The sequence below is a fragment of the uncultured Winogradskyella sp. genome (genome assembly GCF_937958655.1).
Taxonomy (GTDB): domain Bacteria; phylum Bacteroidota; class Bacteroidia; order Flavobacteriales; family Flavobacteriaceae; genus Winogradskyella.
Window position 1 is genome coordinate 1 of sequence record NZ_CALGNH010000018.1, and the last position, 57671, is coordinate 57671.

Annotated in this window: 63 protein-coding genes, 1 tRNA gene, 1 other RNA gene and 2 pseudogenes (1 of these 67 running past the window's edge); 24 read left to right on the plus strand and 43 right to left on the minus strand. The window is 34.0% G+C overall.

Features of this window, described 5'->3' with window-relative positions:
• A partial coding sequence (locus tag Q0800_RS03705) for an ATP-dependent DNA helicase RecQ (protein ID WP_299127746.1) occupies window positions 1-1346 on the minus strand: 1346 nt, incomplete at its 3' end.
• On the minus strand, window positions 1346-1888 hold the full coding sequence (locus tag Q0800_RS03710; protein WP_299127747.1) for an ATP-binding protein: 543 nt from the start codon (window positions 1886-1888) through the stop codon (window positions 1346-1348). The genes Q0800_RS03705 and Q0800_RS03710, both read right to left, overlap by 1 nt.
• Before the next feature lie 89 nt (window positions 1889-1977).
• Here Q0800_RS03710 and Q0800_RS03715 point away from each other — a divergent pair, with 89 nt between their 5' ends.
• The 3 genes from Q0800_RS03715 to murA all read left to right on the plus strand — a co-directional run bounded on the left by Q0800_RS03715 (window position 1978) and on the right by murA (window position 4319).
• Window positions 1978-2271, plus strand: a complete 294-nt coding sequence (locus tag Q0800_RS03715; RefSeq protein WP_299127749.1) for a DUF493 family protein — start codon at window positions 1978-1980, stop codon at window positions 2269-2271.
• 90 nt (window positions 2272-2361) lie between these two features.
• Window positions 2362-3006 carry a DUF4290 domain-containing protein gene (locus Q0800_RS03720; protein ID WP_299127750.1) on the plus strand — a complete coding sequence of 215 codons (645 nt, stop codon included), beginning with the start codon at window positions 2362-2364 and terminating at the stop codon, window positions 3004-3006.
• 5 nt (window positions 3007-3011) lie between these two features.
• Window positions 3012-4319: a UDP-N-acetylglucosamine 1-carboxyvinyltransferase gene (gene murA / locus Q0800_RS03725; protein ID WP_299127752.1), complete on the plus strand. Its 1308-nt coding sequence runs from the start codon at window positions 3012-3014 to the stop codon at window positions 4317-4319.
• Between the two features lie 140 nt (window positions 4320-4459).
• Here murA and Q0800_RS03730 read toward each other — a convergent pair whose 3' ends face one another.
• The 23 genes and pseudogenes from Q0800_RS03730 to Q0800_RS03835 all read right to left on the minus strand — a co-directional run bounded on the left by Q0800_RS03730 (window position 4460) and on the right by Q0800_RS03835 (window position 21539).
• A complete protein-coding gene (locus Q0800_RS03730; RefSeq protein ID WP_299127753.1) occupies window positions 4460-5764 on the minus strand; it encodes a deoxyribodipyrimidine photo-lyase in 1305 nt (434 codons plus the stop codon).
• A gap of 143 nt (window positions 5765-5907) precedes the next feature.
• Complete coding sequence (locus Q0800_RS03735; RefSeq protein WP_299127755.1) at window positions 5908-6369, minus strand: SRPBCC family protein; 462 nt, start codon at window positions 6367-6369, stop codon at window positions 5908-5910.
• 32 nt (window positions 6370-6401) lie between these two features.
• Window positions 6402-6866, minus strand: coding sequence for a TspO/MBR family protein (locus tag Q0800_RS03740; RefSeq protein ID WP_299127757.1), 465 nt, complete (start codon window positions 6864-6866; stop codon window positions 6402-6404).
• Between the two features lie 4 nt (window positions 6867-6870).
• On the minus strand, window positions 6871-7038 hold the full coding sequence (locus Q0800_RS03745) for a Lacal_2735 family protein (protein ID WP_299127759.1): 168 nt from the start codon (window positions 7036-7038) through the stop codon (window positions 6871-6873).
• A 2-nt stretch (window positions 7039-7040) separates the two neighbouring features.
• Complete coding sequence (locus Q0800_RS03750) at window positions 7041-7583, minus strand: glutathione peroxidase (RefSeq protein WP_299127761.1); 543 nt, start codon at window positions 7581-7583, stop codon at window positions 7041-7043.
• A gap of 153 nt (window positions 7584-7736) precedes the next feature.
• A complete protein-coding gene (locus tag Q0800_RS03755) occupies window positions 7737-8423 on the minus strand; it encodes an SDR family oxidoreductase (RefSeq protein WP_299127764.1) in 687 nt (228 codons plus the stop codon).
• A 3-nt stretch (window positions 8424-8426) separates the two neighbouring features.
• Entirely contained in the window at window positions 8427-8654 is a 228-nt protein-coding gene (locus Q0800_RS03760; RefSeq protein WP_299127766.1) for a hypothetical protein, read from the minus strand.
• Between the two features lie 3 nt (window positions 8655-8657).
• Window positions 8658-9344 carry a GTP cyclohydrolase I FolE gene (folE, locus tag Q0800_RS03765; protein ID WP_299127769.1) on the minus strand — a complete coding sequence of 229 codons (687 nt, stop codon included), beginning with the start codon at window positions 9342-9344 and terminating at the stop codon, window positions 8658-8660.
• Window positions 9345-9400: 56 nt separating this feature from the next.
• On the minus strand, window positions 9401-9673 hold the full coding sequence (locus Q0800_RS03770; RefSeq protein ID WP_299127772.1) for a TIGR03643 family protein: 273 nt from the start codon (window positions 9671-9673) through the stop codon (window positions 9401-9403).
• On the minus strand, window positions 9670-10101 hold the full coding sequence (locus tag Q0800_RS03775) for a hypothetical protein (protein ID WP_299127774.1): 432 nt from the start codon (window positions 10099-10101) through the stop codon (window positions 9670-9672). The genes Q0800_RS03770 and Q0800_RS03775 overlap by 4 nt, the downstream gene beginning before the upstream one ends.
• Window positions 10102-10324: 223 nt before the next feature.
• Entirely contained in the window at window positions 10325-11815 is a 1491-nt protein-coding gene (locus Q0800_RS03780; protein ID WP_299127777.1) for an FAD-binding domain-containing protein, read from the minus strand.
• Entirely contained in the window at window positions 11812-13284 is a 1473-nt protein-coding gene (locus tag Q0800_RS03785; protein WP_299127780.1) for a cryptochrome/photolyase family protein, read from the minus strand. Before Q0800_RS03785 ends, Q0800_RS03780 begins: the two co-directional genes overlap by 4 nt.
• Before the next feature lie 113 nt (window positions 13285-13397).
• A complete protein-coding gene (locus Q0800_RS03790; RefSeq protein WP_299127782.1) occupies window positions 13398-14711 on the minus strand; it encodes a DASH family cryptochrome in 1314 nt (437 codons plus the stop codon).
• Window positions 14712-14744: 33 nt separating this feature from the next.
• Window positions 14745-14873, minus strand: a complete 129-nt coding sequence (locus Q0800_RS03795) for a DUF2256 domain-containing protein (protein WP_299127856.1) — start codon at window positions 14871-14873, stop codon at window positions 14745-14747.
• A gap of 125 nt (window positions 14874-14998) precedes the next feature.
• Window positions 14999-15517 carry a DUF2867 domain-containing protein gene (locus tag Q0800_RS14155; protein WP_366518829.1) on the minus strand — a complete coding sequence of 173 codons (519 nt, stop codon included), beginning with the start codon at window positions 15515-15517 and terminating at the stop codon, window positions 14999-15001.
• A 237-nt stretch (window positions 15518-15754) separates the two neighbouring features.
• Window positions 15755-16420: pseudogene (locus tag Q0800_RS14160) on the minus strand (NAD(P)H-binding protein); the annotation flags it as partial.
• A 90-nt stretch (window positions 16421-16510) separates the two neighbouring features.
• On the minus strand, window positions 16511-17143 hold the full coding sequence (locus tag Q0800_RS03805; RefSeq protein WP_299127784.1) for a flavin reductase: 633 nt from the start codon (window positions 17141-17143) through the stop codon (window positions 16511-16513).
• 1 nt (window position 17144) lies between these two features.
• Window positions 17145-18455 (minus strand): lipopolysaccharide core heptose(II) kinase RfaY, encoded by a 1311-nt coding sequence (locus Q0800_RS03810; protein ID WP_299127785.1) that lies wholly within the window; start codon window positions 18453-18455, stop codon window positions 17145-17147.
• Between the two features lie 21 nt (window positions 18456-18476).
• Complete coding sequence (locus Q0800_RS03815) at window positions 18477-19133, minus strand: TetR family transcriptional regulator C-terminal domain-containing protein (protein WP_299127786.1); 657 nt, start codon at window positions 19131-19133, stop codon at window positions 18477-18479.
• Window positions 19134-19222: 89 nt separating this feature from the next.
• Window positions 19223-19891, minus strand: coding sequence for an MIP family channel protein (locus tag Q0800_RS03820; RefSeq protein ID WP_299127788.1), 669 nt, complete (start codon window positions 19889-19891; stop codon window positions 19223-19225).
• Window positions 19892-20087: 196 nt separating this feature from the next.
• The gene (locus tag Q0800_RS03825) at window positions 20088-20702 is read right to left on the minus strand and encodes a protein-tyrosine-phosphatase (RefSeq protein ID WP_299127790.1); all 615 of its coding nucleotides are present in this window, start codon (window positions 20700-20702) and stop codon (window positions 20088-20090) included.
• 29 nt (window positions 20703-20731) lie between these two features.
• The gene (locus tag Q0800_RS03830) at window positions 20732-21202 is read right to left on the minus strand and encodes a DUF6428 family protein (RefSeq protein ID WP_299127792.1); all 471 of its coding nucleotides are present in this window, start codon (window positions 21200-21202) and stop codon (window positions 20732-20734) included.
• Window positions 21203-21212: 10 nt separating this feature from the next.
• The gene (locus Q0800_RS03835) at window positions 21213-21539 is read right to left on the minus strand and encodes a metalloregulator ArsR/SmtB family transcription factor (protein WP_299127793.1); all 327 of its coding nucleotides are present in this window, start codon (window positions 21537-21539) and stop codon (window positions 21213-21215) included.
• A gap of 151 nt (window positions 21540-21690) precedes the next feature.
• Here Q0800_RS03835 and Q0800_RS03840 point away from each other — a divergent pair, with 151 nt between their 5' ends.
• A complete protein-coding gene (locus Q0800_RS03840; protein WP_299127794.1) occupies window positions 21691-22539 on the plus strand; it encodes a DUF2911 domain-containing protein in 849 nt (282 codons plus the stop codon).
• A gap of 61 nt (window positions 22540-22600) precedes the next feature.
• Here the strand turns inward: Q0800_RS03840 and Q0800_RS03845 are convergent, their stop codons facing one another.
• The 10 genes from Q0800_RS03845 to Q0800_RS03890 form a co-directional block, all read right to left on the minus strand.
• Window positions 22601-23581: a Gfo/Idh/MocA family oxidoreductase gene (locus Q0800_RS03845; RefSeq protein WP_299127795.1), complete on the minus strand. Its 981-nt coding sequence runs from the start codon at window positions 23579-23581 to the stop codon at window positions 22601-22603.
• A complete protein-coding gene (locus Q0800_RS03850) occupies window positions 23574-25406 on the minus strand; it encodes a sodium:solute symporter (protein ID WP_299127797.1) in 1833 nt (610 codons plus the stop codon). The genes Q0800_RS03845 and Q0800_RS03850 overlap by 8 nt, the downstream gene beginning before the upstream one ends.
• A 240-nt stretch (window positions 25407-25646) precedes the next feature.
• Window positions 25647-28145 carry a PIG-L family deacetylase gene (locus Q0800_RS03855; protein ID WP_299127799.1) on the minus strand — a complete coding sequence of 833 codons (2499 nt, stop codon included), beginning with the start codon at window positions 28143-28145 and terminating at the stop codon, window positions 25647-25649.
• Between the two features lie 121 nt (window positions 28146-28266).
• Window positions 28267-29349: a magnesium/cobalt transporter CorA gene (corA, locus tag Q0800_RS03860; protein ID WP_299127801.1), complete on the minus strand. Its 1083-nt coding sequence runs from the start codon at window positions 29347-29349 to the stop codon at window positions 28267-28269.
• 2 nt (window positions 29350-29351) lie between these two features.
• On the minus strand, window positions 29352-29897 hold the full coding sequence (locus Q0800_RS03865; RefSeq protein ID WP_299127802.1) for a mechanosensitive ion channel domain-containing protein: 546 nt from the start codon (window positions 29895-29897) through the stop codon (window positions 29352-29354).
• A gap of 37 nt (window positions 29898-29934) precedes the next feature.
• Window positions 29935-30873 carry a septum formation inhibitor Maf gene (locus Q0800_RS03870; RefSeq protein WP_299127804.1) on the minus strand — a complete coding sequence of 313 codons (939 nt, stop codon included), beginning with the start codon at window positions 30871-30873 and terminating at the stop codon, window positions 29935-29937.
• 32 nt (window positions 30874-30905) lie between these two features.
• Window positions 30906-31496, minus strand: coding sequence for a Maf-like protein (locus Q0800_RS03875; protein ID WP_299127806.1), 591 nt, complete (start codon window positions 31494-31496; stop codon window positions 30906-30908).
• A gap of 1 nt (window position 31497) precedes the next feature.
• Window positions 31498-32424: a geranylgeranylglycerol-phosphate geranylgeranyltransferase gene (locus Q0800_RS03880; protein WP_299127808.1), complete on the minus strand. Its 927-nt coding sequence runs from the start codon at window positions 32422-32424 to the stop codon at window positions 31498-31500.
• A 70-nt stretch (window positions 32425-32494) separates the two neighbouring features.
• The gene (locus tag Q0800_RS03885; protein ID WP_299127810.1) at window positions 32495-33028 is read right to left on the minus strand and encodes an HAD family hydrolase; all 534 of its coding nucleotides are present in this window, start codon (window positions 33026-33028) and stop codon (window positions 32495-32497) included.
• Window positions 33028-33819, minus strand: coding sequence for a DUF2520 domain-containing protein (locus tag Q0800_RS03890; RefSeq protein ID WP_299127812.1), 792 nt, complete (start codon window positions 33817-33819; stop codon window positions 33028-33030). The genes Q0800_RS03885 and Q0800_RS03890 overlap by 1 nt, the downstream gene beginning before the upstream one ends.
• 45 nt (window positions 33820-33864) lie before the next feature.
• On the opposite strand from Q0800_RS03890, the gene Q0800_RS03895 reads away from it, so the two are divergent.
• The 8 genes and pseudogenes from Q0800_RS03895 to rocD all read left to right on the plus strand — a co-directional run.
• Window positions 33865-34251, plus strand: a complete 387-nt coding sequence (locus Q0800_RS03895; RefSeq protein WP_299127813.1) for a group III truncated hemoglobin — start codon at window positions 33865-33867, stop codon at window positions 34249-34251.
• Window positions 34252-34360: 109 nt separating this feature from the next.
• Window positions 34361-34810, plus strand: a complete 450-nt coding sequence (gene mscL / locus Q0800_RS03900; RefSeq protein ID WP_299127815.1) for a large conductance mechanosensitive channel protein MscL — start codon at window positions 34361-34363, stop codon at window positions 34808-34810.
• A 105-nt stretch (window positions 34811-34915) separates the two neighbouring features.
• Window positions 34916-38170: a cytochrome c biogenesis protein CcsA gene (gene ccsA, locus Q0800_RS03905; protein ID WP_299127817.1), complete on the plus strand. Its 3255-nt coding sequence runs from the start codon at window positions 34916-34918 to the stop codon at window positions 38168-38170.
• Between the two features lie 56 nt (window positions 38171-38226).
• Window positions 38227-38418 carry a hypothetical protein gene (locus Q0800_RS03910; protein WP_299127819.1) on the plus strand — a complete coding sequence of 64 codons (192 nt, stop codon included), beginning with the start codon at window positions 38227-38229 and terminating at the stop codon, window positions 38416-38418.
• A 200-nt stretch (window positions 38419-38618) separates the two neighbouring features.
• Complete coding sequence (locus tag Q0800_RS03915) at window positions 38619-39773, plus strand: aminotransferase class I/II-fold pyridoxal phosphate-dependent enzyme (RefSeq protein ID WP_299127820.1); 1155 nt, start codon at window positions 38619-38621, stop codon at window positions 39771-39773.
• Entirely contained in the window at window positions 39773-40495 is a 723-nt protein-coding gene (bshB1, locus tag Q0800_RS03920; RefSeq protein ID WP_299127821.1) for a bacillithiol biosynthesis deacetylase BshB1, read from the plus strand. Before Q0800_RS03915 ends, bshB1 begins: the two co-directional genes overlap by 1 nt.
• A gap of 61 nt (window positions 40496-40556) precedes the next feature.
• A tRNA-His gene (locus Q0800_RS03925) sits at window positions 40557-40632 on the plus strand.
• A gap of 209 nt (window positions 40633-40841) precedes the next feature.
• Window positions 40842-40994, plus strand: a pseudogene (gene rocD / locus Q0800_RS03930) (ornithine--oxo-acid transaminase); the annotation flags it as partial.
• Between the two features lie 60 nt (window positions 40995-41054).
• Here the strand turns inward: rocD and Q0800_RS03935 are convergent.
• Entirely contained in the window at window positions 41055-41417 is a 363-nt protein-coding gene (locus Q0800_RS03935; protein WP_299127822.1) for a CCC motif membrane protein, read from the minus strand.
• A gap of 16 nt (window positions 41418-41433) precedes the next feature.
• A complete protein-coding gene (locus Q0800_RS03940) occupies window positions 41434-41727 on the minus strand; it encodes a DUF2752 domain-containing protein (RefSeq protein WP_299127824.1) in 294 nt (97 codons plus the stop codon).
• Window positions 41728-41806: 79 nt separating this feature from the next.
• Between Q0800_RS03940 and Q0800_RS03945 the strand changes: the two genes are divergently transcribed.
• Both Q0800_RS03945 and Q0800_RS03950 read left to right on the plus strand, forming a co-directional pair.
• A complete protein-coding gene (locus Q0800_RS03945; protein WP_299127825.1) occupies window positions 41807-42025 on the plus strand; it encodes a hypothetical protein in 219 nt (72 codons plus the stop codon).
• Window positions 42015-42566 (plus strand): Smr/MutS family protein, encoded by a 552-nt coding sequence (locus tag Q0800_RS03950; RefSeq protein WP_299127827.1) that lies wholly within the window; start codon window positions 42015-42017, stop codon window positions 42564-42566. Before Q0800_RS03945 ends, Q0800_RS03950 begins: the two co-directional genes overlap by 11 nt.
• 12 nt (window positions 42567-42578) lie before the next feature.
• Here Q0800_RS03950 and Q0800_RS03955 read toward each other — a convergent pair whose 3' ends face one another.
• Window positions 42579-43577, minus strand: coding sequence for a hypothetical protein (locus Q0800_RS03955; protein WP_299127828.1), 999 nt, complete (start codon window positions 43575-43577; stop codon window positions 42579-42581).
• A gap of 35 nt (window positions 43578-43612) precedes the next feature.
• On the opposite strand from Q0800_RS03955, the gene Q0800_RS03960 reads away from it, so the two are divergent.
• On the plus strand, window positions 43613-44758 hold the full coding sequence (locus Q0800_RS03960; protein ID WP_299127829.1) for a cysteine desulfurase family protein: 1146 nt from the start codon (window positions 43613-43615) through the stop codon (window positions 44756-44758).
• On the opposite strand, the gene Q0800_RS03965 is transcribed toward Q0800_RS03960, so the two are convergent.
• Window positions 44748-46541, minus strand: a complete 1794-nt coding sequence (locus tag Q0800_RS03965; protein ID WP_299127830.1) for a T9SS type A sorting domain-containing protein — start codon at window positions 46539-46541, stop codon at window positions 44748-44750. The genes Q0800_RS03960 and Q0800_RS03965 overlap by 11 nt on opposite strands.
• Before the next feature lie 274 nt (window positions 46542-46815).
• Here Q0800_RS03965 and Q0800_RS03970 point away from each other — a divergent pair, with 274 nt between their 5' ends.
• Window positions 46816-47178, plus strand: coding sequence for a hypothetical protein (locus Q0800_RS03970; RefSeq protein ID WP_299127831.1), 363 nt, complete (start codon window positions 46816-46818; stop codon window positions 47176-47178).
• Between the two features lie 60 nt (window positions 47179-47238).
• A complete protein-coding gene (locus Q0800_RS03975; RefSeq protein WP_299127832.1) occupies window positions 47239-47361 on the plus strand; it encodes a hypothetical protein in 123 nt (40 codons plus the stop codon).
• A gap of 278 nt (window positions 47362-47639) precedes the next feature.
• Here Q0800_RS03975 and Q0800_RS03980 read toward each other — a convergent pair whose 3' ends face one another.
• Both Q0800_RS03980 and Q0800_RS03985 read right to left on the minus strand, forming a co-directional pair.
• Entirely contained in the window at window positions 47640-50105 is a 2466-nt protein-coding gene (locus Q0800_RS03980) for a carboxypeptidase-like regulatory domain-containing protein (RefSeq protein WP_299127833.1), read from the minus strand.
• Window positions 50106-50210: 105 nt separating this feature from the next.
• Complete coding sequence (locus tag Q0800_RS03985) at window positions 50211-51899, minus strand: M23 family metallopeptidase (RefSeq protein ID WP_299127834.1); 1689 nt, start codon at window positions 51897-51899, stop codon at window positions 50211-50213.
• A 178-nt stretch (window positions 51900-52077) separates the two neighbouring features.
• Between Q0800_RS03985 and Q0800_RS03990 the strand changes: the two genes are divergently transcribed.
• The 4 genes from Q0800_RS03990 to rny all read left to right on the plus strand — a co-directional run bounded on the left by Q0800_RS03990 (window position 52078) and on the right by rny (window position 54499).
• Window positions 52078-52368, plus strand: a complete 291-nt coding sequence (locus Q0800_RS03990) for a hypothetical protein (protein ID WP_299127835.1) — start codon at window positions 52078-52080, stop codon at window positions 52366-52368.
• 19 nt (window positions 52369-52387) lie between these two features.
• Window positions 52388-52675, plus strand: a complete 288-nt coding sequence (locus tag Q0800_RS03995) for a cell division protein ZapA (RefSeq protein WP_299127837.1) — start codon at window positions 52388-52390, stop codon at window positions 52673-52675.
• A gap of 59 nt (window positions 52676-52734) precedes the next feature.
• Window positions 52735-52864: non-coding RNA, 6S RNA (gene ssrS, locus Q0800_RS04000), on the plus strand.
• Between the two features lie 57 nt (window positions 52865-52921).
• Window positions 52922-54499, plus strand: coding sequence for a ribonuclease Y (gene rny / locus Q0800_RS04005; RefSeq protein ID WP_299127838.1), 1578 nt, complete (start codon window positions 52922-52924; stop codon window positions 54497-54499).
• Between the two features lie 60 nt (window positions 54500-54559).
• On the opposite strand, the gene xerA is transcribed toward rny, so the two are convergent.
• Window positions 54560-55468 carry a site-specific tyrosine recombinase/integron integrase gene (xerA, locus tag Q0800_RS04010; protein ID WP_299127839.1) on the minus strand — a complete coding sequence of 303 codons (909 nt, stop codon included), beginning with the start codon at window positions 55466-55468 and terminating at the stop codon, window positions 54560-54562.
• Window positions 55469-55538: 70 nt separating this feature from the next.
• Entirely contained in the window at window positions 55539-55910 is a 372-nt protein-coding gene (locus tag Q0800_RS04015; protein WP_299127841.1) for a TM2 domain-containing protein, read from the minus strand.
• 94 nt (window positions 55911-56004) lie between these two features.
• Between Q0800_RS04015 and Q0800_RS04020 the strand changes: the two genes are divergently transcribed.
• The 3 genes from Q0800_RS04020 to Q0800_RS04030 all read left to right on the plus strand — a co-directional run.
• Entirely contained in the window at window positions 56005-56898 is an 894-nt protein-coding gene (locus Q0800_RS04020) for a hypothetical protein (protein WP_299127842.1), read from the plus strand.
• A 159-nt stretch (window positions 56899-57057) separates the two neighbouring features.
• The gene (gene aroQ / locus Q0800_RS04025; protein WP_299127843.1) at window positions 57058-57477 is read left to right on the plus strand and encodes a type II 3-dehydroquinate dehydratase; all 420 of its coding nucleotides are present in this window, start codon (window positions 57058-57060) and stop codon (window positions 57475-57477) included.
• A 2-nt stretch (window positions 57478-57479) separates the two neighbouring features.
• Window positions 57480-57671, plus strand: partial view of an outer membrane beta-barrel protein gene (locus Q0800_RS04030; RefSeq protein WP_299127845.1) — the start only. The gene runs 279 nt beyond the window's last position; 192 of the gene's 471 nt are visible here — the first part of the coding sequence; its start codon is at window positions 57480-57482; its stop codon lies beyond the right edge, outside the window.

A 57671-nucleotide genomic window follows, 5' to 3' on the forward strand; every position in this document is an offset into this window, starting at 1 on the left:
CCACCATAAGTTCTAAGTAGTACTTTTACTAAGGTATTGAGCTTTAAATTGTTTTCTAAATAGCCAAATAAAACAGCATTAGAGGTTAAAAACTGAATCTTGGTTCTAAAATTAAACTGTTGTGTAAGCGAAATAATAGAATTTCTATCTAAAATAGTTAGTGCATTATAGGTAATACTTGGCTTTAATTTATAGGTATTACAAAATGTTTTAAAATCCAATTGATGCGTACTATCCTCACCTTCACCATAGGCGATTTGAAAATAATTACACAGCTTTACGTAAACTTTTTTCACATAATTTACCGATGCTAATGAGCTTAAAAATTGGTTGCGTAGATGATCTTCGTCAATATGCTGTTTTAAAATTATAGCATAGGCTAACTGTCCGTCTCGCCCAGCTCTACCAGCTTCTTGGTAGTAGCTTTCTAAACTTTCTGGTAAATTATAATGAATAACGGTTTTTACATTAGGTTTGTCAATTCCCATCCCAAAGGCTGTAGTAGCTACCATAATTTGCTTTTGTTCATGCAGCCATTGTTGTAAGCGCTTTTGCTTTTCTTTATTGGTAATACCACCATGGTAGTAAGTAGAAGAAAAGCCTTTAGATTCTAAATAACTATGTATGTCTTGTGTTGCTCGTCTATTTCTAACGTATATAATAGAGGGACCAGATTTAACTTTAAGAACCTGTTCTAATTGAAATAATTTATCGTCTGTATGTAAGACCTGGTAAGAAATATTTGGTCTTTCAAAAGATGCCTTAAATAGCTTTGGTGCTACAAAATCTAAATTTTCAATAATATCTTTAACCACATTATCCTTAGCAGTAGCTGTAAGCGCAATACAATTAACATGAGGATGGAGTTGTCTTAGCGCAGTAATAGTTTTGTAGGCTGGTCTAAAATCATTTCCCCATTGGCTAATACAATGCGCTTCATCAATAGCAATAAGGTTAACTTTCATTTGTTGTATGCGTTCTTTTACAATAGATTGTTGTAGGCGTTCTGGCGAGAGGTACAAGAATTTGTAGTTGCCATAAACGCAATTGTCTAACTGTGTGTCTAAATCACTGTAAGACATACCAGAACTTAAGGCTATGGCTTTTATGTCTTTTTGTTTTAAGGTGTTAACCTGGTCCTTCATTAAGGCAATTAAAGGCGACACTACAATACAAATGCCCTCTTTTAGTAATGCAGGGATTTGAAAACAAATAGACTTGCCACCACCTGTAGGTAATAAGGCAAAGGTGTCTTCATTGTTTAAAACAGAGTTTATAATCTCTTCTTGTAGCGGCCTAAATGCGGTATGCTTCCAGTAACGCTCTAAGACTTTAATTGGATGCATTACTGAATATTTAGTGTTTTTAAAATGAAATGAGTGCGGTGTTCAACTGAGCCAAAAGGCACATCGATTAATTTATAACCAAACCTCGTGTAGGTTTGTAATAAATGCTCATGGATGTCTATGGCTTGTTCAAAATTTTCATAACGTTCATTATCACTAGTAAATATGTCTTGCCATGGCGCAAGCACAAACACATAATCATAGCTATAATCATTACAGGCTTTTGTAAAATCTTTTGGGTATGTATCTCCAATATAATCCATGTAAGCCAAAACATCTGGGATACCTCTATCTAAAAAAACTACAGGTTCTGATTCATCTGTAGCTGCTTTAAATTGCCGAATTCTTCCTTCTAAAAGTTTTTTACTAAATAGTAAGGGCTTAGTAAGAAATAATTGGTCTATACCATCTTTACGAGCCTTAAGCGTTATTTGCCTAGAAATTTCATCATAACATAATAAACCAAGTGCTTTTAAATGATTAATGATTGTGGTTTTTCCGGTGCCAGGACCACCAGTAATGACTACTTTTTTCGAATTCAAATCGGCAATATTTTTCACTAAAATATGTGATTAAAAATAGAGATTAAAATGTAAAGTTAAATGTATCTTTGCAATTGAAAAATTTTGACATGGATAGTTCTAAGAAAAGTGACGAATTTTACGAAAAATTAAAGGCGCAATTATATGATACCGCACTTTGGCCTGCAGAGTATCTGTATAAGTTTATAGTGATTTCTAAAGGAACAGGAATTAAAGCTATAGAAGCCTTGTTTAACGACTTAGGAGCTGTAATAAATACTAAAGCATCTAAAAACGGAAAGTACACAAGTGTATCTATAAATGTTAGAATGAAAAATCCTGAAGAAGTCATTGCCAAATATAAAGAGGTGGCAGAAAAGGTTGAGGGAGTAATTTCTCTTTAAAATTTCTTTTAGGCTGCTTAATTTTTTGTACTTTGCAGCAAAACCTAGAGACTTCGGGTTTTACATTTATTTACTACACAATTTACAATTTTGATTGACAATTTAGAATACAACACAGAACGCGAGCATTTAATTATACCAGAGTATGGCCGTCATTTACAAAAAATGATTAATCATGCTAAAATGCGCGAAACAAAGGAAGAACGAAATAAATTAGCCAAAGCCATTATTTCCGTAATGGGAAATTTACAGCCTCACTTACGTGATGTTGCAGATTTTCAGCATAAACTTTGGGATCAGCTTTTTATAATGTCCGATTTTCAATTAGACGCAGATTCCCCTTTCGATAAACCTTCAAAGGAAGAATTAACCTCTAGACCAGAACCGCTAGAATATCCACAGAATTTTCCGAAATACCGTTTTTACGGTAACAATATTAAAACAATGATTGATGTGGCATGTACGTGGGAAGATGGTGAAATGAAAGAAGCATTGACCTATACCATTGCTAATCATATGAAAAAATGCTATCTCAATTGGAATAAAGATACCGTTGAAGATGCTGTCATTTTTGACCATTTGTTTGAGCTTTCTAACGGTAAAATAGACTTAAAAGACAGCGAAGAAGATTTAAGCGATTCCAGCAGTTTAATGCGTGCAAAATCTAAGTATAGCAATAAAAATAACTCAAAGAAACCCAAAAAGAAATATTCCAATAACAGAAAACGTTACTAAAACGTATGGGAACATTTAAAATAGAAGGAGGGCACCAGCTTAAAGGAAAAATTCAACCTCAAGGTGCAAAAAACGAAGCTTTACAAATACTATGTGCAGTTTTATTAACTGCAGAAGAGATTACAATTGATAATATACCAGATATTATTGATGTTAATAAACTTATAGCCCTGCTCAAAAAGTTAGGCGTAAAGATTAATAAATTAGGGAAAGGCTCATATACCTTTAAAGCAGATGACGTAAATCTTAAGTATTTAGAATCTGCAGAATTTAAAGAAGACGGAAAAGGACTAAGAGGTTCTATTATGATTGTAGGGCCGTTACTTGGACGCTTTGGCAAAGGGTATATCCCAAAACCTGGTGGCGACAAAATTGGACGTAGACGTTTAGACACCCATTTTGAAGGCTTTATAAACCTAGGTGCTAAATTTAGATATAATAAAGAAGATTTATTCTATGGCGTAGAAGCTGAAAAACTCAAAGGGGCTTACATGCTCTTAGATGAAGCTTCTGTTACAGGTACCGCTAATATTGTTATGGCTGCAGTTTTAGCCGAAGGAACAACGACGATATACAACGCAGCTTGCGAACCCTACTTACAGCAATTGTGTAAAATGCTAAATCGAATGGGTGCAAAAATCTCTGGTGTTGGCTCTAATTTACTAACTATTGAAGGGGTTAACAAGCTAGGTGGTACAAACCATAGAATGCTACCCGATATGATTGAAATTGGTAGCTGGATTGGCCTAGCAGCAATGACCAAAAGTGAATTAACCATAACTAATGTTAGTTGGGATGACCTTGGTGTTATACCAAGTGTGTTTAGAAAAATTGGAATTACAGTGGAGCGACAAGGAGACGATATTTTTATCCCAGCTCACAAAGAGGGTTATGAAATTCAGAATTATATCGATGGCTCTATTTTAACCATTGCAGATGCGCCTTGGCCAGGTTTTACGCCAGATTTACTCAGTATAGTATTAACAGTGTTAACGCAAGCTAGAGGTAGTGCTGTAGTACATCAAAAAATGTTTGAGAGCCGTTTATTCTTTGTAGATAAGCTTATAGATATGGGCGCAAAAATAATACTATGCGATCCTCATAGAGCAACAGTAATAGGTCACGATTTTAAATCTACCTTAAAAGCAACAACAATGACCTCACCAGATATTAGAGCAGGTGTTTCCTTATTAATTGCTGCATTATCTGCTAAGGGCACATCTACCATTCATAATATTGAACAGATTGATAGAGGCTACGAAAATATAGATGAAAGACTAAGAGCCATAGGCGCTAAAATAGAGCGTGTATAAAGTTATTAGTAATTATATTTCATGAATTTAAAAAAGCTTCAAAATTAATTTTGAAGCTTTTTTTTTAATACAAAAACTCTATAGACTAATACAGAGATTTTAAATTTTTGAATGATGGTTTTACTACAAAAACAAAGCTATTAATTTAAGGCAGATTTGTAAGTTGCTAAACAACGTTCTCTTGCGGCCTTGTGATCTACCATAGGTTGAGGATAAGTGAGTTCTTGATAATCTGGAACCCACTTTTTAATGTACGTATGCTCTTTGTCAAACTTTTGAATCTGCGAAGTAGGATTAAAAATTCTAAAGTAAGGTGCAGCATCTACACCACTACCTGCAACCCATTGCCAATTGCCAACATTGCTTGCCATTTCATAATCATGCAGTTTTTCTGCAAAATAGGCTTCGCCCCAGCGCCAATCAATCAATAGGTGCTTACATAAAAAGCTTCCAACCAGCATCCGTACACGATTGTGCATAAATCCTGTTTCGTTGAGTTCTCTCATGCCTGCATCAACAAGTGGGTAACCTGTTTTACCCTCGCACCAGCGTTTAAATTCGTCTTCATTATTTCGCCATGCAATACGGTCGTATTTAGATTTAAAGGCTTTATCCTTGGTGTGTGGAAAATGCCATAGGATTTGCATAAAAAATTCGCGCCAAATAAGCTCTTGCCAAAAAATTTCATTCTTTTCTGCAATGGCCTTTTTCATCATTTTTCTAACACTAACAGTGCCAAAACGTAGGTGAGGGCCTAAACGCGATGTTGCGTCTTTACTAGGAAAATTTCTAGTTGCTTCGTACTCTTGAATGAGTGTTGGTGTTACGGTATATGTTGTAATTTCTTGACTCGATTTTTCAAAACCAATATCAGACAGACTAAGGTTTGGTAGTCTAGAATGTTCTATTAAGTTATCTAAATACGAATTGGTATAGAAAATTTCTAGGTCAATGGTTTTGAATTTTTCTTTCCATTTACGCATATAAGGCGTGTACACTACATAAGGATCCCCATCGTTTTTTACAACCTCACTTTTTTCAAAAATTACTTGGTCTTTGTAGGTTTTAAATTCAATATTGTTTTTATTAAGAAAAGCTTTTATAGCTTCATCACGCTCTTTTGCATATGGCTCGTAATCGTGGTTAGTATAGACTGTTGTAACGTTATAATCTTTTATGATTTGTTTGTAGATGTCTAAGGGTTTACCATGAAACATAGCAATGCTACTACCATAGTCGTGTTGTAATGTTTGTCGCATGGTTTGAAGCGTCTCGTGTATAAATGTAACACGTGCATCGTCTTTTGGTAGTTTATCCAATATGTCGGAATCAAAGATAAATATTGGTAAGACAGGATGTTCGTCTTTTAGTGCTTGGTAAAAACCAACATTGTCGTCTAGTCTTAAATCTCTCCGAAACCAGAATATGTTTACTTTTTTTGACATTTTATTTTATTTTGTCATTGCGAGGAAGAATGACTGCGGCAATCTCTTTTTATTTACTATTAAAGCGATAGCCACGCTGTTCGTGCCTCACAACTCACTATGACGGATTGGTTTAGTACTGCCTTCGCAGCAATGGCAAAGAATCAATACGTCCCAAACAATTCTTCTAACTTCTTGGTGCGATACTCAAAAATCTCTTCCAATTTTGGTTTTACTAATATTGGGTGTACCATTTGCCCAAAAATGCCCAGTGGGACTTTGTAATCTATAATATCTTCCATTTCTACACCACCATCAATAGCTTTTATAAAATGCTTGTGATGCCAAAGTGCGTAGGGTCCAAAACGTTGCTCGTCTACAAAATATTCCTTATCTCTTACATGTGTAATTTCTGTAACCCATTTAGTCTTAATGCCTAAAACTGGCGTTACAATATACTGAATAATTTGCCCAGGATACATTGGTCTATCGGCACCAGAAAGAATATGAAAACCCATATAATTTGGTGTAATAGTCTTTAAATTTTTAGGGCTCGATAAAAAATCCCAAGCTTCATCTATTGAAATAGGAAGATTCTGTTTTTTATGTAGGGTGTATATTTTCATGTTATAAATTAGGTAACTAACTACCTTTGGTTTTAGTTGTTTAATACAATGTATCCATTTAGAGACGTTGCAATACACAACCAAATAATATAGGGTAACAGTAAGTATTTGGCATATTTTAATCGGTCGCTTCGAAAGGTTATAAAAAAGTAAATGATAACTAATAATAATAAAACTAAAACCAGTAGGCCTACTTTAGTATGGTGTTGGTTGAAGAAAAACCAATTCCAGCTTATATTAAGCGCTACCTGAAAAGCGTAAACGAGCCACAAATTAACAGATTTTCTCAACACAAAAAGCTCAGCTAAATACCATGAGAAACATAGCATTATAAGCGTCCATGCAAATCCAAAAACCCAACCAGGTGGTGTCCAAGGTGCTTTATTAAGATTAGTATACCACTCGCCAGTTACGGCATCACCCATAAAGAAATTACCTAAAGCTAAGCCTCCAAAATTAACCATTAAGAAAAAAATGAAATAGTAGAATTTTTTCAATGTGCTATGATTTTAGCTTTTCTATTTGTTCAAGAATGTTTTGTGCTTCGGCATATTTTTTATCGCTCTCAGCTCTATTTGTGGTAGAGAGTTTATGCCAATCTGCCATTAGCTTTTCGTATTTTTTTTGAAGCTTGTCTGCCTCAGATGTTTTTTTGAATAATCCGAACATTTTTAATGGTCTAAGTGGTTTGTAATTCTAGAATTCATGGGTTTAGTGATAGAGTAGAAGTAATCTAAAAATTCGCCATCTTTATCAATTAAATACTTTTGAAAATTCCACTTAACGGAAGAGTTTTGTTTCCCGTTAATAGCTTTTTTTGTAAGCCATTCGTATAGTGGATGCTGCGCACTACCTTTAACGTTAATCTTTTCTGTAATTAAGAAAGACACACCAAAGTTAACCTCACAGAAACTATTAATTTCATCCGCAGTCCCAGGCTCTTGACTGCCAAATTGATTACAAGGTACACCAATAACCACAAGTTGCTCCTTGTAGGTTTCATGCAGTTGTTGTAACTCTCTATATTGTGGTGTAAACCCACATTTAGACGCTACATTAACAAAAAGGATATACTTCCCCTTATATTCTGATAAATCAATTGGCTGGCCAGTAAGACTATTAATTTTAATGTCGTAGATTGGTTTCGTAGCCTTTTGGACTTCATTTTTATCTGTGGCGGTTAATGTACCGACAAAAGCTTTTAGTGGATTCATTACTAAATATAGTATTTTAATTATTTCTTTAATAAATCACACCCCTAAAGTCCCCTCAAGGGGACAAATGTATCAATGTTTATTTAAAGGATTGTCCCCTTGAGGGGACTTTAGGGGTGTATTACTTCCAATAATTTTCCTAAAAACAATTATCTATATTTTAAAACTTACGATACCGCAATCCATCTCAAAAACCTGACCCGACAGTGATGCTGCCTTTTCCGACAGTAAAAATCCTGCCATATCAGCTACTTCTTGTGGTTGTAAATATTTTTTAAGTGGATGACGCTCATTCATGTTTTCTATCATCCTCTCATTACGTAATAATTTTGAAGCTAAATCTGTGTCTGTGACGGTAGGTGCAATGGCGTTAACACGAATCGTTGGTGCTAATTCTGCACCCAAAGACTTTGCAAGTCCCTCAACAGCCGATTTTGATGCAGCTACACTAGCATGAAACGGCATTCCTAATTTTGCCGCAACTGTACTAAAAAGAACAATTGACGGATAATGGCCATTTTTTAATGCCGGTAGATACTTTTGAACAGCTTTTACTGCGCCGAGCACATTAATTTCAAAGTCGTTTTTAAAATCATCAATACTTAGTCTGCTAATGGGTTTAAGGTTAATGCTTCCTGGGCAATAGACAAGACCATCTGCACTATCAATATCTGGTAATTCATCATTAGTAACATCACACTTATAATGTTTTAAATTACTGTACGATTCCTCTGGTGCTGTTCTGCTTATATTAACAACTTCGTCATAAGAAGAGAGCAAAGATGTGACAATTGCATTGCCAATACCTTTGCTTCCTCCAATTACTATTAATCTACTCATCTGTTATGCTGCTGTAAGAGGACGTCCCTTAAGACGCTTCTCTATTTTTTGTTTAATTAAAGTTAAACGCTTCATTAAATCCATTAATTTGGCGTCTTTTTTCTTTTTGTAAATTTCATTAACGCCTAGAATAATTTCTTTAGCTTCTCTTGCTGCTAAAATTCTGTCGCTTGTAGTTTTAAACGAATGCTTTCTCGTCTCAAATTCGTTTGCTCTTTTTAAGATATCCATAGCTTAATTGTTTAAATAATTTTGCAATTCAACAATTTTTTCTGGTGTGTCGAATATTCCACCATAATAGGTCGTTACTGTAGCCGATGTGTCATCTTTTACACCTCTAGACGATACGCAGAGATGTTTGGCATCTATAATAACGGCAACATCTTCGGTGTTTAAAGCTGTTTTTAATTCATTTGCAATCTGCTGTGTTAAGCGCTCTTGTACTTGAGGACGTTTAGCGTAGTATTGCACTATTCTATTAAGCTTAGATAAGCCAATAACTTTACCAGACGATTTGTAGGCAATATGCGCTTTACCAATAATTGGTACAAAATGATGCTCGCAGTTAGAATAGAATGTAATATCCTTTTCTACTAGCATTTGATTGTATTGATATTTATTATCGAAAAGCGCTATTTTTGGCTTATTCAGTGGGTCTAAGCCAGAAAATATCTCTTCTACATACATTTTAGCAACACGGTCTGGTGTTCCTTTAAGGGAATCGTCAGTTAAATCTAAGCCTAAGACATCCATTATCTCTGAAAATAAAATTGAGATACGTTGCTTTTTTTCGTCATTGCACATGTCAAAAGCAGTGGGCTTCATTGGTGTTTCAAGACTCGTAAATAGATGATCGTCTCCGATATCTTCAATCGAAAATCCATTCATTTGGTGTCCATTCTTAGTAGTAGTTGTGTTCATAAAAATCTTTTTAATGTGCTGTTTTTAAATAATCTGTATCTAAATCAAAGCACGTGTTAACGTTTTGTTATAGAGTTGTTTGTTATTGTTCGTTGTCTTGAACATTTAAATCTGCCTTCTTCAAATGTTCTTAATTTCTTATGTTTTGTTGCTCTGCCTTGTACACGTTCTCTCCACATTCTAAAGCTACTTGGCTTCATTTCGCGACGCATTACATCAATAACCTCTTGTTCCTTTAAGCCAAATTGAAATGTAATAGCTTCAAAGGGTGTTCTATCTTCCCAAGCCATTTCAATTATGCGGTCTATATCTCTAGTGCTTAAATTCATATACTTTGGGGCATGGAAAATTGCGCATCATACTTTACTTTTTTGTCTAATAGCTTGTCAAAAAACTTTTTATTTTCTTTAAATGTTTTATTGTTTTTAAAGTGAACAAATCGACCTTGTGCATGGATGCTAGAGCCATTGACTTTATAAAGCACTAATTGGTAGTAAGGTATAATCCAAGTGAAATTTTTTAAGCCTTGGTTTATCATTACTAAGATTCCTTTTGGTCTTAATTCTATGTTAGCGTAATTGATATCAGATACTTTATTCATCATACTCTGCATATTAGGACTAACGTCATCAATAATCATACGTTTAGACCCTACACCCTTCATTTTCAATTTCTGTACCAAAGTAAAAGGATGACCTATAAGGTTGTCTATTATTTTACTGTGTTCAGGGTTATTATGTGTTGTATTTAATATCATTACAAAGTAAATATACAAAATGTTTAATCTTATGCGATTAAGGTTAAACAAAAATTAACACAGAATTAAGAATGTAAGAAAATTATAGTAAGATTTTGACTTGAACCAGCACCAACAACTGTGTTTTCAAGTTTTTTGAAACTTAAACTTTTATCTAAAATTTGTAAGATGAATTGCTGTGTGTTTATCTAATTTTCAACAATGACTTAATGTTATTAGCGTATTATTCATTTCTAAGCATACGATTTCTGTCACTTATAGTGTGTCGTTTTAGGATTCTAAAACTTTCACTTAAGACCTCTGGGTCTTTTTTCATGTTCCAAAGAATATCACTGGCACGTTTTCGATTTACTTTGATATCTACTATAGGATACGGATAATGCTCACCGAGTTTAAAGTTGTAGAATGTCTGTTCCATGTCCGTCATTAAATAAGGCTCATGTACAAAAGGAGTTTGTAAATCTGCTAATTCTGGGACCCATTTTCTTATAAAGACTGCATCGGCATCGTGCTTTAAGCTATTAACAGTTGGGTTGTATATTCTTAGATTATTAATACCTGTTTCTCCAGCTTGCATTTGTAATTGTGGAAAATGAATACCAGGTTCAAAATCCAAAAACTGTTGCGATAGGTGCGTTGTGGCTGCTTGCCAAGGTTGCCAAAGTATGTGGGTAAAAAATGACACTAACATAGCACGCATCCTAAAATTTATGTAGCCTGTCTCTATTAAGCAACGCATGCTGGCATCTACTAATGGAAAACCGGTTTGTCCTTGTTTCCAGACTGTTTGGTACTTTTCGGAAATACTTTTTTTGAGCTTATAATAGCCTTTGTTAACACTGCTATTTTCCATGGTGTGTTCCATTTCAAACTTTTGAATAAAATGAGCTTGCCATCGTAATCTACAAAGAAAAGCACCAATGTGTTGTTTGTCCTTGGTTTTTGTTTTTAATTCTTGGCCTTTTTGAAACACTTGCCTAATGGAGATATTTCCCCATGCAATATAAGGCGAAAGCCTACTGCAACTTGTCCGTGATGCCTCTGGTTTTGAAATGTTGAACATGTAGTCGCTGTAACGACTCTCAAAAAATGAATTGGCATATTTCCAAGCTGTAGCGCTTCCACCTTTTTGAAATTTTGTAGTTAGCGGTGTGTCTAAATCAGTTACCGTTAATACTTTTTCTAATGTTAAAATTTCTTCGGTATTTAATAATTGACCTGCTTTTGGTTGAAAAACTTCTAAGTCTTGATGCATGTAGGCTTCCCAATTTTCAAACCAGTTGTCTCTGTTAACTAAACCACGCTCAACACCGTTGTTTTTGCTTTCTTTCCATTCAATTAGGTTGTTCCTGCAATAGCGTGTAAATTCTTTATCTCTATTATAGGTAACTAACAAGCCTGTTTCAACATGAGAATAGATGGTATTTACTCTGTAGAATTCTTGTATGAGATTAAACGCACTCTGTATATCGCAAGTTACCGAAAGTACTTTTGAATTATAAGTTGTTAGTTTGGAATTAATATCGCTAATAGATTCTTTTATAAAATTGAAATGCCTTTCACTATAATGGTCGTTGTTTAATAATATGGGTTCAAAAACATAAAGTAAAAGCGTACGTCTTTTAGACCTAAGGGCATTGGCAATAGCCTCGTTATCCACTAACCTTAAGTCCCTCTTTAACCAAACAACATTAATACGTTCTCTATCTATCATTTTAGTGTCTCTAAGAATTGTTCTGCGTTATTAAAGTGATTTTCTAAAGTTTCTTTTTTCATTTTATCCAAATTACCAAGTAGCATGCCTAAGCGAGGATTGCTAGCGAAAAAATTGCGATGCTTATCCATAAAGGTCCAAAACAATCCATCCCAAGTGGCTTGCCAATCTCCTTTGCTATAATTGCTCATTTTCATAATATAATTGCTGCTACTTATGTAGGGTTTGGTAGACATTAATCCGCCATCTGCAAATAAGCTCATGCCGTAGACATTAGGCACCATTACCCAATCATAAGCATCGATAAAGAGTTCCATAAACCATTGGTAGACTTCATCTGGGTCAAACTCGCAAAGCACCATAAAATTACCAAGTATCATTAAGCGCTCAATGTGGTGTGCATAGGCTGTTTTGTTTACCTTTTTTATGACATCGTCAATTGGTTTTATACCTGTAGTACCGTTGTAAAAGGATTTAGGGATTTTTCTACTAAAATTCCAGAAATTTTTAATGCGTTCTTCGGTACCTTTTACTTCGTAAACACCTCTTATAAACTCGCGCCAACCCAATATCTGACGTACAAAACCCTCTAAAGAATTAAGTGGTACATCATTGGCTTTTGCATACGTAATGGCTTTGTTAATAACATCCATTGGGTCTAACAAACCCACATTAATTAAAGGGGATAGTAAGCTGTGGTTAAGAAAATGTTCCTCTTTAACTATTGCATCTTCATAAGGGCCAAATTCATGAAAACGCTGTTCTAAGAATTGGGTTAACCATTGTTCTGCGGCTTTAGGAGAAATGGGATAATTAATTAAATCATTTAATTCTCCATAATTATTATTAAAGTTTTTGTTGACGTAAGCTTCCGCTTCTGTATGATATTTTGATTTATCTGGAAACTGTAAATATGGTGGTGTTTTAGCTTTTGGGTATTTTTTTCTGTTGTCTGAGTCGTAAGTCAGTTTCCCACCATGTGGCTCGCCATTAACCATCAATAAATTTCTGTCTTTGCGTTGCTGTTTGTAAAACGAGGTTTGAAAAAATTTCTTTTTATTCGGTTTAAAAAATGTGCTCAGTTCGTCCTTGGTATTAATAAACAAAGGACTTTCATACGACTTTAGCTCAATGGTATTAGATACTGAATTAATATGTTTTTGCAACCAATTATCGGTTGGGTCTATGATGTGAAACGTCTCTAGTCCTTTGTCAATTAAATGTGGAATTAATTCTCTTACATCGGAGTGGTCTGAAATGGCTTCTATATAATGAATCGTTTTCCCTTTAGATTTTAAATAGTCTTCGTAACATTTGAGCGTTGCTCTGTGGAATAAAATTTTCTGTTTATGGAATTTATAATGTTTGAAAAATAAAAATTCTTCAACCAGATAGATATCACAGTCTAAGTTAAGAATTGGTGAATTCTTAAAGAGTTGGTGTGGGAATATTAATGCTGCTTCTTTCACTTTTTTGTTTAGGTTGTTTTTTCTCTTTTACACCCCTAAAGTCCCCTCAAGGGGACAATAATTTCAATGTTTGTTTTATAGAATGTCCCCTTGAGGGGACTTTAAGGGTGTTCTTAAAACAAACTTGGCTGTAACCAAAGCTTTCTAAACTTTCCGTTAGTGTCATACCGTTCTGCCTGCAGTTGTACGTTAAACTTTCGGTCTCTTGGGTCATTACCTACACCGGCAACATACATCCAATTGCCATAGTTACTATGCACGTCATAGTCTATTAATAAAGACTCAAAATGAGCTGCACCAATGCGCCAGTCTAGCTCTAATTCTTTAGCAAAGTAGGATGCTACATTTTGCCGACCTCTATTACTCATCCAACCGGTTTCTTTAAGTTCTATCATATTGGCATTTACAAAATCAGAGTGTGTTTCTCCGTTAATCCATTTTTGTATGTGATTTTCATTTGTGGACCAGTCGTAATCTTTTTGAAGAATACCCTCTAGCTTAAAAATTTCGTTACCGTGTTTTAGTGAAATATATTTAAAGTAGTCTCGCCAAATGAGCTCAAATATGAGCCAATATGTTGATTGATTTTTGAAATGTTCTTTTTCAAATTGCTTTACGTTCCAATAGATAGTTCGTGCAGAAATACTACCATTTGCCAACCAGGGTGAAAATTTAGAACTATAGTCTACGCCAACTAATCCATTACGGGTTTTTTTATAAAACCCCAATTTTTTAGTGTTGAAGAAATAATTATCCATGCGATGTAAAGCTTCGGTTTCGCCACCTCTATAAGGGAATGCCGAATGTGGATGTGTTTCAAAAGTATCAAAACCTAAATCTGAAAGAGACGGTATGTCCGTATGATTTTCAATTTTATTATTTTGAGATTGTTTTTCTATGCTAATTTCTTCACGAATAGATACATATTTTTCAAGCTTCTTTCTAAATGCTGTAAAAACTTGTGGTGTTTTTGAAACCTCAAAGTTGATATCCTCAGGATGAAATAAAAATTGGTTGTAAAATGAATGGAATTGAACATTGGTGGCTTCGAATACTTTAGCTACCAGAGCTTTTTTAACCTCAAGTTCAGTATTAACTTCTTCTTGCGTCCATTCCTTTTGTAGGTATATGTCTGTGATTCTATAGTCTGTATAAAGCTTTGGGATGATGTTTTCGGGTAAGTCATTAAATACCAATAAATCAATGTTTAGTTGATTAAGCTGCTGTTTTAAATCTATAACCGTTTCAATTAAAAATTTAGCACGATACTTCTCGGTCTTTTTAAAACCAAACGTATCAGCTTTAAAATGTCTTGGGTCAAAACAATACACCGCAATGGTTTTTGTACCATTTGAACACGCTTGGTTTAAGACCAAATTATCCCGTGTTCTTAAATCATTTCTAAACCAGACTAAATTTGTTTTCATCAGTTTTGATTTTAGACCTTTTAGTTATTTATTCTATTTAGTTCTTTTACAGCGTTCGCTACAATATTTTACATCTTTCCAATTCTTTTCCCATTTTTTGCGCCAGCTGAAAGGACGCTCGCATACAGGGCAAACTTTAGTTGGTAGATGTCGTTTTTTTATTCCTGTTGGCATTCTTTATCTTTTTCACCCCTAAAGTTCCCTCAAGGGGACAACCCTCAAAACGCAAGTTGGTACCAGCGTCCCTTTTAGGGGACTTTAGGAGTGTTTTTTCGTTATGTTAGATTTCATTTCGGTTCCACTAGTGCATTAATCATCCCTTTAAACACAAAGGCATGAAATGGCAGTACCATATACCAATACAGGCGTCCCAAAACCCCTTTAGGTCTAAAAACTGCACGTTGGTATAATCGGTCTTTTACAATTTTAAATTCTAGCCAAGCTTCGCCAGGTAGTTTCATTTCTGCAAAAAGTAATAATCGTTTTTCTTTTTTATCGGCTAATAGTACACGCCAAAAATCTAATGGGTCACCTGGTTCTAAATAGGTGTCGTGTGTGCGTCCTCTTCGTAATCCTACACCACCAAACAGTTTATCTACATAACCTCTTATCTTCCATAAGCCGTTAAAGCTATACCAACCATTGCGACCACCAATGCCCCAAATTTGATTTATGGTGAATTTTTCGTCCTTTATTTTTCTGGACCGTACATCCTTAAAACAACCATATTGAGGTAATTCTATATGCTTAGACAGCTGGTCTTTAAAAACTCCGCTACTTACCGCATCCTTCCAACTAGATACCACCGAGTTTTGCTGTATTTTCTGAAAAGCTAATTCTACCGCTGTTCTATAAGTCATTGGCGTAATAGCAATATGGTCGTTGATATTGCTTGATTTTCCGATGACTTCAACCTTCATACTATCAACCAAAGCTTGCGCTAACTGAAACGACGTTGATGTAACAAAATACAACCAGTAGGATGATAACTTAGGAGATAATAGAGGTAAGGTGTATATGTATCTTTTAAGCCCGCGCACTTCGGCAAACTGCAATAACATTTCTTTGTAGGTTAAAATTTCTGGGCCAAAAATGTCATACGAGTTATTGTATAGTTTCTCTTTAGTTAAGGCGCCAGAAAGATAAGTGAGTACATCTCTTATGCCTATAGGTTGCGTTTTGGTATTCAACCATTTTGGCGTTATCATTACAGGCAGTTTTTCTACAATATCTCTTATGATTTCAAAGGAAGCACTGCCACTGCCTACGATGATTCCTGCCCTAAATGTGGTTAAACCATAGCTGTTAGATTTTAGTGTTTCTTCTACCTGTAAGCGCGATTTTAAGTGTTTAGATAATGAGTCATCATTAACAATACCACTTAGGTAGATAACGTGCTTACAATTAGTAGCTTCAACAAGGTTTTTAAAGTTTTGAGCACACTGGCGTTCTAAACTTTCAAAATCTTTAGAGTTTGTTGCCATGGAATGAATGAGGTAGTAAGCCGCATCAATATTTTTTGGAATTTTATTGGGTTCTGGACTTAAAAAGTCCATTTTAATAAAAGTACAATTGGGATGTTCTTCAATCTCATCTGGAATACGATTCATATCTCGTACGCAGCATACCAATTGGTGCTCAGCTTCAACGAGTTGAAGTGCTAGTCGTTTGGCGATGTAGCCAGTTGTGCCTGTGATGAGTATTTTCATAAATCCGAAAGACTGCCATTTTGAGTGTAGTTGAGAAACATAATGATATTTATAACATCTCGACTACGCTCGATGTGACAGATGCTATAATTATTGTTTTATTGCTTCTTTTTTTGGGCGCTGGTACTCTAAGCGTTGTTTTAACTCTGGTATGGCGTAACCATCTAACCCGTTTATAGAGGCTACTTTTCCTTTAGAAAGATTAATAAACCCGTCCTTTTCTATCAATTCATCAGGAACGTATAGCTTTTCTATTTTTCCTATTAACAAGATAGTGTTATTGGCCTTAATTGGGTATTCTTCAACATAGCTCATCGCAAGTTGTACAGGGCAACCTTTAACAAATGGCGCAATAAAATTATCTTTGTACTCTTCATCTAAAGTGGTGACATCAAATTCTGAAATTGACGCGTCGTATTTAGCTGAAGTATGGTGGGCATCTTCTAAAATACCCTCATGGATGTGATTTAGTGTGTATTTTCCTGTGGTTTTTATATTATCATAGGTATTTCTTATTACCGTGGTTGGCCTTAAGAAAAAACCTAATAATCCTGGATTAGAGCCCAAGTGCGTAACGGAACTAAAAACTGCTACATTACTACTGCCTAAAGCATCTTTTGTGCCTATGAGGTTGGCAGATTTGTAACCGCTACAACTATTTATGAGGTTGATGCGATACAAATGATGCATCTTATTAATGTCGTCTAAGCTAAATTCTGCCATTTTACAAGGTTGTGAAATTGTTGATTTTAATATTTTCTGCTTTAAGATCGAACATAAGATTATAGAGACCAAAAAATGTTCTGTTGATATATATAAAATGTTTAGAGCCACGGTTACCATTCATGTTTCGCAGTTCAGTACTCTTGGAATATTTTTGTCCCATTTCTGCAACTTGATTAAAGAATTCTGCATCTGAGAAATCAAAAATTTCATTTTGAAATGGTTGTGTAAACAAACTTAACAACTCATGAAACATGTTAGAGAAAAACGTCATTTCTTCCTCGGAATCGTCCTTGCGTAAAATTTCGAGCTCATACATTTTTTCCTTAAATGCTACAGGGTCATTAATGCAGTTTTTATCTGCCAACTCAAAATAGGGTTTGTAGAAATTTTCTGGAATAGCTTTCATACATCCAAAATCTAAAGCAATAAGCGCACCATCCTTTGATACTAAGAAATTACCAGGATGAGGGTCTGCATGTACTTTTTTTAGATTATGAATTTGATACATGTAAAAATCCCATAAGGCCTGTCCTAATTTGTTAGAAAGCTCTTGGTCTTTATTATGCGCTACAAATTCTGAAAGGTGTTCACCCTCCATATAATCCATAGTGATAATTCGCTCAGACGAATATTGTTCGTAGTAGTTTGGAAATTTTAGGTTGGGTATGTGTTTGCAGGCTTCTACGACGGCTTTACTCTGTTCTATTTCTAATAAATAGTTGGTTTCCTCTACAAGTTTATCTTCAACTTCTTTAAAGTATTTGTCAGAATCTTTTCCTTTAATATTAAACATTTTAATAGCAATAGGTTTTACTAAAGCTAAATCAGAAGTGATACTCTCCGCAACTCCGGGATATTGGATTTTCACAGCAAATTTTTTCCCATCTTTATCTGCAAGGTGTACTTGACCAATGCTCGCAGCATTTACCGAAGTTGCGTTGAAAGTATCAAAAAGTTCATTAGGATGTTTACCAAAGTATTTTTTAAAAGTTTTTATTACTAAAGGCGGTGATAATGGTGGTACAGAAAATTGTGATAACGAAAATTTTTCTACATATGCTTTCGGCAAAATGCTCTTTTCCATACTTAACATTTGTGCGACTTTAAGCGCACTCCCTTTAAGTTTTTTAAGGCTATCGTATATATCTTCTGCGTTATTTTGATTAAGGCGTTCTTTGGCTTCCTCTTTAGGATTTACCATTTTATCACCATAATATTTTAAATAATTGACACCAACTTTAGCACCAGTAGATACTAATTTTGAGGCTCGAGATATTTTGGTAATTGGTATGCTGTCAATTGTTTTCATTTGTTCTGAAGGTGTTTCAGTTTAATTCATGTGAATTTTTTCTTTGTACAAAAACTTACCTAAATCCATTAAACTTTTTAAAGGTGTAGTGTCTATAAGGTCAAAACTGGCTTTAACTGACTTTTCTATAAAAAGATCTGTTTTTTCAAACGATGCAGAGGTATCATCAATCCAAAATTTAAGGGTAATGAGTAATTGTAGCCATGCGGACTCTTTAAGACTTCTTCTTTGAATTTTTTCTAATTGTTCTTGCTTTAAGTCTAGTGTTGGTATATTAAGATGCTCAATATAATTAAAGAATCTACTCTTTAATTGCGATAATGTTCTCAATGACTTTAAGGATTTCTTATGGTCGTTTAAAGTATGTATAACATAGCTTCTGTTGGCTGTAAGAATTTCGAAAAAGGTGAAATAAAAGCTTAATAATTTATTTCGGGCATCAAAAGTTAAATAATCATCACTTTTCTCTAACACAGCATGGGCGCTATCAAAAAATATTTTAAAAATGGATTGCTCTAAAACTTCAAACGAAGTAAAAAATTCATAGAACTTTTCTTCTTTCATATTATTGTTTTTAGCAAATGCATAAACAGTTTTTGGTTGTTCATTATGCATTAAAACATAATCCATGTATGCGCTAATAACGTCGTTTTGTGTTACTGATTTTTTCTTTGCCATAATAACTGATTTATAATGTAAAGATACAAATGTTTAACTATGTAAGTAAATTGTTAAACAAAATTTAACATCAACGTTATAAGTTATATTTAGCAACCCTCATCGCAACACTTATCGTCTTTTACGATTTTACAGCTAATTACTGCTAGTATAGCTCCTAAGAATGGTGCAATTAAGTAGAGCCAAAGGTGTTGCAGATTACCAGAAATTACGGCAGGTGCTAATGAGCGAGCCGGATTCATTGACGCCTTTGTCATTGGGCCAGCAAACATGGCTTCTAAAAGTATAATTGCTCCCACAGCAATAGCTGCCATGGTGCCAATTTCTTTACTTCCTGTAGAAACGTTAATTATAACCACCATTAAAAAAAAGGTGAGTAATACTTCTAAAATAAATGCTTTGTAGGGTTCAAATCCATCGGCAGGGTAGGTGTGTCCAAAACTAGTGCTCTCTGGGAATAAGACCCATAAAAGACTAATGGCAAGAAATGCGCCTGCAATCTGAAAAAGGATATAAAGCGGAACGTTTTTCCAACTGAATTTTTTTGCGAAAGCAAAAGCAACCGTCACCGCAGGATTAAAGTGTGCTCCAGAAATTTCACCAAACGCGTAAATCATGGCCATAACAATAAGTCCCCAAGTGATAGCTACACCAACATGAGATATGCTACCACCTGTAATTTCGTTAACCGTCATGGCACCACAACCGCAAAACACCATTATAAAAGTGCCGATTAATTCAGCAATTTCTTTTTTCATTTATTCTGAATTTATTTCGAGGCTGTCTAAAACGTACCCTTTTTTGTCATTTCGAGAGTAGTAGAGAAATCTAAAATTTTGATTTTCAAAGCATTTCGACTTCTTCGCAATGTGCTTTCAATCAAAGTTTACTTTGCTTTTAACCAATGCTCAATGTGACAGATTAGAATTTTATTGACTTTTTAGACAGTCTCAATTATTTATTAACTTTTGAAAACACATACTTCAATTCTGTGGCTATTTGAAGACTCCTCTCCAAATATTTTTCGGCTTGTAAAGGCATATTATCATAGGCTTTTGGGTCTTTATACGTTAGTGGAATACGTTTTTCTGCACCGGAAATAATTGGACAAGCTTCATTGGCAGAATCACAAGTCATAATTGCAGCAAACTCTTTCGTTGGGTTAAAATCTGCGTCGTAAGTTTTAGAGAAGCCAATAACAGGATGCTTTAAATCTGAATATTTAATCACATAGACAGGATTTTTTTCGTTGGAAAGCGATGTGATATTAAATCCTGAAGCACGTAATGCTTCTGCGGAGGAAGGGAAAAGGGCAGTAGCCTCCGTTCCACCAGAGTAGCAAAATACATTCTCAATTTTGTAATAACTCGCCATAGTTTGCGCCCAAACCTGCGATAAGTGGCTGCGACGCGAGTTGTGTGTACAGATAAAATTGAGGTTGACAATTTTATTTTTATCACCTTTATTTTGAATAAAATCTACTAAAGTTTGAAGGATAGCTTTACGTTCTGACGCTATAGTGTTGATATCTAAAGATTCAATTTGTGAACTAATTTGAGGATATAGCATGGTTGTATTTTAATAGTTATAGTTTGGGTTTAGCAACAACCAGATTCTGGTGTACAACATGAGGTTTGATTTTGAATATCGGATAGTTTTACTTTAGGTTTAGATACTGCAATTCCGCAAGCATCTAATGCTAAACAGGCAGTTTTTTTTGTGGTTAAAAGAAAATTAATACCATCAAAATCTAATCCAAATTTTCCTATGGTATCCCCTTGGTATTCGACTTCAATTTCTAAATCTTCAATTTTTAAAACCTTTTCGGATAGCTCAATGATATTTAATAGTTTTTCTGGATGTAATCTATGGTCGTAGTCATCGGCTTTCCAAAGTTGAAAGTTGGCGACTTCCTCGTGTCTTACCATTCCGCCACAATCAATAAAGTCTTTTGTTATTTTGCCGACTTCTGTGACATGAAAATGGGCAGGCACTAGCGCGCCATTTGGTAATTGAAACCCTATGGTTTCTAAGGTTTTTAATGTCGATTTTATTTCGGATAGTTTCATATACTTTTATTTAACAGCAGTTATTATTTATATCTTGATTTAGAAATTCGTTAATAATGGATTTCATGGTTGTCCAGTTATCATTATTTATACAGTAACAAATACTGGTACCTTCTATGTTTCCTTTAATTAAACCAATGTTTTTTAATGCTCTAAGATGCTGAGAAATTGTAGGCTGTGCCAAGCCTATTTCGTCCACTAAATCACCGCAAATACAAGAGTTGATTTTAAAAAGGTATTGTAGAATAGCCACTCTTGCCGGATGCCCAAATACTTTTGCAATGTTTGCAATTTGGTTTTGTTGCTCTGTAAAGATTTCGCTTTTAGTTAATCCCATTGATTGTATTATTATATTGCAATATTACGATAAAAGAATTAATAATAGTATTTATAGTCAACTTAATATGGTACCTTTTAAGTATTCTTTAACATATAAGGCTTCGCTTAAGTTGTAATTTTACGGCATAAAACACTTAATACTATATAAAATGAAGAAATTAGCATTGTTTGCATTTACATTAATTGCAATGTTTGCTGTAAACGCACAAGTTGAAACACCACAACCAAGCCCTATAACTAAAATTGAGCAAAAGGTAGGTTTAACAGATGTCACTTTAGAATACTCGCGTCCGAGTATGAAAGGACGAAAAATATTTGGCAATTTAGTGCCTTACGGAAAAATGTGGCGTGCAGGCGCTAATAAAAATACTGTCATAACATTTAGTGACGATGTTACTATAGATGGTAATGCTGTTAAGGCTGGTTCTTACGCCATTTTTGTATCACCAAATAAGAAATCTTGGGATGTTGTATTTTATGCTGATACCAATAATTGGGGCACACCTCAAAACTGGGATGACGCTAAAGTAGCTGCTAAAGTTTCTGTAGAAACGTATAATATGCCAATGACTATTGAAACATGGACTATAGGTTTTGACGAATTAAAAAACAGCTCAGCACACATAGGTTTTGTTTGGGAAAACACGTATGCTGCCGTTAAGTTTGAGGTACCTACGGATGCTGCTGTAAGCGCTTCTATTGAAAGAACAATGGCAGGCCCATCTGCAAACGATTATTTTTCTGCTGCTGTTTATAACCTATCTGAAAAAAAGGATTTAGATAAAGCCTTAGTATGGATAGATAAAGCTGTGGAAATGACTAAAGATCAACCACGTTTTTGGTATTTAAGACAACAATCTTTAATCCATGCTGCTAATGGAGATAAAAAAGGTGCTATTGCTGCAGCTAAGAAGTCTTTAGGTGGAGCAACTGCTGCAGGTAATGCAGATTATATAAAAATGAACAAAGATTCATTAAAAGAATGGGGTGCGATGTAAGTCTTGGAGACTTTAGATATTAGAAATAGATTGATTGGCGCAACTCCCTGAGTTGCGCTTTTTAGTTTTTGTACTCTAGGCCAATAATTTCTCTAACCTTATCTAGTGTAGAAATGAGGGCGATACTTTTGTTAAAAGTCATAATGTCACTCTCTTTCTTATTGGTTCTTATGAGCTGGTTAAAATGTTCTATTTCGTAGTTGTAGCCTATGGTATTGTAATCAAAAGTTTTTAGTTCTGAATTACCATGCTTGTCAATTAAAGTAACCGAAGACGCTTCATGAAAGCGACCGTTAATTATAATATTGCCTTCTTCGCACTTAAATATGGCTTCCGTTTTTGTTTCCGCTACAATTGTGCTTTTTAAAAAAGCTTTACAGGTATTGTAGTGAAAAGTCATTTTGCATTCAGAATCTGCGCCATTCTCAAAAAAATCAGCTTTAGCCTCAATTAAATTGGGTTGTCCCAAAGTAGAGAGTGCAGCAAAGATTGGATAAATACCGATATCTAATAAACTACCACCACCAACTGATTTATCGAACAATCTAGAGGTTTCATCATATTTTGGACGAAAACCAAAATCAGCTTCTAAAGCGATAACATTACCATAGTGTTTTCTTTTTATAAGGTCTAGCACATACTGAAAATGTGGTAAAAAAGCGGTCCACATGGCTTCCATTAAAAGGGTATTGTTTGCTTTTGCTAAGGCAATCATTTGTTGCACTTCTGTATGATTCATAGCAAAAGGTTTTTCGCATAAAACAGGGATTTGTTGTTCTAAGCAAAGTAGTGTATGTGTTTTATGGAAACTGTGCGGTGTTGCTATATAAATAGCATCGATATTAGGGTCTAAAGTCAATGCTTCGTAATTGCCATAAGCCAGGTTGGCATTATACTCTGAAGCGAAATGTTCTGCTTTTTTAAGACTACGAGATGCTATTGCGTATAATTCTGAATCAAAGACAGTGTTTAAATCTTCAGCAAATTTCTTAGCGATTTTACCTGCACCAATAATTCCCCAACGTATCACTTTTTTATTCATTATTATTGATTTTCTTAGGCGATATTGATTGCAATAAATTGGCTATAATTATAACAATAACACAGCCAATTAAATTTAACCATAAGTATGGTAAATTAATAATATCTTCTCTATCCAAAACGTATAAAGCAATGATTAAGATCTGTGTAGCTAAAGCACTTATAAACACGGCATTTCCTTTAACGTGTTTAAAGAAAAATGCTAATAGAAAAATTCCTAAAACATTACCATAAAAGATAGAGCCAATGATGTTAACTAGCTGAATTAAATTTTCGGCAAGGTTAGCAAAACAGGCTATAATAATGGCGATAATTCCCCAACCGAACGTAAACCACTTGGTCATATTAACCATGTGCAGTTCGCCCTTGTCTTCTTTAAGGTTTCTACCATATAAGTCAATAGACGTAATGGTTGCCAAAGCGTTAATTTCTGATGCTGTAGACGACATGGCAGCAGATAATATAACCGCTAATAATAAACCTATTAGACCCGTCGGAAGATGATTAAGAATAAACCGAATAAACATATAATCTCTATCGTTGGTCTGCGTGTCTTTTGCTGCATCTTTATAGAGTGCAGTTAAGACCGCAGATTTTTCTTTATAGGCTTCACTTTTAGTGTTAGATTCTAATGCTGCAATTTCTTTTTCAAGTTTGTTGTATTCCTCTTTGTATTCCGTGTCTACCGCTTTTTTGATTAAAAATTTTGATTCTAATCGGTATGTTTTTTCAATACTATCAATAGTGAATAATTGCGACTTTAAATTAGCATCATTATCTTTTGCATAGGCTAAACTTAAGCGTTGTTTTTGGTTAAAAAGTTCGGTTTGTTTTGCTTGAAGTGCTTTGTACTCATTACCATATTCCGAAGCTAAAACAGTTTGTGTTGAAGCATCAATAAAGTTTAATGGAGAAGGATTAAATTGGTAAAACACAAATACCATAACACCTACTAAAAGTATAAAGAATTGCATAGGCACTTTAAATAAACCATTAAATAGCAAACCCATTTGCATTTCTCTCATGGATTTACCAGAAAGGTAACGTTGTACTTGGCTTTGGTCTGTCCCAAAATATGAGAGCATTAAAAAGGTTCCACCAATAAGCCCTGTCCAAACGGTGTACCTGTTTTCTAAATCAAATGAAAAATCTAAGACTTCCATTTTGCCTGTAGCACCTGCAATGTTTATAGCTTCTGTGAATGATACTGCATCTGGAATTAAGTTTATTATAATGATTAAAGCCGCAATCATACCTGCAAAAATCACAAACATTTGTTGCTTCTGTGTTACGGTAACCGCTTTGGTACCACCAGAAACGGTATAGATAATTACAAGCACGCCTATGATGATGTTAAGTGTAATGATGTTCCAGCCGAGGACTACAGATAGTATAATTGCTGGTGCAAAAATGGTAATACCAGCTGCTAATCCACGTTGTATTAAAAACAATATCGCAGTTAAGCTTCTTGTTTTTAGGTCGAATCGATTTTCTAAAAATTCGTAAGCGGTGTAAACTTTAAGACGATGATAGAGCGGTATAAACACCAAACAAATAATTACCATAGCAATTGGAAGCCCAAAATAAAATTGAACAAAGCCCATACCATCAGAAAATGCTTGACCTGTTGTGGATAAAAAGGTTATAGCACTGGCTTGGGTTGCCATTACAGATAATCCGATAGTCCACCATTTGGTAGTATTTCCGCCTCTTACATAATCCTGAACATTTTTACTACCTCTTGTTTTCCAAGTTCCGTAGCCTACAATAATGGCTAAGGTGGCAATGAGAACTACCCAGTCTATCCAATCTAAAGTTTGTTGCATGGTTTTAAGCGAATGATGCTGTTATAAAGTAAAAGAGAATAATGTATAAAGCATTTGCTATTAGTACAATCGTATACATCTTATTCCATTTTTGTTTTGGTTGTGGTTGGTTGTTCATTAGTTAAGTTGTTAGTTGTTAGTTGTTAGTTGTTAGTTGTTAGTTGTTGTTTTTGGTTAATTTTATCTAAAATCTAAAATCTAAAATCTAAAATCTAAAATCTCATGTCTCATCTCTTTCAGCTACTCTTTTCCTGCCGAAAGCAAGTTAGCAAATAATCGGTATGCGCCAGAGACTCCAGCTGGGAATTCCCTAAAAAAACTTAAACCTGTATAGATATAATTGCCTTTTCCGTATTTAGCGACGAGCAAACTCCCTTGTTTTGAGGTTTCTCCTTTATCCCTCATTTCTAAAAGCGGAGTAAATTCTTTAGCCCATTGATTTGGGAAATATAAACCACGTTCTTGCACCCAGCCATCAAAATCCTTTTGGGTTATTTTATTTGGAAAATTAAGAATGGGATGATTTGGGTCTAAAATTGTTACTTCTGCAGTTTCGTCTGTTACCCTGTCTCTAGATAGTTGCAAGTCGTATGGTGCAATAGTATTAGTTTTTAGACGACGGCTAGTGTTATATTGCACTATCATATTGCCACCATTCTTTACATAATCTAAAAGAAACTTTTGTTTAAATTTTAGTCCATCTAAGATGTTATAAGCCCTTATGCCTATAACTATTGCATCAAAATTTACAAGATTCTCTGCTGAAATTTGCTCAGGTTTTATGATAGTGACATTATATCCTATTTGACGCAGACTTTCAGGTACAACATCACCTGCACCTTCAATATAACCAATGTTATTACCTCGTTTTTCAATATCTAAGCGCACTACTTTGCTAACGCTAGGCATTAAAACACTTTGGTAGGGTATGTGTGCGTAATCTATTTCTATAAGCTCGTCTGTGTAGAATTGACCGTTAAGATTTACCATTGGTGTAATTAAACCTTCGCTTTGCTCCTTTGGAGGAATAACAGTAAAGACTAATTTTTGTATGTCTCCTTTATTTACGATTTCAATTTTTTGTTTTTCAGGATAAACGCTCCAATCGTTAGGGTATGCCATTTGTACGAAGCCCTCAATAGCGTCTCGACCAGCTTTTACTGTGATTTCTATTTCCTTTTGTTCAGTATTTTCAAAAATGAATACTTTGTCAGTGATACGTGCAGATACTGGTGGAATGATTTCAAAAGGTCTATATAATTCACCTTTATCTGGTTTAGAATATCTGTAAATTACAGGTTTGGTTATGGTAATAGGTGTTTTATCGATAATTAAATTGAAGTCTACAAAAACTGCTCTTGGTGTTTCGGGTAGTCCTATGAGCTCTTGGTCTTTAACATGATACATGCCTAAGGTGCTTTGTTTGTTTAGCCAATAAGGAGCAGTGTAATCCATGTCTTTAGGAATGGTGATGCCTTCTTCAAAATTCAACTTTTGATTTTCTGGCATGTCCATACTTTTTAGAATTCCGATTTCTAATGTTGATGGTTGATAAGATTCTAGTATAATCTTGGCGCTACTGCGATTTAATGCTTCAATTTTTAGATTTAAAGTAGAATTTGGTGCCGAAGTAGGTAAGCTCGCAGAAGCTTCTAAATATAGTCCAGCACAAGCCTCTATAATAGTTTTAAGTTCTTTTGATTTAATGGTTTTCCAATGCTCATCTTTCACCATTTGCAGCAGTTTATAGGCCATTAAAAGCTGAGGTAGGTGCGCCGCAGGATTCACGAAATTAAAATCCTTTTCAATCGCGTTTAAAATGTTCCCGACTACTTGTCCGCCTTCAACTCGGTTCCAAGACGTGTCAATACCAGCAAACATATTATTACTGCCATCTAAAGGCTCACCTTTTAAAAGTTCGATGTATTCGTCTTGAGTACCACGTGTGGTTAATCTGCCAAAACCTTGGCAGAGGTGCTGACTGCTTGCTAAGGAAGCCACTTCGTTATTAGATAAACCTTTAGTTGGGTAATACACACCAATATCAAAATTAAGCATATTGCTTTTATCTGCTTGTTCAAATTTTTCTCTACTACCATAAAACCACCAAGAGGTATTAAAGAATAAGCGTTTTGGTTGCCATGTTTCTGTTAGATTTAATTGCGATGCGTATTTGGTGGCATCGCTTGCCAAATCAAAAGCTTCTATACTTAACATGGCTGATGCTGTGTGATGTCCGTGTGTTCTTCCTGGTGTTCGGTGGTCAAAACGATTTATGATAACATCTGGTTTAAATTGCCTAATAGCCCAAACTACATCAGAAAGTACGTCGTCTTTATTCCAAATTTCTAAGGTTTCATTTGGGTGTTTTGAATAGCCAAAATCATTAGCTCTCGTAAAACGTTGTTCGCCACCATCAACTCTACGAGCAGCAAGCAGCTCTTGTGTTCTTATAACACCAAGTAGTTCTCTTAGTTCTGAACCAATAAGGTTTTGGCCTCCATCGCCGCGTGTTAACGACAAATAAGCTGTGCGTGCTTTTACCTCGTTGGACATGTAAGAAATTAACCGTGTGTTTTCATCATCTGGGTGCGCTGCTACATAAAGTACTGAGCCTAAAACATTAAGTTTTTGAACGGCTTCATAAATTTCAGACGAATTTAGTTTTTTGGGTTGTTGTGCTTGTAGCGATACTATTGTGCTTAATAGTAGTAATAGGCAGAGTTTTATATGGTGCATTTTTATTTTAGTTAGTTGCATTTCAAATATAAAAAAGATATGTGCTAAAGTTTTTGTTTTTTGTTTTGTTTAACGTTGAAGAAGCTGTACGTTTTATGCTTACTATTTTCGCAACAAATCTTTACAGCCATTTCTTTCGTTTGAAGTAAAAAATTAAACTGATAAAAAGAATGAGCATAACGCCTAAAAGCACAAAATAACCGTATCGGTATTTAAGCTCTGGCATGTATTCAAAATTCATTCCGTAGAGCCCAGCTAAGAAGGATAAAGGAATAAAAATGGAAGACATTATAGTAAGAACTTTCATAACTTCATTCATCTTATTACTAATGGTAGTCATGTACATATCCATTAAACTCCAAATCATTTCTCGATAAATATCTATATTTTCTGATACTTGAATTAAATGGTCGTAAATATCTCTGTAATAAGTGATTGTACGTTTGTAAATTAATGTACTTTCGCTTTTTTCAATACGGTTAATAATCTCTCTTAATGGAAAAATAGCACGTCGTACTTTTAAAATTTCGCGCTTTAATTTTTGTACATCTATATTAACGTTTTCTCTGGCATTACCAGTAAATAATTCGGTTTCTAAATCTTCAATTTTATTGCCTAATGTTTCTATAATGCTAAAATAATTATCTACAACAGCATCGATTAAGGCATACATTAAATAATCGGATTTTAAGTCGCGTATTCTGCCGTTAGAATGACGCAAACGCTCGCGAATAGTACCAAAAACATCACCCTCGGATTCTTGAAATGTGTGGACATAATTTTTTCCTAGCACAAAGCTAACTTGCTCAATTACAATATCCTCATTAGCATCGTAATACAACATTTTTAAGACAACGAATAAATAGTTGTCGTACTCATCTATTTTGGGTCTTTGTGTGGTGTTAACAATATCTTCTAGAACTAAAGGGTGTAGGTCGTATTGTTTTCCTATGTTTTCAATTTTGTCCGTATGTTTTAAACCGTCTATATTAATCCAAGTAACAGAGTCTGTTTCTTTATAATCTGAGGCTTCGTCAATTTTTAAAAGAATAGATTCTTCTATCTTATCCTTGGTGTAATCAAAACATTCTACTTGAAAATCTTTATCAGATTTTTCCCCTGTATATATTAATGTGCCTGGGACTTGTCCAATATGTTTTTTAGATGCTGCAATACGCTTTTTTTTAGTTTTATTTCGTACCATTTTTAGAGGGTTTTGTTATGGTCTGTAAAATCGTCTAATGCTCCTTTTTGAATTAGCGTTACTGCTTTCTGTAGAATAAGGTTATTAGGATAAGTTACTAAGTCTCCATTGTCTTCTCTTAGAATGAGCTGAAAAGCTCTAATGTCTTCTATAATGACTTCTAGAGGGTAATCTTTATCGTGTATTTTAATTTTATCTCCCACTTTATACGGAAATGAAAAAAACATAATAACACCAGAGGTTACATTACTAAGAATAGACCAAATTGCAAAAAGCGCAATGCCAATAACGGCAAAAACAGATGAAAATACTAAGGTAATTTCTTGTGTTCTAAAACCAAGTATAAATGCTTCAAGAAGTAAGGCTATGAGTATTAAGGTTACTGTGGCATAACGACCAATAAGATTGGCTCTGGCTTCAGTAGTTCCACTTTTTTTACCAATCTTTCTTACTGTAAAAACAATAGTGGATCTTATGATGAGTAATACAATCAGAAGAATAATTGTATTTATAATTTCTGATTGATGGTTTTCAATAAAATTAGACATAGTAACGCTGGTTGGTCAATAACAAATATAGCGCAATCTATTGTAATTTTAATACACCTCTTAATTGCTCATCTGCATTACTATTCTTGCTCCAATAAGCGGATTTAATGGATTCTAATCTTGTAGCTTTAGTTGTTACTATTTCATCAGAAGAGCCGGAGCCAGGCTTTGACGTTTCTTGCCAACTGTATATTTCATAAGGAAAATCAGAATTAAATTCAATGTTTAATGATCTATTTAGTTCTGGGTAATTTAAGGTGTAGTTGCCATTTTTTAGTTTAGCGTTGGCAGTGTAGGCTTTTATGGGCTTATGTTTTAGTCTTGTAAACTCTAGCGATGGAACGATTTTAAAGGTGCCAGTTGGTAAACTTTTAGGATCGATACGCAGTTTGCTCCAAAGTTCGTTTTCTGTCCAAGTTTTTGCAATATTGAAGTTTTGATCTGCTTCATTTTGAAAGTAAGAGTGTGCCATTACTTCAAAATCATCACGATTATTAAGTTGCGCATATACATGGCCACACCACTCTTGTATAGAAGCTGAAGCTTTGAGTAAATGTTGGTTGTTAGAAACGGGAAAAAACGTACTTTGCATTATGGAATAGGGATAGATCCCAGTATTAAAATTCTTGGTAGTATTGAGCTTTAAGACAGGAATATTGTCTGGGCTATAATTATCGGCCTTAACCTGCTTTTCTGTTAAAAAATCTTCGGTTACAAAAACCATAACGGCTTTGCCTTCTCGTATTTCTCCATAGCGTGCTTGCTCTAATTTGTAGGATGTGATTTCTGCTTTGCCAGCATACCAGTAGTCCTTAAATTCTTTTGATAGTTGTTTTTTTGGTTGTGCGAGTTCTTCTTTTGGTTGTGAAAAAGCTAATTCATTTTGGTTTTTGGACGTGTTTTCTTTGCAAGACATTGCAACTGTAAGTATGCACAGGGCGCATAAAAAAACAACTGCTCTTATGGACTTGTTCATTTTTAGATTTTTTTTATAAAAATACGAAGTAATTATCCGTTTGTAATGTTAATTAACGTTTCGTAAAGTAGGTGCGTGGGTAAGCCTACAACATTGTTGTAAGATCCCTCAATGTTTGTAATTGCGATGGCTCCAATCCACTCTTGTATACCATAAGCACCAGCTTTGTCTAATGGTTTGTAGGTGTTAATGTAGTACCTTATTTCTTGATCCGTGAGTGCTTTAAACGTTACTTTTGTAGTTGTATTGACTAGCCTTTGCTTACTCTGATGTGTAAAACAAATAGATGTCATTACATGGTGCGTTTTATTGCTCAACGCCTTTAGCATTCTAAAGGCGTCGACTTCATCTTTTGGTTTTGCAATTGCTTTATTATCTAACCAAACTATGGTGTCGCTTGTTATTAAAATATCAGCTGGCTTTAGTTTGTCTTTAAAGGCTTCAGATTTAAGTTTAGCAAGAACATCTGTGATTTCGGTACCTTTTAAATGGTTTGGGTAAATTTCTTCTACAGGATGAAGCCTAACTTCAAAATCTATATTCATGGCTTTTAAAAACGCATGGCGTCTTGGTGATGCAGAAGCAAGTATGATATGGTATTTTTTTAATTTTTCGTTGAGCATTTTATTTTAAAATATACGGATAAAATAATAGGGATAATATACCTGTGAGCATTACCAGTTTTAGCACCAAGCTAATGTGTTTGTAATCGGCTTTATATTCTGCGTTAAATAATTTTATAGTAATGTAGAGTAGTGGTGCAATGACAAATATTAGGAAATAACCTACTAATAATTGTTGCTTAAAAAGGTTTACTATGACGTAATAGGTGACCGTAAATAATGGTATTAGAGATACTATACTGACAATTTTTGTGGTACGCGCTCTTCCTAATACAATAGGTAGTGTTTGTATTTTGGTTTTATGGTCGCCATCAATATCTTCAATATCTTTTACAAGTTCTCGTAAAAAATTAATGATGAAAGCAAAAATAGCGTAGTCTAATATGAGTTTAAAAAAGAAAATTTGTACTGCTCTATTAGAGGGTGAAATAACGGGTAGTAATTCAAAAACACCAACTAATAAAACGCTCAAAGTCACCACTAATGAAATTACAATGTTACCAACTAAAAGGATCTGCTTAAGATATGACGAATACATGTAGAGTAGTGCTGAGGCTATGAAGAATATAACAAAATAACCAGATTTGTCTATACCATTAGAGAGATAAAATCCTAACCCAACACCTATAATATTTAATATTATAAATAAATTTAGAGCGACTTTTTCAGAAATGTGTTTGCTTATAATAACTTTAGTAGGTCTGTTTATTTCATCGGCTTTTATATCGTAAATATCATTAATAACGTAACCAGCTGCGGCAATACAAATCGTAGCGAAAACAAGTAGAAAAAATGCTAATGGTGTTAAGGCTGTTTCTACGCCATGACTTTCATAAAATGGCAAAAGCAATGCGTATTTAATTAGGATCTGCACAAGGGCAATTATTAGCAGGTTTTTATAACGGATAAGATTAAGGAAATGAATCATTAATGGATTTACGATTTTTAGATTTTTTAGAATTATGATATGCTAACTACTACGAGCTGAATACTGAAAACTAGTCATACTTAGCATTAAAATTACCATTCCATTTGCCTTGTACTTTTAAGACCTGCTCTATAACATCTCGTACAGCACCTTTACCACCATTTTTATGAGAAATATATTTTGAAATTGATTTTATTTCTGGTACTGCATCTTGCGGACAGCATGGTAAACCTACCAATGCCATTACAGGATAATCTGGGATGTCATCTCCCATGTAGAGTACTTCGGATGGTTTAATTGTGTTTTTACTTAGAAACTCGTTAAGTTGTTCAATTTTATTATGAGCGCCTAAATAAATGTCTTTTATACCTAATCCTGCTAAACGTTTACGTACACCCTCGTTTGAGCCTCCAGAGATAATACACATTTTAAAACCTGCATCAATAGCAATTTTAAGTGCAAATCCGTCTTTAACGTTCATTGTTCTTAGTAGTTCGCCATCAGTATTTACGGTTACCGAACCATCGGTTAAAACACCATCTACATCAAAAATAAATGTGGTGATTTGGGATAAGTATTCTTTGTAACTTTTAGTATCGTCCATTAGTGTTTTGTTTTATTAGGCTTTCTGTTTTTTAAAATGCCATGCGTTTTTTTGATTGAAGCGGTTAATAATTCGTAAAGCGATTTATGCGCTTCTGATTCTATTAATTTCAGGTGACGTTTTATGGTCTTTTTGTCATTCCGTTTTGCTGGGCCTGTCTGCGCCATATAAGGTGACATATCTTGTACCTTTTTTGCGGTCTCTAAAATCAGAGGTTTTAAAATATCGAAATTAATACTTTTGGCATCGCTGATTTCGTGTGCAATTCTATATAATTGATTGGTGAAATTATTTACAAAAACTGCAGATAAATGTAAGGTCTGTCGTTGTTCGGTATTAATTTTATAAGGTTGGCAACCCAGCGTTTCAGCTAGAGTTTTCATAAACTGAAGATTACCTTTTTCTGTAATCTCAATACAAATTGGGATTTGGCTAAAGTCTAATGTTGCATTCTTAGAAAAGGTTTGTAATGGATAAAATACAGCCCGTTGGTTTTTCTTATCCAAATCATGAATAGAAACACTACCAGATGTATGAGCAACCAAACGATTTTGAAATGGTAAATTACTAGACAATTTAGAAATGCTATCATCGCTTACGGCAATAATGTAAATGTCAGCTTCTTTTAATTGTGCTAAATCATTAATAGTTTCAGTTTCATTAGCGTAGGAAGAAATAGCACTATAAGTGCGATTATACCATTGCTTAACAAAAGTGCCATCTGCTTTTGTAAAGGCTTTATATAAATGTGTGGCGACGTTACCCGCACCAAGAAGTACAACTGAAATCATGTTGTAAAAATAGTAAGAATTAGATTAAAAGAATAACTTTGAATTATGCCTAAAACTGATATAAAAAATAGGGACGATATTTTGAGATTAGTTACTCAATTTTATACCAAAGTGAGAGCAGATGATGTGCTTGGCTCTTTTTTTAATAAACGCATAAAAGATTGGGATACGCACCTAGACCAAATGACTACCTTTTGGGAATCGAGCTTGTTTTTAAAAACAAAATATTATGGCGATCCTGTAGCGGCTCATGTAAAGCTTGATGCAGAATATAATAACGGTATTACAGAACTTCATTTTGGGCTTTGGCTAAATCTTTGGTTTCAAACGATAGACGAATTATTTGAGGGCGACTATGCAAGGAATGCCAAACGACGTGCTCGTAAAATGGGATCATTTTTGTATCTAAGCATTTTTGAAGCTAGATGTTAGAAGTTAGTAGTTAGAAGAGAGATTAGAGAAGGGAGAATAGTAGTTAGAATGACCTATTATAATATATTGTAAATATTAGTTAAACATAAATTAACAGTAAATAACAGAAATGAAACTCATAAAAGAATTTAAAGAATTTGCAGTAAAAGGAAATATGATGGATATGGCCATTGGTATTATTATTGGCGCTGCATTTAACAAAGTTATAGATGTCTTGGCCAAACAAGTTTTATTACCACCATTGTCTTTGTTGTCTGATGGTGTTAATTTTCAGGATAAGAAAATAGTATTACGAGATGCTATTGTTGATACTACAGGAGCCATAAGTACAACTGAAGTAGCAGTAGCTTATGGTGCCTTATTTGAGGTATTCTTAGATTTTTTAATTATAGGCTTTACTGTTTTTATTGTGGTCAAAGCTATGAATCGTTTACGTAGTAAAGCACAAGATACCAAAGACGAAACGGTAGTAACACCAAAAGATATACAGTTACTGTCAGATCTTAAGCAACTTATGGAAGAACAAAATGAATTACTGAAAGCTAAAGTTTCAAAATAATTGAAAATATGCTAACATTTTTTAACCCTATTTGAGGGTTAAAAATAAAAAACAAAATCATCAAAAAGCCTTATCTTTGCACGAGCTTAAAATAGGCCAAATGCTATGCAAAAGAAAATTCTAAATTTCCTGTTCTCTACTAAGCTAACAGCTGTATTATTTATCGTTTTTGCCATTGCTATGGCCACCGGAACTATTCTCGATAGAAATATGGAGACCTCACCAACTCCTTACACCAGAACATTAATTTACAATGCTTGGTGGTTTGAAACTATTATGGTACTTTTTATGATAAATTTCATCGGAAATATTGGTAGATATAGACTCTGGCGAAAAGAAAAATGGGCTACGCTTATTCTGCATTTAGCATGGATCCTAATTATATTAGGTGCTGCAGTAACCCGTTACATCGGCTATGAAGGCATAATGAATATAAGAGAAGGAGCTACAGAAAGTCAATTTCGTTCGCAAAAATCATATATCAGCGGGCGTATATTAGGCGATTATAAAAAAGACGGTCAATTACAACAACGAAATATTTTAGAAGAGGTTGATTTTTCTCCACGATTAGATAATAATTTTAATAAAACTTACGACTATGGTGGTACTGCAGTTAATTTTAAACTTAAAAAATTCATTAAAGGGGCAGAAAAAGAAGTTATTCCAGATGATAATGGAGAAAGTTATTTAAAAGTAGTTGAAGCTAGCGAGGGTAAACCTCACAATCATTTCTTAAAACTAGGCCAAGTCTCTAAATTGCATAACATACTTGTATCCTTAAACAAAGAGCAAGCAGGAGCCATTAATATTACAAATACCAAATTTGGTCTTTTTATTAAATCGCCATTTGAAGGAGAGTATATGACTATGGCAACTGGCGCCACAGGTAAGCTTGTAAAAGATAGTTTACAGCCATTAATTTTAAGATCTAGATATGTCATCGGAGATATGCAATTAGTGTTTCCAGACCCTGTAGTAAAAGGTGTTTTTGATATTGTAAAGAAGCCAACCTTTTTAAAAGGAGATGAGAGTGGTGCTGTATTAGATGTAAGCGTTAATGGTGAAACTAAAAGCGTTAACCTTCTTGGTGGTCCTGGCGCTTATCCTAGTATTGAAGAGGTTAATGTTGGTGGCTTAGATATAGCCTTACGTTACGGGTCTAAATTAGAACAATTACCCTTTGAGATTAAGCTCAACGATTTTATTGCAGAAAAGTATCCAGGCACAGAAAAAGCCTATTCTTCATACGAAAGTAAAGTCACTGTTTTAGATAAGGAACAAGGAGATTTTGATTATCATATCTACATGAATAATATTTTGGATCATAGAGGGTATCGCTTTTTTCAAGCGAGTTTTGATCCTGATGAAAAGGGAACCATATTATCCGTAAACCATGATCGTTGGGGCACCTACATAACTTATGCAGGCTACATTATGTTGTATATAGGTTTAATGGCAATATTGTTTGCAAAACATACCCGTTTTGATGATATAAGAAAACGCCTTGGTAAGATAAAAGCTAAGAAAGCAGAGGTAATGGGTATAATCGCTTTATTGATTAGTTTTTCTGGTTTTTCGCAACAGTCTTTAGCTAATGATGACCCTGCAAAACTAAAGGAAGAAAAAGTCTCTAAAGTTCAGTTAGATTCGGTATTAAAAGCAAATATTACACCTAAAGAACACGCCGATAAGTTTGCTAAAATGGTGATACAAGATTATAGTGGTCGTATGATGCCTATACACACATATGCTTCAGAAATGCTTCGTAAAATTAGTAAAAGCGACACTTATGAAGGCTTAGATGCGACACAGATTTTTTTGTCTATACAAGAAAGTCCAATGCTATGGTACAATATGCCAATTATTTACTTAACTCCACGCAAGGCAGATAGTATTAGAACCATTATAGGTATAGATAAAAGTCAAAAATATGTAAGTTTATTAGACTTTTTTACACCAGACGGACGCAATAAATTAGGACCATACTTAGAGGACGCCTTTAGTGCTAATGTTGTTGGTGGGTTTTCAAAAGAAGTACAAAACACGTATGGGCGCTTAAGCTTATTATCTGACGCTATTGAAGGACGGAATGTTAAAATTTTCCCGGTACCTAATGATGAGAATAATAAGTGGATTTCAGCTTTTGAGTATAACCAAGATGATTATACCAGTAAAATAAAGGATTCGTTATATCGCGGCTTTATAAGCAAGGGGTTTAATTATTATTTAATGACGCTTAATAACGCAAAACAAACAGGCAACTTTGCAAATGCTGATAAACTCTTAAATGATATTAAGTTAACCCAGCAAAAACTTGGCGCTGAGGTTATGCTTTCCGATGAAAAAGTAGAGTCCGAAATTCTTTACAACAAGTATGATATTTTTAAGAAGTTATTTAGTTGGTATATGTATGCTTCTGCTTTATTGTTTGTTTTAATTATAATTCAAATTTTAAATTACAAATCCAAATGGCTAAAAATAGCTATTAATATTCTTATAGGTGTTGTCTTAGTTTTATTACTACTACATACCGTAGCTTTAGCCTGGCGTTGGTACTTGTCTGGGCATGCTCCTTGGAGTGATGCTTATGAGTCTATGATATATGTAGCTTGGTCTACTATGCTGTTTGGCTTTATAGCTGGCATTAGTAAAAGTTATCATAAAAATAATAAGACTAGTACCGAAAAAGTAAGTAAGATTAGGGTCTCTAGCCTTACAGTGGCTGCAAGTGCGTTTATTACATCAATGATTTTAATGATTGCACATTGGAATTGGATGGATCCGGCAATTGCCAATTTAGAACCTGTACTACAAGGGTATTGGTTAATGATACATGTCTCTGTTATTGTTGGGAGTTATGGACCTTTAGCATTAGGTATGATATTAGGGGTTGTAGCTTTATTACTTATGATATTTACAACAAGCTCTAATAAAACCCGAATGGATATTAACATTAAAGAGTTAACTATTATAAATGAAATGGCGCTAACGGTTGGCTTAGTTATGTTAACTATAGGTAATTTCCTTGGTGGTATGTGGGCTAACGAAAGTTGGGGACGTTATTGGGGCTGGGATCCTAAGGAGACTTGGGCTTTAATAAGTATTATGATTTATGCTTTTGTAATCCATATGCGACTTATCCCAGGCCTACGTGGCCGTTGGTTATATAATCTAATGTCTGTATTAGCGTTTGGCAGTGTGTTAATGACCTATTTTGGTGTTAATTTTTATTTGTCAGGCTTACATTCTTATGCTAGCGGAGATCAAATATTAAGCTTTCAGTTTATAGCAATAACAATAGCTGTTATAGCTGTAATAGGAGCCTTAGCATTGAGGAAATATAGGGTACATTATAAATAATCCTTTAAATTATTAGAATTTTTTATAACTTCATAATCTCAAACTAACCATCATTAATGAATAGTTACTTCAAAAAATTAGGAACACCAAACCTATTTATGCTCATTTTGTGTGCTGTAATAATCCTGGTTGCTGAATATTTATTTTTAACCGGAGATCAATTGCACGGCATATTTGTTGGCCTTTGGGCGCCAACATTACTTGGTGTAATGATTTACTTAAAACTTGTAGATCATGATGGCAGATGATGTTATATTATGGTTTTCAGTTATAGTTATTGTTTTAGTAGCTTTATGGGCTGTACTAATGATTAGAGCTTATAATAAAGCGACTAGGAACGATTGAGTCTCTTTCTTTTAGTATTTTTATTTTCTTTAGACTAACACTTTTATAAATAAGGTTGTTTGGTATATTCTCACTATTTTTATACTTCATTTAATTAGGATTTATGGTTAGTAAAAGATTAGGTTTAAATACTATTTGTACGCATGTTGGTGAGATTAAAGATGAACAATTTAAAGGTGCGGTTTCTCCTATCTATTTAAGTTCATCCTACGAATTTTTAGATGTGGATGTAAAGCGTTATCCACGCTATTTTAACACTCCCAACCAAGACTATTTGTCAAAAAAAGTTGCTGCTCTCGAAAATACTGAAGCTGCTATGATTTTTGGCTCTGGTATGGCGGCAATAAGCCACATGTTTCTGGCTTTTTTACAAAAAGGAGACCATTTGGTGGTGCAGAATACCTTGTATGGTGGCACTGTAAATTTTATAAAAGAAGAATTTCATAAATATGGTATTGAGTATACGTTTACCAATGGATATAAAGTTGAAGACTTTGAAGAAGCAATTCAAAAGAATACCAAATTAATTCATATAGAATCTCCATCTAATCCTTTATTAACAGTAACAGATATAAAGGCTATTGCCGACTTGGGTAAATCCAAAGGGATTTTAACATCAATAGATAATACCTTTGCATCTCCAGTAAATCAAAATCCGATAGACTTAGGCATAGATATGGTGATGCATTCGGCTACAAAATACTTTGGTGGTCATAGCGATATATGCGCAGGGGCAGTGGCAAGTTCACAACAATACATAAATCGTATCTGGAATGTGAGTAAAAATCTTGGTGGTAGTTTAAGTGATATGACCGTTTGGATGTTAGAGCGTAGTATGAAAACGTTAGGATTACGAGTAAAAGCACAGACCAAAAATGCCATGAAATTAGCAAAGTGGTTAAATAAGCATCCAAAAGTTAATAAAGTGTATTACCCAGGGTTAAAGTCGCATCCCGAATATGAATTATCAAAATCACAGATGAAAGGTTTCGGCGCTATGTTATCTTTTGAGCTTACAGAAGATTTAGACGCCTACGAGTTTCAAAAATCTTTACACTTAATTAAATCCTCAATGAGTCTTGCAGGTGTAGAAAGTACAGTTATCTCACCGCATCTAACGTCCCATGCATTACTAACATCAGACGAACGACAACAAGTTGGTATTAGCGATCAATTACTAAGGTTTTCAGTAGGGATAGAAGACGTTAAGGATTTAAAACGTGATATTAATATTGCAATTGATAAAATTTCAAAATAATGAAGTTAGATGTATTAGCTATAGGTGCGCATCCAGATGATGTAGAATTAGGTTGCGGAGCAACGCTTGCCAAAGAAATTGCCAATGGTAAGAAGGTAGGAATTATAGATTTAACGCGTGGTGAATTAGGCACTCGTGGCACTGCTGAGACCAGAGATGAAGAGGCGTTTAACGCAGCTAAGATCCTAGGTGTTCATTCAAGAGTTAATTTAAGATTTTCTGATGGTTTTTTTAAAAACGATAAGGCACATCAGATTGAACTGATAAAAATGATTCGTTTTCATAAGCCAGAAATTGTGCTTTGTAATGCTATAGATGACCGTCACATAGACCATGGAAAAGGGAGTCAATTGGTAAGTGATGCTTGTTTTCTTAGTGGATTACGCAAAATTGAAACAGTTCATAGTGATAAAAATGTTTCACAAGAGACCTGGAGACCAAAGGCAGTGTATCATTACATACAGTGGAAAGACCTAAAACCAGATGTTGTAGTTGATGTTTCTGGATTCATAGATAAAAAAATGGAAGCCGTATTGGCCTATAAAACACAATTTTTTGATCCAAATAGTGATGAGCCAGAAACACCAATATCTAGTAAAAACTTTACGGACAGCATTGCCTATAGGGCTCGAAATTTAGGACGATTAATCGGTGCAATACACGGAGAAGGGTTTTCTGTAGAGCGGTATCCTGCGGTAAATAGTTTGTTTGATTTAAAATAAGTAAAGAAAACCTTTTGCAGAAATTTGTAAATAATTTACATTTGCAGTCCTAATTAAAAACGGTGGTTGTAGCTCAGTTGGTTAGAGCGCTGGTTTGTGGTACCAGATGTCGTGGGTTCGAGTCCCATCTTCCACCCAAATTCTTTTAATTTCAAAAAGCGATTCTCTCTAAGAATCGCTTTTTTAGTATAACAGTTTCTAATGTTATTTTTGGTACAGTATGTCTTCTTTAATTATTATGGATCATTTCAATTTTTTTTAAACTATAACATAAGTTTCAAACGCATTAAAGGACGTTAAGACAATAACATAAGTATACAAGTATCACCTCGGTTGTAAAGTATGTAACATCTGCTTAAAACTTAGAGATAATGGTCTTTTAGCATAGCCAACGCATGTTAATATCATTCGTGTTGCACCGTCTTTGGTAATCATCGATGATGAGTTGTTAGGTTGTGTATTTATAATTAATAATACGTTGAAAGAATTTGATTACTAATTTCTATTGTAAAAAAAACCACGCATTTGCGTGGTTTTTTTTGATAAGTTAGACTTTTATTTATCTACAGCCTGCTTTTTCTGCGGCATCATAAATTTGCTGCATTTGTTCTGCAGTTATACTCGGATTATCTTTAAACATTTCTATATACCAATCAAAGAATGTACAAGGGTTAAGGTTTATCCATATAAATATAGTAAGGCCAATAAACGAAATTATTAAAGAAACAATGGCAAAAATTCTAGCTCCTTTAATTGCAGAACCGTTACTGTATTCCTCTGGGTTGGCGTTATATTTCTTTTGCTCTTTATTGGCAATTACTATAGCTATAATTGCTGTAATTGTTCCTATTCCGTAAGCACAGCAACATAATATCCCTATTACAGATAAAATATAAACTGCCGTTGTGTTAAGTTTTTGCATAAATTAAATATATTTATTAGTAAAATTTTAAAATAAAATTAATAACTACGGTAATTAGTGTTAATATCGCTAACCCAAGCTTAAGTTTTTCACTGTGCTTAATTTTAAGCACACAATCAAAAATAAGAAAAACAAAAAGAATTAACATAGGATATATTGCAGGATACATATAAAAGGCATCAATAAATTCTCCTCTAATGATATGTGCCATAGATCGCTGAATGCCACAACCCATACAATCTATACTGATTGTTTTTTTCCAAAAGCATGGAAGCATATAATCTTCTAAGTCTTTTATGAGTAAAAGCATAGAGCGAATTTACATATTTGTTAAATATCAGCCTTGTAAAATAGCTTCAAATCTTATTTTTGTATAAAATATTGAAATTATGAATATATCTAGAACTATCAATTATGTTTTTATTTTAATAGGTGGTGGCACGGCGTTATATGCCCAAGCAGGTGCAGAACAAAACAAATATTTACTTATTGGAGGTGTCATAATATTAATAGTAGGAATTTACAGAACATCTCGTAACATACCTAGTAAGTATGATGAAGATGCAGAAGAATTAATGCAAAATAAATCTTTTGATAATGAAAATTAATAAAGGCGACCTTGTTGAAACCTTAGATGATGACATCATTGGTGTTGTAACTGCAATTAATGGAAGTACAATTACTATTAAGGATAACTCTGGCTTTACCTTTGCATTTGAAACACATGAATTAATGAAATCTGCAAAAGGTGATGCCATTGATAGCGCTATTTACAATTCGGATTTTGAGGCAGTTATAAAAGAGAAAGAATCTAAAAAACGAAGAGCAGTGCCAACCTCTAAGGCTAAAGAGCGTCATGCTCCTAAGTTTGAAGTTGATCTACATATTCATCAACTAACAGATTCTACCAAGGGTATGTCTAATTTTGATATGTTGAATCTACAGTTAGATACAGCAAGACGGCAATTAGAATTTGCTATACGTAAACGCATTCCTAAAATGGTGTTTATCCATGGAGTAGGAGAAGGAGTACTTCGCCAAGAGTTAGAAACCATGCTTGGCAGATACAATAACGTACAGTTCTATGATGCCGATTATAAAACCTATGGCCTAGGTGCCACAGAAGTAAAGATTTTTCAGACTAAATAACGCTCAATCCTTCTATGGTTCTGTGATTGTTATCTCATAAATTAAATCACCAAAATCTAATTCTTCAGAAGATAAAATTTCAAGATTAAAATTAATAATAGCAAAGGATGCTCTTATGGTTCGGTTAAACTGATTACCCGTTGTTAAGCCTGGGAATGGATAAGGAACAGCTTCTAATTCATTAAGGTAGTGTGGTACTAATTCTCCTTGAGTATTAGTATTAACATCATTTGTAGGGTTCATATTACCGTCTTCATCCTCTTCAGCTGTAGGTATGCCGTCTCCATCATCATCAATATCTAAATAGTTGGGACTGTTATCTGGGTTTAAATTGCTATTAGCATCCGTATTTAAAGGGTTAGTTGTAGGGTCGCCATCGCCATCTAAATCTTCTGTATCAATTTCAAAACGAGTGGGAACATTATCGTTATCATCATCTTGGTCTTGGTAATCTGGTATGCCGTCACCATCCCAATCTTGTGCATTAGAATAGAGACCATTTTCATCTGGTTCACCACGTCCTTCAAGATCTGAAGGAATGCCATCTCCATCGTCATCGTCTACCGTAACATTTATAACTATGGTACCATCGCTGGCCTCATAATCTTCTTGTACAATAAGGTTTGATGGTGTTATTGGCTCACAAAGCTCTTGGTTGTCTATGGCTCTATTATAAGTTCTATAAATAAAACGAGTAGTACTGCCATTTATTGGAAGTTCTAAAGGAGCACCTGGTACAGTATTTTCAACAAATGGTAGATCTTGGTTTGTTCCTCTGGGAATAATAATAGAGAGGGTTTCGTTAGGATCTTCTCTAGTATCGTAAATTAAAAATGAGTCTATATTGTTATCGCAAAACTCTAGATCTCCCTCAAACTCTAAGTTAACAGTAATAATATCTCCATCATCGCACCTTGTAAATAGGATAAGAGCAAAGACGGCAAAAAAACGACGAATCATAATATCAATTTTCAACAAAAATAACGGATTTGTAAAATTATAACGTTGCATTGTCTAAATAATTTTATTTATAATATTTTTGTTTTATGAATAAGGTATACTTAGATAATGCAGCAACGACAAGGCCGAGAGTTGAGGTGGTAGAAAAAATGTCCGAGGTTTTATTAAAATCTTTTGGTAATGCGTCTTCTACGCATAGTTATGGCCGTTCTGCTAAAGTGCTACTAGAGCAATGCCGAAAGAATATTGCGAATTATTTTAACACTTCAGCTTCAGAAATTGTTTTTACTTCTGGCGGTACGGAGGCAGATAACTTAGCACTTCGTAGCGCTGTGAGAGATTTAGGCGTTACCGAGATTATAACTTCAAAAATAGAACACCATGCCGTTTTACATACAGCCGAACAGTTAAAAAACGAATACGACGTTAAACTAAGTTTTGTAGAATTAGAAAACGATAGTACCGTTAATTATTTGCATTTAAAAGCTTTGTTAGAAAAATCTGATAAACCTATGGTTAGCTTAATGCATGTTAATAATGAGATAGGGACTATTTTAGATATTGAAAAAGTAGCTCAATTATGTAAAGAATACAATGCGCTATTTCATTCTGATTGTGTGCAGTCTGTAGGGCATTTTAAATTAGACTTAAGCACAACGCCAATTGACTTCATAGCTGCAAGCGCACATAAATTTCATGGTCCTAAAGGTGTTGGTTTTTGTTATGTAAGAAAAGATTCTGGGCTTAAACCCTTAATTTATGGAGGTGAGCAAGAGCGTGGTTTTAGAGCAGGAACCGAAGCTATACATAATATTGTTGGTATGGATATTGCCTTAAAGTATGCCTACGATAAACTAAATGAAGAACAACAATACATAACACATTTAAAGACTTATTTTATACAGCAACTCAAATCCAAGATTTCTGGAATTCGATTTAATGGAGTTTGCGAATATGATAACAAAAGTACATTTACCCTTATTAATATCGGTTTACCAATAGCACCAGAAAAAGCAGCTATTCTGCAATTTCAGTTAGATTTAAAAGGTATTGCCTGTTCTAAAGGCAGTGCATGCCAGAGTGGTAGTACACAACAGTCTCATGTTTTAAGTGAACTTGTAGATGAGAATCAATTGAATATGCCTTCCGTTCGGTTTTCATTTAGTATCTACAATACTAAGGACGAATTAGATTATGTTGTTGGTGTGTTAAGCGAGTTTGTTAATTCTTAACCAATATTTTTTCAGAGATGGTAGCATCATTGAGTGCAATATTTACAATATAAACACCATCGCTTAAATTTGCTGTAGATAGCTTGTATTTACTTTCAGTACGCTTAACCAACTTTTTGCTAATACGCTTACCATTTATATCAATAATCTCAATGGTAGCAACGTTTAGGTAGTTAGGATTATTGACGTGTAACTCTTGTGCACCATTGTCTTGCCTTATTGTTAGTGCATTGTCCTCTGCAAAATCTTCCAAAGTTAGAGTAGTCGCTTCTGCAAAAACAATTTTAAAACGGTTGGTGTAATTATTAGGATCAATAGTTAATTCGTAGTTCTGATCTCTTAAATTATTGTAGGTGTCTGTTTCTGTATCATATATAAATATGGGCTGATTTTCTTCAAAATTTTGAATATCAAAAATTCTAAAGCGAAGTGTTTGTTGGGCTTCAATATCAACAATGACTGGTATAATTAGCGTTTCATTAAAAGGATAAGCTAGCCCAGAAAAAGACTTATTATTTAATGTAAAATAGACATCTGAAGGGTAATTTGATGCGCGAACTAATTCTAAACCGCGATCAAAACCTGCAGTGGCTGAGTCATGAAAATTTAGTACAACTTGTCTTGTATATTCAGCTTCATTAACTGTAAAATCTACATTAATTCTAAAGCGTTTATAATCTTCAGGAACTAACGATAACCCATTGTCTTGGTAGGCTATATCCGTATCATCAGAGCGTCTGGTGCTATTACCACTTCTAAAGAAAAAACTATTTGAGCCTTCAATTTCGTAAGCCCTATGTGAATTCTTAGCAAAAACAGTTCCGGTAGAGCCGGTCTCACCTTTTACCATAAAGCCTTGTCCTATAGGTATATATCTACCTGCTGATTTTACTCCATCTTGCGGAGTGCCTAAAGCAAAGGTATTATCTTGTTCATCGTAAGTATTAAAAACTGCAGGTGTATCGGTAATTACATCTCCTGCAACATTGATTGTAAAAGTATAGTATCCACCAACATAATCTCTTAGTACATGCGAATTAATGGTGCCGTCTTGTTCCCAATAATATAAGCTCCCATCAATTGCATTTACATTGTCTACGTCGTGAATGTACGCAGCAGCATCCATAGCGCTAGGATAGGGATTTCCTACAAGTGTAAATAAACCATCGGCTACTGAGTTACCAATGGTACCACTATTTGGTTTACCTCTAAAGTCGTAGGTCTGGTTTCCTGTTGTGGCTGTACCAATACCTTTCATTGTATAACCTAAGCCAGGGGCTATATCGTTGGTACTACCTACAAAAATCCAATTACTATAAGAACCTGACGATACAAAGGCATATAGCCAGCGATTTGATATCACAAGCGGAGAATTAGCGCCTTCAAAATTATTTGTAAACCCGCTATTTTGGCTATCAATAGGACTTGCTGTTGCTAGTAAAGGGTCATCGGTTTGATTTACCCTAAACGCATTATTACCAAAATTATTAACTAATATTCCTCCAACAGGAGAACACCAATAATTGTAAGACCATTGATTTGTTGTACCATCTTGGTAAACACTAAGTTCACCAATACCACTATTACCAGTGGTACCGTCGCCTTGTATTAGTTGTCCGTCACTTCTTAAATATATTTTTGAATCTGCTTCATTAAGATTTACATCATCTTTTACAAATACAATTTCATCGTTAACATAGATATAAGCATTATTACGTACACTAAGCTGTGCAGAAATTAGTGACACAAATCCTAAAAGTAAACAAGTAATTGGGGCTCGCATTTAGGTATTTTTAAAATGGATGTAATTTTTAAAATAACATTGCAATATAGAAAAAGTAGTACTTTTAACATTGAATTTTCACCTTTAATCGATGAAAAGCATATTTCTGTAACAGAATACCCCAAATCTACTTTATAATGAAACATGCAATCACCGCTTTGTTTTTTTCGTTGTATTCAGCATAGAAGCACAGGTTGGTATAGGAACAACAAACCCTGATGCCTCTTCAATTTTAGAATTATCATCTAGTTTCCAAGGTTTATTAACACCCAGAATGACTTCTGGTCAACGTGTTGCTATTGCCAGTCCTGCGGCGTGTTTATTAGTTTATGATACAGACTTAGATGCCTTTTATTACTATACTTCGGGAAATTGGACCTATTTAAAAGGTAGCTTAGTACGAGATAATTATAAATTGGTAAAATCTATTGCAGATTTAAGCGATGAGCTTGCTGCAGGCGATGGTACTCAAAATGTTTTAAATTCTTCATTTTTGTATGGAATTAATGGAAGTGCATCAATAGCTCAAGTTAGTTTTGATGGTATTGGAATTAATGTAAATCCTTACACAGTGGGTGCTTATACCAATTTTAATTTTACTAACGATTGGTATGTGGAATCTCAGGGTATTCCATGAGAAACGCATGGCGTTGCCTCGGGTAATTTTTATTTCAACGGTAATTTTGTAACTGGTTTTGTGCAAACTATAGCTAACGAAACGCCAGTAGAGTTTCAAGTTAATGAGTCGTTTAATGCAAACAGTTTATTTATAATTTCTGCCGCTGGCGGAGCCTATAGGTTAACTTATGAAGGGAACTAGGAAAGGGAATTTAAAATAAACGTATCTCTATCTTCTAGAATAGCTAATGCTGCTAAAGATTTTTATGCTCTTATCATTGCTAAAAATGGTACTTTGGTTACCGAATCTAATTCGGTAGTTTATATAGATAACGATCTTCAAATACAAAATATAGCACTCAATGCCAAGGTAAGTTTAGATAATGGCGATTTTATATAAGTATTTATTCAAAGATTAACAGGTACAGGAACCGATACCGTAGTAATTTTTTCTAAAAATCTCAGTATAAGATAATACATTTAAAATCTAGCAGATAATCTAAGATTAAATACCCTAGGAGTTAAGAAGTTTGGAATTGCAAATTGGCGCTTGCTATATACATCTCTAACCCAAGTATTGGTTATTGTATTTTGGTTATTAAACATATTATAGATTTCAAAACCGAGTGCTAATTCTTTAAATTTCTTTTTCCAGCCTGTATTATACGTTTTGGTAGGGTTAACTAACTCTAACGAAATACCTAGATCTGCACGTCTATAATCTCGTAACCGTATTTGAAAATCGTAAGGATCAGCATAACTTGGTGATCCACCAGGTACACCTGTATTATATACTAAATTAAGGTACATCTTTAAATGGGGCATATTAGGCACATAATCTTGAAACAGTGCACCAAATTTTAATCGTTGATCTGTTGGTCTTGCAATAAAGCCTCTATTGTCTATATTTTCTTCGGTCTTTAAATAACCAAAACTAAACCACGATTCTGTACCAGGAACAAATTCACCATTTAAACGCATATCTAAGCCATAAGCATAAGCTACAGCATTATTTTGTGCTCTGTATCGAATTCTGACGTTTTCTAAAGTGTAAGGATTAACATCGCTTAAGCCTTTATAATAGGCTTCAGTAACAAGCTTAAATGGTCTGTCCCAAATATTAAAGCTATACTCATTACCCACAACAATATGATAGGACTTTTGGGCTTTTACATTGGGTTGAACCACACCAGAGGAATCTCTTAACTCTCTGTAAAATGGTGGTTGGTGGTACAAACCACCTGCAACTCTAAATAACATGTCTTTATCCCAATCTGGTTTAATTGCAAATTGAGCTCTAGGGCTAATTACAGCTTGAGAATTGCGCTGAATGTTTTCTCCACTTATTGTCCAACGATGTGCTCTAACACCAACATTGTAAAACACTTCGTTATAACCTAATTGGGTACGTTTACTATATTGCGCAAAAGCTTGCAGACGATCAATCTTAACTTTATTTAGTGCTCTTATATTTTCAAAAGCCGTTAATGGGCCGTTAAAAGGCTCGTAAGGTTGCTCATTTGGTAGGTTAAAATTGGGTGGACGTATAGAAAAACCAGCAGAATCAATTATTTCGTATTCAACCAGTCGGTCTCTAATATCCTCGTGCGTGTATTTTACAGACCATTCTAATGTACTCTCTTCGTCAACTTTATAGTCTCCTCTGTGCTCTGTGTTAACTATAAAGGCATCCAAATTATTTCGAGCGTGTGTTAGTTGAGAGCCAATGCCTTCACTAAATTCTACTTCACCTAAGTCTTCATCTCCTATATTGGTATTGACTTCGCCTAAACGATATTGCGCCAAAATATCAAAATACTCTTGCTCAGTTGTGTGGTATGCAGACCCAATAAACTTTAATGTTAAGTTTTTATTAGCAAAATAATTGGCTTTTAAAGCCCCAAAATAAGTTTGATAAGCATCTTCTTCGTTACCTTCATAAAAAACCAAAAGGGCTATAGGATCTTGTAAAGTTCCAAAATTAGTTTGTCTATTTTCAGGTTGAAAGTTATACTGGTTTAGGGATACGTTTCCTAAAAAGTTTAATTGAAACTTATCTGAAAATCTATAGGTTAAATACGTTTGAGCATCAGCAAACACAGGTTCTACATTACCTTCCGTTTCTAGATTGTTTAAAATGAGACTATTATCTCTGTAGCGTACGCCTGCAATACCTGAGAATTTACCGTCTTTAGAAATTGTTTCTGCGGCAATACTTCCGCCGAGCAAGCTTAAGTCTGTTCTTATGCCAAAACCTACTGGATTTCGGTAAGTAATGTCTAAAACAGAAGAAAGTTTATCTCCGTACTTAGCTTGGAATCCACCAGCTGAAAAATCCACATTTTGAACAAGGTCTGTATTAACAAAACTCAATCCTTCTTGGTTACCAGAACGAATTAAAAAAGGTCTGTATACTTCAATTTCGTTAACATATACTAGGTTTTCATCAAAATTACCACCTCTTACCGAATACTGTGTACTCAATTCATTAGATATATTTACTCCAGGTAGTGTTTTTAATATATTCTCTACACCAGGCTGAGCACCTTTTATAGTTCGTATTACATTTGGAGAAATAGTGGTTACGCCATCTACAGATTGCCTTGTGTTAGAATTAATTACAACAGTTGCTATTTGTTCTGCTTCAACTTTCATTATAGGGTTAAACTCTAACTCTTGCCCATTCTTTAGTTTAAATTTTTGCAATATTCGACTGTGACTTATGTGTGTAAACTCTAGGGTTATTTCTAGATTCGAAGGTATTTTTATTTCGTAAAATCCATTACTATTTGTGGCAGTGCCTTCTCCAGAAGAGGATTTTATATTTACGTTTTCTATAGGCTTATTTTGTGCATTAAGAATAACACCTCTAATTGTTGCAGATTGCGAAAAAGAATGCGCACTAAAAAGTAAGCTTAAAAGTAGAAAGAGTTGTAGTCGTTTCAAGTATTAGTTTTTTAGTTAGGATTGCTGCCGCTTTTAGATCTTTGAGTGTAAATTAGTCTCAAATTTAATGTCTAAAACCGAAGCAGTCTAATTAGTCCTTAATAATTATTTCCTGAAAAAAGTTGCTTCAAATGTAGAACTATTTCCAACATTATCTGTAACAATTATTTTTAATTCGTTTTCGGTGTCCTTAATCACATCATCATTAAAATCGTGCACAAGGGTTTTTGTTTTATAATCGTACTCCATCAAAATCCATTGACCATTTACAGTTGCTCTGTATTTGCTTATACCAGATAAATCATCATCAATCTTTATCTTTAAATATCTGTATTTACTAAGCCATTTTTTATTCTGAAAATTTAGTGGTTTAATGGTCGGTGCTATAGTATCGGTTACTAAGGTATATGTACCAAAAGTTTTACTACCTGCACTTAATATATTACCCTTTCGTTTGGTATTAACATAACTCGGTTTTTTGTAAAAGCCGTAAAGGCGCGCAATAAAAATTTTATCGAGATGTTCCGTTTTATAATGGCTTAAGTCATAATTAATGTAAAAATTCTTCTGAAGTGGAATATTATCTTCATGAAGCATAAGAGTGTCTGAGCTTACACTAAAATTAATCATAACATCGTCGTAAACGGTATTGCTATAAAAATTAACACTCACATGGCCAGACTCTAATGTTGTAGGTTGGTCACTATAGATTAAAGTCGTTTTACTCATAGCATCATAAGGCGCCTCCTCTAGTGTTTCTTTTTTACCACTTATTGGGATGTTTACCCAAGTTTCATTACCCTTATAATCTCTTAGTCTTACTTTGTATACAGATGACGTGCTGTCTTCTACTCGGATATAACCATCATTAGCAGCGTCTTTGTAAAGACTTAATGGATTATTTTTTTGAATAAATAATTTTTGAATGCGCGAGCGTTTTTCTTTAAAATGAGCATAATCTATAAATCGTTTTATATGTTTAGTTTCGCTAAAACTAAAGCGTTTAAAGTCTATTTCTAAACGCTTGTTTCCATTAAAAAAGGTTTGGATATTACTTAAACCATTAGTATTTGGTGCTAAATCTTGTTTATCATAGGAGGTAATCCCAAAACCTATATCACCATAGGCTTTAATTTTTTCAACTTCGTAATCTCCAGTTTTTTTAGGAATAAGTCGCAGCTGAACACGTTTATTTTTGCCGTTAATAGTTGCATTTTTATCTTTTGGATAGGCATAAATTGCCGACACAAAAGGACGTGTTGTATCTTTTACATCTATGCCAAAGTACATAGGATTAATAGGGCGTTCTTGGTTATCTCTAATTTCAAAATGAAGGTGAGGGCCTCCAGATCCTCCAGTATTACCAGAATAGGCTATAACTTCATCAGTTGCTACAACAAGTTCATCTGGGTTTGGAAACACTTCCACTTCAAAACTTTCCTTTTCGTATTGACATTCTTTGATATAGGCTTCTAAACGGTCCGAAAATTTTTGCAAATGACCATAAACCGAAGTATAACCATTTGGGTGTGTAACGTAAAGCGCCTTGCCATACCCATAATGAGAAATTTTTATTCTACTCACATAACCGCTTGCGCTTGTGTAAACTTTGAGACCTTGTTTTTGCTGGGTTTTAATATCGATACCAGAATGAAAATGAGACGAACGCAGTTCTCCAAACGTACCAGACAGTACCAACGTTATGTCTAACGGATCTCTAAAATAGTCTTGTGGATATTCAGATTGCGCATATGTTACAAACGGTATTAATATTAAAAGGAGAACTTTTTTCATGGCATAATCAATTAAGGCTAAAATATTAATTTGATTAAGATTAGCAAATGGTAGAACCTTATTATTTTGATAAACGACTTAAAGTATCTCTTGGTATATAAAGCAAAAATTTTTGCAAAAGAATTGTGTTTTTTCAATTGGTATGTTAACTTTGTTTCAACGGTATTGAATTTTATTAATGAGTAAAATAGAAGACATTGTTGATACGCTAGAAAATAAAATTAGTAAGGTATTACATAAGCAAGATATCTTAAAAAAGACTAATGCTCAACTTACTGATAAAATAGAGAAGCAACAACAAGAAATCATTAAACAGCAAGAGCAAATTGCAACTTGGGCTGATAAATATGATACACTCAAAATAGCGAATTCAATGCTTGGCAGTGACGAAAATAAACGAGAAACAAAGCTCAAAATAAACGCACTTATTAGAGATATTGACCATTGTATAAGTCAAATCTCAGAATAAAGTTGTAAATTGAAATTAAATGTCAAATCAGTTAAAAATTAAACTATCCATTGCAAATAGGGTTTATCCATTAACAATAAATCCAAAGCAGGAAGAAGGTTTAAGAAAGGCTACTAAGAAGATAGAAGCTATGATTGGTCAATTTGAGCAAAATTATTCTGTAAGAGATAAGCAAGATGTATTAGCAATGTGTGCATTACAGTTTGCCTCTCAAGTAGAACAAAAGTCCATTGATAAAGAATATGTTAATGAGGAGGTAAAAGATAAGTTAGACGCTTTAAACAACCTACTACAAGACTATATTTAACTCGTACGTTCTTTAAAATAACAGAGGTTACTGCCTATATTAGTTATAATTTTTGATAAACTCAACGTTAATTCTTTAAAAAGGGTGAGTTTAAGTTGTAAAATCGTGCCATTAGTGCTGAACTTGTTTCAGTATCTCAGATGGATTTTTGATCAGCTTGTTAGCCCTAAACTTGTTTTTAAGGAGTTTATACAAAATCCAAAACTGATATAGGCTTTTTTTATATATACTAACTAAACAACTAACATGGATACAACGACCATAATATATATCGTAGGCGCAGTAATTTTAGGCTTAATCCTAGGCTACGTTGTCGCTAAATCTTTAGAAAAAGGCAAAGCTTCAAAATTAATTACTAATGCAGAGCTAGAGTCTAAATCTATTTTAAAGCAAGCAAAAAAGGATGCAGAGGTCTTAAAAAAAGATAAAATACTACAAGCCAAAGAAAAGTTTATAGAGCTTAAGGCCGAGCATGAAAAAGTGATTCTGTCTAGAGACAAGAAAATGGCTGAAGCTGAAAAACGCATTAGAGACAAAGAATCTCAGATTTCTAGTGAATTATCTAAATCTAAAAAATCTAACCAGTCATTAGCAGATAAAATTAAGGACTATGACTTTAGATTAGATTTTTTAGAGAAACGAAAAGAGGAAGTAGAAAAGGCTCATAAAAGTCAAATTAAACAATTAGAAGTTATTTCCTCGCTATCAGCAGAAGAAGCCAAGGAACAATTGGTAGAGTCGCTAAAACAAGAGGCTAAAACGGACGCCATGGCTTATGCTCAAAACCAATTAGAAGAAGCGAAGCTCACAGCAGAACAAGAAGCCAAGAAAATTATTATTAACACCATACAGCGCATTGGAACTGAAGAAGCTGTAGACAATTGTGTTTCTGTTTTTAATATTGAATCCGACGACGTTAAAGGAAGAATTATAGGAAGAGAAGGTCGAAATATTAGAGCTATTGAAGCCGCTACAGGTGTAGAGATTATAGTAGACGATACACCAGAGGCGATTATATTATCTTGTTTTGATTCTGTAAGACGTGAGATAGCACGTTTATCGCTTCATAAATTGGTGACCGATGGTAGAATTCACCCAGCGCGCATAGAAGAAGTAGTGCGTAAAACACAAAAACAGATAGAACAAGAGATTATAGAAGTAGGAAAGCGTACCGTAATAGATTTGGGTATTCATGGTTTACACCCAGAGTTAATTAAGATGGTAGGTCGTATGAAGTATCGTTCATCTTACGGTCAAAACCTATTACAACATTCTAGAGAAGTAGCAAAACTTTGTGGCGTTATGGCAGCCGAGTTAGGCTTAAACCCAAAACTTGCCAAAAGGGCAGGTCTTTTGCATGATATTGGTAAAGTACCATCTTCTGAAACCGATGTAGAAACACCTCACGCTATATTAGGAATGCAGTGGGCAGAAAAGCATGGAGAAAAACCTGAAGTCTGTAATGCTATTGGAGCACACCACGATGAAATAGAAATGACCACTTTATTATCACCAGTAATTCAAGTTTGTGATGCTATCTCTGGTGCTCGTCCAGGCGCAAGACGCCAAGTCTTAGACTCATACATACAACGTCTTAAAGATTTAGAGGATGTGGCCTTTGGTTTTAATGGAGTAAAGAAAGCTTATGCAATCCAAGCAGGTAGAGAATTACGTGTCATAGTAGAAAGCGAAAAAGTATCGGATGATAAAGCAGCAAGCTTATCGTTTGAAATTTCTCAGAAAATTCAAACCGATATGACGTATCCTGGACAGGTAAAAGTTACTGTAATAAGAGAGACTAGAGCAGTAAATATTGCTAAGTAAAATTTTAATTAGCTTAAATTTATAAAATAGGCGTTCAAATTAAATTTTGAATGCCTATTCTCATTTTCTAGGATGGTATTTGTTTAAAACATCACTGAGGTGCGAGCGGTCTACATGCATGTAAATTTCCGTAGTCGTTATACTTTCATGACCAAGCATCATTTGTATTGATCGTAAATCCGCTCCGTTTTCTAATAAGTGAGTAGCAAAAGAATGTCTAAATGTATGAGGAGAAACTGTTTTTTTTAATCCAGACTTCTCCACTAATTTTTTAATAATTGTAAAAATCATTGCTCTAGTAAGTTGATTTCCTTTATAGTTTAAAAATAGAATATCCTTAGAACTAGATTTTATATCAATATGCTTTCTAATCTCTTGCCATATATTTATATACGTCTTTGTGGTCTCTCCAATAGGAACAAAACGCTGTTTATTGCCTTTACCTGTAACTTTAATAAAATCTTCATTAAAGTAGAGGTCAGATACTTTTAAGTTAATAAGCTCGCTTACTCTTAGGCCACAACTGTAAAGTGTCTCTATAATTGCTCTATTGCGCTCTCCTAAATTAACGCCATTGTATTGGTAGCTTAAATCTATGTTTTTAATAATTAAATCTATATCATCTACAGATAAGGTGTCGGGCAGTTTACGACCAATTTTAGGCGACTCAATAAGATCTACCGGGTTGTTTTCTCTGTAGTTTTCAAAAACAAGATAGTCAAAAAAATTGCGAAGTCCAGAGATTAATCGTGCTTGTGATCTAGAGTTTATAGTTTTTGAAATGGTGTATATAAACTCCTTAATACAGGTATTATCTATCTGATCTGGAGACGTATTAATAGCATTTTCCTCAAGGTATGATATGAGTTTTTTAATATCGTAATGATAATTTTCAATGGAGTTAATAGAAAGGCCACGCTCTATTTGTAAGTAAAGTTTGTAATCTGTTATTGCATGTTGCCATTTCATATCTAAAAATAAAAAAAACACTTCACTGTAACAGCGAAGTGTTTAAATAATTTAGTGCTTTTATTCTATTTTAGAAAAAATCACTTTTAAAGTTTGCATTTGGATAGTTTTCGTTAAAAATGTCAATTAAGTCAATTATCCACCAAATGCCTAAACCACCAAAAGTTAGAATAAATAAAATGTTCCACCCTACAGGACTTTTTAAGTACCATCTATGGGCAGCTAACCCGCCAAGAAAGAACCATAATAAAATGGCGATACCCTTACTTTGGTTACCTGCTCTTGCAACTGGCGTTGACATTGCTTGTGTTTTAACCACGTCATTGGCTGAAACATTTTCTGTTTCAGCAGTAGCAGTTGGTCTATCCACAGGAAAAGACGCATAGGAACTACCGAAAACGAACATCATTAAAAATGCTGATAAGAATAATTTAATTTTCATTTTAAAAGTTTTAAGTTTAGCCTAAATTTAAAAAAAATATGGCAATATCTCATTTATTTTATTTGCTCATATAATAACACCTTACATATTTTTAATGAAATCATTCAATCTTAGTTTAAACAAAGTCTTATTATTGGTGTCTTTTATAATGTTTATTGCTGCGGGTAATTCGCAGAATAAAAATGTTTTTATGGGATTCATAAAAATAAAAGATACTTTATTGATTAAATATAAAGTAGAATTTGAATCAGTTAATGGCAATGTAAGTGGCTATAGTTTAACAGATTTTGGCGGAGAACATGAGACAAAATCAAAAATAGTTGGTAATTATAATGAAGAAAAAAATTTACTTTCCTTTAAAGAGGTTGGACTAATTTACACTAAGTCTAATTATGCCGAGCAAGATTTTTGTAATATTCACCTAGAGCCAACGAAGTTTAAATTAGGAGGTACAAAATTAATGGGCGAATTTAAAGGAAGATTTAGTGATGGAACCGAATGTATTCACGGAGAGTTGGCCATGAATTCTATTGAAAAGATTGATAAACGCGTTACAAAATTTAAAAACAAACTACAAAAATCTAATCGCGTACCAGATAGTATTAAACAGCAAATCAAAAACTTAAAATTAGCGGATACACTCAATTTTAATATACTTAAAAAAGACGAAGTGACCTCCGTGATAACTTCTGCAAATACTATTACTTGTACGGTTTATGATGGTGGTCAAATTGATAATGATATAATAACTGTTTACTTAAATGATAAAATAGTGTTATATAAGTATGTTATTTCCGATCAAAGAAAAATTCTAAACTTGCCTATAACAGAAAAAAAATCTAGAATTAAAATAAAATCTGAATCGGTTGGGAATATTGGAGAAAACACAACGTATTTTATTATTTCAGATAAGGCAAATACTGTTAAAACCGTTACTAATCTTAAGCTAGGTGAAATTACCAATGTAGATATAATAAAAAAAGAATGAAAAACATGTGGTAAAATACCATACCTGTAGTAAGAATCTCTTCAATTAACTTTAGCAATGGGTAACAAAGAGGTTGGTGTTAATTTATTGATTAAAAAGAGAAACTGTCTTAAATATTGAGATGGTTTTTTTATGTCCATATTTTAATATCTTTACCTTATGAAGCAGATTATTATAATAAACGGACCTAACCTTAACCTGTTAGGAAAAAGAGAACCAGAGATTTACGGTAGTGAAACGTTTGAAGATTATTTACAAACGTTAAGAGCTAAGTATAAACAGTGTAAAATTGACTATTTTCAATCTAACATAGAAGGTGAACTTATTGATAAACTGCAAGAGTTTGGGTTTAGTTACGATGGTATCATATTAAATGCAGGTGCCTACACACATACGTCGGTTGGCATTGGTGATGCCGTAAAAGCTGTTACAACACCAGTTGCAGAAGTGCATATTTCTAATACATTCTCTAGAGAAGACTTTAGACACCAATCCTATATATCATCAAATGCTAATGGTGTTATCATTGGTTTTGGTTTAAAAAGTTACGACTTAGCTATAGAAAGTTTTATCTTTTGATTATGAAAAAAATTGTTCTATTAATATGCTTACTTATTTCAACCTTTTTTATTTATAGCCAAGAATTTGGTGTAAAAGGTGGGTTAAATTTCACTTTTTTTAAAATTACTGAAGGTGATTTTGGTACTAATCCTAATACTGAAGTTGGGTACTATGGTGGTGCCTTTGTTGATTTTAAAATAGATAATGGTTTT

Coding starts and splice junctions, on each gene's coding strand:
- Q0800_RS03910 (WP_299127819.1), top strand. CDS start 38,227: ATGAATAGTTACTTCAAAAAATTAGGAACACCAAACCTATTTATGCTC.
- Q0800_RS03770 (WP_299127772.1), bottom strand. CDS start 9,673: ATGAATTTAAGCACTAGAGATATAGACCGCATAATTGAAATGGCTTGG.
- Q0800_RS03830 (WP_299127792.1), bottom strand. CDS start 21,202: ATGAAACTATCCGAAATAAAATCGACATTAAAAACCTTAGAAACCATA.
- folE (WP_299127769.1), bottom strand. CDS start 9,344: ATGAACACAACTACTACTAAGAATGGACACCAAATGAATGGATTTTCG.
- Q0800_RS03935 (WP_299127822.1), bottom strand. CDS start 41,417: ATGCAAAAACTTAACACAACGGCAGTTTATATTTTATCTGTAATAGGG.
- Q0800_RS03730 (WP_299127753.1), bottom strand. CDS start 5,764: ATGTCAAAAAAAGTAAACATATTCTGGTTTCGGAGAGATTTAAGACTA.
- Q0800_RS03790 (WP_299127782.1), bottom strand. CDS start 14,711: ATGAAAACAAATTTAGTCTGGTTTAGAAATGATTTAAGAACACGGGAT.
- Q0800_RS03755 (WP_299127764.1), bottom strand. CDS start 8,423: ATGAGTAGATTAATAGTAATTGGAGGAAGCAAAGGTATTGGCAATGCA.
- Q0800_RS03885 (WP_299127810.1), bottom strand. CDS start 33,028: ATGGACGATACTAAAAGTTACAAAGAATACTTATCCCAAATCACCACA.
- Q0800_RS03870 (WP_299127804.1), bottom strand. CDS start 30,873: ATGAACAAGTCCATAAGAGCAGTTGTTTTTTTATGCGCCCTGTGCATA.
- Q0800_RS03880 (WP_299127808.1), bottom strand. CDS start 32,424: ATGATTCATTTCCTTAATCTTATCCGTTATAAAAACCTGCTAATAATT.
- mscL (WP_299127815.1), top strand. CDS start 34,361: ATGAAACTCATAAAAGAATTTAAAGAATTTGCAGTAAAAGGAAATATG.
- Q0800_RS03895 (WP_299127813.1), top strand. CDS start 33,865: ATGCCTAAAACTGATATAAAAAATAGGGACGATATTTTGAGATTAGTT.
- Q0800_RS03750 (WP_299127761.1), bottom strand. CDS start 7,583: ATGAATCCACTAAAAGCTTTTGTCGGTACATTAACCGCCACAGATAAA.
- Q0800_RS03990 (WP_299127835.1), top strand. CDS start 52,078: ATGAGTAAAATAGAAGACATTGTTGATACGCTAGAAAATAAAATTAGT.
- Q0800_RS03810 (WP_299127785.1), bottom strand. CDS start 18,455: ATGAAAACAATTGACAGCATACCAATTACCAAAATATCTCGAGCCTCA.
- Q0800_RS03760 (WP_299127766.1), bottom strand. CDS start 8,654: ATGGATATCTTAAAAAGAGCAAACGAATTTGAGACGAGAAAGCATTCG.
- Q0800_RS03890 (WP_299127812.1), bottom strand. CDS start 33,819: ATGATTTCAGTTGTACTTCTTGGTGCGGGTAACGTCGCCACACATTTA.
- Q0800_RS04020 (WP_299127842.1), top strand. CDS start 56,005: ATGAAATCATTCAATCTTAGTTTAAACAAAGTCTTATTATTGGTGTCT.
- corA (WP_299127801.1), bottom strand. CDS start 29,349: ATGGTACGAAATAAAACTAAAAAAAAGCGTATTGCAGCATCTAAAAAA.
- Q0800_RS03745 (WP_299127759.1), bottom strand. CDS start 7,038: ATGTTCGGATTATTCAAAAAAACATCTGAGGCAGACAAGCTTCAAAAA.
- ccsA (WP_299127817.1), top strand. CDS start 34,916: ATGCAAAAGAAAATTCTAAATTTCCTGTTCTCTACTAAGCTAACAGCT.
- Q0800_RS03970 (WP_299127831.1), top strand. CDS start 46,816: ATGACTTCTGGTCAACGTGTTGCTATTGCCAGTCCTGCGGCGTGTTTA.
- Q0800_RS03950 (WP_299127827.1), top strand. CDS start 42,015: ATGAAAATTAATAAAGGCGACCTTGTTGAAACCTTAGATGATGACATC.
- Q0800_RS03875 (WP_299127806.1), bottom strand. CDS start 31,496: ATGCTCAACGAAAAATTAAAAAAATACCATATCATACTTGCTTCTGCA.
- Q0800_RS03815 (WP_299127786.1), bottom strand. CDS start 19,133: ATGGCAAAGAAAAAATCAGTAACACAAAACGACGTTATTAGCGCATAC.
- Q0800_RS03835 (WP_299127793.1), bottom strand. CDS start 21,539: ATGGGATTAACTAAAAGCGAAATCTTTACAGAGCAACAAAACCAAATT.
- Q0800_RS03825 (WP_299127790.1), bottom strand. CDS start 20,702: ATGCTATATCCTCAAATTAGTTCACAAATTGAATCTTTAGATATCAAC.
- Q0800_RS03775 (WP_299127774.1), bottom strand. CDS start 10,101: ATGATATTAAATACAACACATAATAACCCTGAACACAGTAAAATAATA.
- Q0800_RS03735 (WP_299127755.1), bottom strand. CDS start 6,369: ATGAAAATATACACCCTACATAAAAAACAGAATCTTCCTATTTCAATA.
- Q0800_RS03945 (WP_299127825.1), top strand. CDS start 41,807: ATGAATATATCTAGAACTATCAATTATGTTTTTATTTTAATAGGTGGT.
- Q0800_RS03855 (WP_299127799.1), bottom strand. CDS start 28,145: ATGCACCATATAAAACTCTGCCTATTACTACTATTAAGCACAATAGTA.
- Q0800_RS03985 (WP_299127834.1), bottom strand. CDS start 51,899: ATGAAAAAAGTTCTCCTTTTAATATTAATACCGTTTGTAACATATGCG.
- Q0800_RS03965 (WP_299127830.1), bottom strand. CDS start 46,541: ATGCGAGCCCCAATTACTTGTTTACTTTTAGGATTTGTGTCACTAATT.
- Q0800_RS03940 (WP_299127824.1), bottom strand. CDS start 41,727: ATGCTTTTACTCATAAAAGACTTAGAAGATTATATGCTTCCATGCTTT.
- Q0800_RS03995 (WP_299127837.1), top strand. CDS start 52,388: ATGTCAAATCAGTTAAAAATTAAACTATCCATTGCAAATAGGGTTTAT.
- Q0800_RS03780 (WP_299127777.1), bottom strand. CDS start 11,815: ATGATAGATAGAGAACGTATTAATGTTGTTTGGTTAAAGAGGGACTTA.
- Q0800_RS03805 (WP_299127784.1), bottom strand. CDS start 17,143: ATGGCAGAATTTAGCTTAGACGACATTAATAAGATGCATCATTTGTAT.
- Q0800_RS03850 (WP_299127797.1), bottom strand. CDS start 25,406: ATGCAACAAACTTTAGATTGGATAGACTGGGTAGTTCTCATTGCCACC.
- Q0800_RS03955 (WP_299127828.1), bottom strand. CDS start 43,577: ATGCAACGTTATAATTTTACAAATCCGTTATTTTTGTTGAAAATTGAT.
- Q0800_RS04015 (WP_299127841.1), bottom strand. CDS start 55,910: ATGAAAATTAAATTATTCTTATCAGCATTTTTAATGATGTTCGTTTTC.
- murA (WP_299127752.1), top strand. CDS start 3,012: ATGGGAACATTTAAAATAGAAGGAGGGCACCAGCTTAAAGGAAAAATT.
- Q0800_RS03845 (WP_299127795.1), bottom strand. CDS start 23,581: ATGAATAAAAAAGTGATACGTTGGGGAATTATTGGTGCAGGTAAAATC.
- Q0800_RS03960 (WP_299127829.1), top strand. CDS start 43,613: ATGAATAAGGTATACTTAGATAATGCAGCAACGACAAGGCCGAGAGTT.
- Q0800_RS03915 (WP_299127820.1), top strand. CDS start 38,619: ATGGTTAGTAAAAGATTAGGTTTAAATACTATTTGTACGCATGTTGGT.
- aroQ (WP_299127843.1), top strand. CDS start 57,058: ATGAAGCAGATTATTATAATAAACGGACCTAACCTTAACCTGTTAGGA.
- rny (WP_299127838.1), top strand. CDS start 52,922: ATGGATACAACGACCATAATATATATCGTAGGCGCAGTAATTTTAGGC.
- Q0800_RS03865 (WP_299127802.1), bottom strand. CDS start 29,897: ATGTCTAATTTTATTGAAAACCATCAATCAGAAATTATAAATACAATT.
- Q0800_RS03715 (WP_299127749.1), top strand. CDS start 1,978: ATGGATAGTTCTAAGAAAAGTGACGAATTTTACGAAAAATTAAAGGCG.
- xerA (WP_299127839.1), bottom strand. CDS start 55,468: ATGAAATGGCAACATGCAATAACAGATTACAAACTTTACTTACAAATA.
- Q0800_RS03820 (WP_299127788.1), bottom strand. CDS start 19,891: ATGAAAAAAGAAATTGCTGAATTAATCGGCACTTTTATAATGGTGTTT.
- Q0800_RS03840 (WP_299127794.1), top strand. CDS start 21,691: ATGAAGAAATTAGCATTGTTTGCATTTACATTAATTGCAATGTTTGCT.
- bshB1 (WP_299127821.1), top strand. CDS start 39,773: ATGAAGTTAGATGTATTAGCTATAGGTGCGCATCCAGATGATGTAGAA.